This is a genomic window from Kiloniella laminariae DSM 19542 (assembly GCF_000374005.1).
GTDB lineage: Bacteria > Pseudomonadota > Alphaproteobacteria > Kiloniellales > Kiloniellaceae > Kiloniella > Kiloniella laminariae.
The window spans coordinates 1-56,009 of the sequence record NZ_KB893138.1; the positions used below are offsets into that span (position 1 = coordinate 1).

The following is a 56,009-nucleotide window of genomic DNA, read 5'->3' on the forward strand; positions in this document are numbered from 1 at the left end:
CTTTTCGCCGATCTGGGCGTGCGGCAGACAGCGGGGTTGCAGATGGTCACTATCCGAGGATTGAAGGAATTGAGGAGGAGTTTAAAAACCTGGTCCGGGTTGAGTCTCCGCTGATCTGGGGGGAGGTGGTTGCCCTGAGCTTTGATCCCGCGGTCCGTATTTCTGACTGGAATTCTCTGCGCAACTATTCGGTCGGTTACCCGGCGGACTGGATGATCTTTTCCAGCCGGACCGGGGACTATGGCCACCCTGCGCCGGTAGAGTTGGAAAGCAATATCCTGAGAATGCTCAAGGCCGGGCGGTTTCAGGTAGCTCTGGTTTGGAAAGAGCTTTTCCGCATATCTTCCGAACAGGAACAAAGCGGATATTCAGGCCTGACAGTGACACCGCTGGAACAGCGGAATGCCTATCTCTATCTGCATAAAAAACACAGCGCTCTGGCCCCTCTTTTGGCAACAGCGCTGGATGACATGCACAGGGATGGCAGCTTCGAGGTCATTTGCCCCTTTTGCAAAGGCCCCAATCAGGACAATTCACAGGTGGAGCGGCGTTTGGCACCATTGTCTGTGCCTCTGCTTTAACGAGACAGGGGGGGCTGTTATTTTCCTGCAGATATTTCCGCGCGTTTCGGGCTGAGGTTTTTTAGGCCGAGGCCCGCTGGCAGGCCTGGCGGGGCGTTTTCCTCGGCCCAGGCAACGGCAAGCTGGTCTGCGGTCAGGCCGTGACAGGTCGTTAGCTGCGCAGCATTGAGTTTTGCTCCCTTCAGGCAGGCGCTGGTCAGGTCTGCTCCCTCAAAAACCGCTCCCGTAAGATCGACATGGGTCAGGTCGGCACCCGTCAGGTCAGCCTGGCTCAGATCGGCCCCGGTCAAATCAGCATGGGAAAGATCCGCGCCCGAGAGGTCTGAAATAATCTGCTGCCCCCTGCTGGTAATATAGGGGCTCAGCCGGGCCTGGGTCAGGTCGGTGTTTTTCAGTTTGGTGTCCTTTAAACTTACGCCCTGCATCAGGGCCTTGTGCAGGTTGACCCGGTTCAGGTTCGAGCCCGTAAAACGCGCCCGGGTCAGAATGCTGTTTTCAAGATTGGTTTCCTGCAGATCAGTGGCACTCAGGTCCATGCCATAGAGATTGGTGAAGCTCCAGTTTCTGGCCCGTTTTGGGATGCTGGCGTGAACCTTGTCTTTATAAAACTGCAGGATCGATCGGGTTTCCAGCCGGGCTTTTTTATACTGGCCGTTTTTCTGTTCCAGCAGGCTGACATCAAAGGAGGCATCAGATGAACTGTCGGGATAGGTAATCTTGCCGCGCTGGGCGCTGATCACCACCAGATACTGATCGAGGATCAGGAAAAAATCTTCCTGGTCAAAGAAGTCTTTCTGCACCCGTTTCCACAGTTGTGACAGGGCAGCCAGCCGCACATGGCTGGCTTCGTGTCCCAGCTGATCGATAATGTTTCGGGTGATCTTGTCCTGCTCGGTACGGGTGTGCTGTCTGCTTTGCCAGTTGACCGCGTAGAAAGTCAGGAAGGCGGCAATGGTTGGCCCCAGAATGATCGCAGCGACGCTGGGCCAGTCGGTATCGGACTGCAGCAGGATACTGTGGTTCTGGATCTCTGTGGGGGCTGAATTCCACTGTCCAGAGATGCCGCCAGCAACGCCTGATGCCGTGTCGGGCAAAATGGCCGGATTTGCTGTCGGGGAAAGCACGGTGCCAAAACCTTCGTTCAGCCCAGCCCGGATCGTGGTAAGGATCTCGCTGGAAAACAGGACCAGAGAAATGGCTCCAATCGCGGCGAGCAGGCCAAGTACAATCAAGGCAAGGGTTTTACACAGCCGGCAAGCGGGGCGTTTTTTCCTGGTCATAAGAGGGTCTCTGGATTTCCGGATGAGATGAAGATTGTGCTTGTTATGATCCTGTTAATATTGAACCTTATAACAAATATTCTGAAATCGTACCTTTCTTTTCACGTTAAGATTGAATGATATTCCGCAAGAGCTAAGATTTGCATTGTAGCCATAAATACCCTGATACAGATATTCCCCGCCATATTTCGGGGCAGAAGCAGAGAAAAAATAAACATGAATATGTTCAGAAAAATATTCGCCTTGCTGGTTTACCTGACCTGCTTTACTGCTGAAGTACAGGCTGAAGAGCAGGCGGATCTTGCCAACCTTATGTCTTATGAGGCGGAGGGCGTCAGCTTTGAGTTCCCCGGGAACTGGCAGGTGGTTGCGGATGAAGAAAGCGACGGAGTGCGCACGCTGTTTATCCAGAGTTCTGGCGATGCCCTGCTTTCGATCACAGTTTTTCCATCAGAATATGCCATGGCCCTGGACGACTACATTGAGCTGGTCATCGCAAATTTTGACAGTGATCCCGCTGCAGGGCGCAGAGACAGGGGCAGCCTCACCGAGCGTGAGCTGAACATCGGTGATCGGGTGGTGGAGGGACGGAGAAATGAATTTATCTTCAGCTTCCTTAGTCTGGAAATCCCGCACACGGCTGACTATTACTATATCGAATCAGATTCCGGCCATCTGGCTGCCCTGACCATGAGCCAGGTTGCGGCTGCTGATCTGGGTAAAGTCGAAGCCGGGTTTCATCATGTTCTCTCTACATTGTCCGTGGAATAATCTTTCGCCAAAAAGCCCAGAGGAAAAACTTAAAGAGAAAACACTGGAGACAATCCTGATTAACGCGGGGATTCTGACGGGGATTCTGAAAGATTGGTTGCCTGACAGAAAAGGGGGCATGATAGGTCACTACAAGCCAGTAGAGGGGAGGAGATGACCGAGGAAGAGAGCAGCACAGCCTTGAACAAAGTGCAAAATTCAGCCAATCATCTCTCCTGTAATCCCGCCAGAAGTCTTTCGGGGGATCTGTCCAGCGATCTTGACCAGACTTTTCGTCGGGCGGAGCATGCCGGGCTGAAGCTGGCGATCATTGGCCGTTCCATTGCACTTGTGGTGCTGGGGGCCGGGCTGGTGTTCTCGCGTCTGGCCAACAATCCGGATGCGGCGATCAACTTTGCTCTTCTGGGCGGAACCTTCCTGTTTCTCGGGCTGCTGCATTACCGGATCATCGGCACGGGTCTGGATCGTTTCTGGGTTAAATATCTTTTTATCACTTTGGATATCGGCATTATCTCTGCCCTGATCGCCACCCAGCCGCTTTTTGCTTCTGCAGATCTTCCGGCAGTGATGATCTTTCGCAGCTCCCTGCTGTCCTACTTTTTTGTCATTCTCGGCATCGCGGCTTTCAGCTTTTCACCCCAGCTGGTGCTCTGGTCGGGGTTTGCCGGCGCAGCTGGATACCTCGGAGCTTTTGCCGCGGTCGCTTCCCGGGACGGAGCGGTTCTCGACTGGTCTGATCTGCCTACGAACCCGACGGCACAAGATGTTATTGACGTGGTGCTCAATCCAGCGTTCGGGGCCATGGGCAGTCGTCTGCAGGAAGCCGTTTTTCTGGTTGTCGTTGCCATGCTGATCGCTATTGTCATGCGCCGGGCTCAGAATACCCTGCGCGAAAAACTCACGGCCGAGCGGGATCGTCAGGAAATCACGGGCATATTCGGCCGCTTTGTGCCCGAGCCCATAGTCGAGGCCCTGATCGCCGATGCGGGCCTGCTGGCCCCGGTCGAGCGCGAGGCAACGATTGTTTTTAGCGATATCGTCGGCTTTACCAGCCTGACCGAGCGTCTGGGGCCGCAAAAGACTGTCGAGGTTCTCAACGATTATTTTGATGCCATGACCGGGATTGTGACGGAAAACAACGGTATCGTCGCCACTTTTCACGGAGATGCCATTCTGGCGATTTTCAATGTGCCGCTGAAAAGCCCGGATCATGCGGACCACGCCTTGCGCGCAGCACAGCAAATGCTGAGGCGGGTTGCAGAAACAGACTTTGCCGGGGAAAACCTTGCCATTCGTATCGGCATCAACAGCGGCCCGGTTATCGCCGGAAATGTCGGGGGCGGTGGACGGCAGAGTTATACCGTTTACGGTGACGCCGTGAACCTCGCCGCCCGCCTCGAAGTTCTGGCCAAGGAAAAAGCTGTCTCGCTACTGCTCTCAGAACACAGTCAGCAACTGCTCAAGGACAAGGCCGGACTGAAGGCAATTGGTACAGCTGCCGTCCGGGGACAGAGCCAGCCGATTACGATCTATACGAACAGCTGGTAGCCATTTCCAAGGGCCGATTTCAGGAAGACAGGGCTTCGTGAATTGTGATATCAAACCTGGCGTATTACCTTGCTTGAGTACGGCAGAATCTATACAAATAGCGATACAGACGTTCTGTCTTTGAACGCTCGGTTGTCGCTTTCGCCATCTCAGTCGTTTTTTCGGTTGTTTTCTTTGTAGTTCACGCGTTTTCTACGACTAAAGATTTCTGCTGTTACCTGCGTCTGTTTTGTTGGTCGCAGGCTGTTGCGATACTCTCTTTTAAAATCTGTTTTCACGACCTCGGCTTGCCTGGTTCATGACTTCTTGTCCGTAGGGCTGGTTCCACCCGGCCCCTTTTCCTGACAGAGAGCGAACCTGCCTGACCCGGTCGTGCCGTGCCTCTCTTGATCTGCCTCTTTTCGCTGAACTGTTCTGTACCACTCCTTAGCAGAGGCAAAGTGTCTTTGCGTCTGGTCCCAATCCAAAATCTGGCACCCGAGGGGCGAGGCAGGCGAGGCGACAAAGACAGGCCGGGAGAAAACAGGCAACCAGATAACAAACCATTGCGGGGCTGTCTCAACGCCGCAATGGATAACCCGCGACAAGGACTGCGCCTTGATCCCCAAGACCAGCACTTGCTGCACTTTCGAAGGTGATCACCATGGGTAAGGGTAATGACAAACGCGGCAATAAAGAAGCAAAGAAACCGAAACAGGTAAAGGTCAAGGTTCTGGCAACCGCAGATTCCGGCGCCAATAAAACACCCCTGAATGTCGGAGCCAAAAAGGGCAAATAACCCAAAGGCTAGATAAAAAGACGAACGAACAAGCCCGGGGCTGTGACGTGATTCCAACGTCCAGCCCCGCTCACCGGGCTTTGCCCAAGGGAACTATCCGTCCTGCTTCTCGAGAGCCGGTACAGCACGTGGAAAATATTCAACAGGGCAGGCCCCGTCGGTGCCCAAATCAGTGAGCCTTCTTATTTTTGTGATCTGGGGTGAGGTTAATTAGCAACCCTTGAATTCTTTCTCAATACATTCACGGGTCATTTTTTTGGCAGTTTCGAGATCATCAGGAGTGAAAAACCTGTTAAAGACATGCTCCATCATGCTCGACACCTTATAGTATTCCGAGGTTGTGGCCGCTACGTTCATCCACATATAAGAGCGGAAAAGATCATACTCAACGCCCTGTCTTTCATAATACATCCAACCTAGCCTGTATTGGGCTGAGGTATAACCCTGTTCTGCGGCAAGGCTGTACCACTTGAAGGCGGTCTCGTAATCCTTCGCGATGACCTGTCCCGTTCTGTACATCTCCCCGAGATAGTTTTGGCTGTTAATGTCACCCTGTTCAGCGCTGAGGGTAAACCATTTGACAGAGGTTTCGCCGTTCTGTGGTACGCCTTGTCCTGCTTCGTACATCAGGCCCAGATATATCTGGGCATTCTGGTCTCCCTGTTTTGCGGCCAGAATAAACCACTTCGCGGCTGTACCATAATCTTGTGTAACACCTTCTCCGTGGTAATAAAGAGTAGCCAGGCTGGACTGGGCTTCTGCATCTCCCTGCTCTGCAAGCGTACTCCATTCCCTGAAGGAGGTGGCGAAATCATTATTCTCATAGGCATCCCACCCTCGCTGAAGCCCATCGGAAAAGGCAGGGAAGGCGAGGCAAATCGAAATGATCAGCGAGGCAAGGAGTACAGCAAACTGTTTCATTTTAAGCCATACCTTTGCAGGAATAGATGAATTTAGTGGCCGGAGGGATAAGAGCCGGGGTTGTTTACAGCTGGGAGTAGCCCTCAGCAGCCCTCAAAGTTGACTTCCTTGCAGTGGGCGGCGAATTTCTCGGCCAGTTCCAGTACGGCGGGGGTCATGTCTTCTTCGAGGGTTTCCTGGGCGACCTTTGCCTTTTCATGTCCGCCGATATCGGCCTGAACCAGCCACATATGGGCACGGAGGAAATCCTGCTCAACGCCATCGCCCTTGATGTACATAATGGCCAGATTGTACTGGGCATAGGCTTTGCCCTGATGTGCTGCAAGGTCGTACCAGTGGGCGGCTGCCTTGTAATCCTGTGGCACACCCTGGCCGCGAAAATAGAGATAACCAAGGCTGGTCTGGCCGGAAGGATCGCCCAGTTCGGCGGCCCGGCGGAACCACTTGGCGGCTTTTACATAATCCCTGGGTACGCCCTGGCCCTGTTCGAAGATGACGCCCAGATTGTGTTGCGCGGTAATATAGTCTTGTTCCGCTGCGCGTGTGTACCATTCGATCGCTGTATTGATATCCCGAGGGACGCCCTGTCCATTCTGATAAAGGATTCCCATCGCATTTTCTAGCTTTGGATCGCCTTGTTCTGCCAGAGGCTGCCATTCAGCAAGAGCCGTTTCAAAATCCCCTTTCTGATAGGCAAGAAGTCCCTTCTGCAAATCGGCTGAAAAAGCCGTTGATGTTGACAGGATAAAGGAAAAGAGCAGGGCTAGAGCCGCGACAGGTTTCATCTGAGTCTCTTGAGATAGGTTTATGGGGTTTTCTGTGCAAGTGCGAGTGCGAGTATATAATGAGAAAATATCCCGTTATGTTTGCAAAGGGCGGAATTTTAGTCAACTAAGGAAAAGATAGATCCCTGGAGGTTATGAGAGAGAATCAACAAGAAGATCACGAAACATGACGGGATAATTTAATGTTCACCTGTGGATAATAAAAAAATTAACACTTATAACTTGTTTTTGTTACCTCTTGTCGCTACCCGTATTCCTTTTGTAGGGGGTATATTATGGGATTACGTCTGTTGGTGGTGTTGCCATTGGTTTTTCTTGCTGCGGCTTGTGCGAATACAAGAGACCCACATACCGTCAGCATAAAACAGGAAAATGATAAACAAATGTCCTGTCAGGATATTCAAACCGAATACAAAACCAATACGGAAGTTGCGGCGAGCAAAATCTCAAAAAATAACTCTGACGACACACAGGATATTATCGTTGGCGGATTGATTTGGCCTGGACTGGCTGACTTTAAAAATGCTGATGGTATCGAGGGGAACGCCTTGCTTGATCGCAATGTGTATTTGCGCGAGCTCGGCACGGCAAGCAACTGTAATGTTGTATCCTGGCCTCTGCAGCCTGTACGGTATGATTAATCCTCTGTTCGATCCTGATCCGTCAGCCGGATAGAGGGTCGGGGGGCGAGGAAAAGAGTGTTTCCTGACAGAAAACCCTGCTTTAAAGCCCTGCCTTTCGGCGGGGTTTTTGCGTTGATCAGAACAGGATAATAAAGGGGGATGCGCTGATGTGATCCTTATGCCCGGATGTCGAACACAGTGGGTGTTTGTGTACTTTGGGCAAAAGATCAGAGAAGCGGGACATTCCAGGAATTTTCAATTCAAATCAGTAAGCTGTTTGAAAAATGGTGCCGTGAGGCGGAATTGAACCGCCGACCCCGTCATTACCAATGACGTGCTCTACCCCTGAGCTACCACGGCCTCGTCTGGACGGGCGTTATATGCCTCTGCCAGCGATCCAATGCAAGTCTTATTTTACGCTTCGGGCAAAAATTTTGATTTTAGACAAAGGCACAGGGAAAGTGTTTTGTCGCTTCCGGTCCTTGGGGCGATTTTTGTTCTCTCTAGTTGCAACAGGACTTGACGAAAGCGGGGGAGATTAGCACTCTGCCGCCATGAACAAAGCATCAGAACCTGGTACAACACCGGAAAACACACCTGAGACCACATCGGAAGCTGTCGAGACAGCTGAGCAGAAAGCCTTGGCCCAACGTACAGAGCATCGGTTGGCCCGCGAGGCCAAGGCTTTGCGCGCGAACCTGCTCAAGCGCAAGAGCCAGATGCGCGAACGCAAATAATTTCCGTAAAACCAAAGTCAGGTATTCGCTTTGCCACAGGTAGCCGAGGTAGCCAAGTTGGTTGAGCTGGCGAAGATATCTGATCAAGTGACTTTCAAAACTGGGGCCTTTAACAAAATCTGTGCTGGCAAGTACTGGTTTGTCATCTTGATCTGATGGTAACACCTTGTTTTTTCTATTCTCCGACTACCTTCCTCGCGATTTCCCCGATTTAACTCCGGGTAGTCCTGATTCGCTTATCTGTCGGTAAAAAGCCAGAAATGTCCTCTTGGGCAATCTTCATTCTTGAGCTTTCAGCCCGGAAACAGTAGAAGGCGTTATAAGGATCTGCCGCCCTGTTCGAATGACTTGTGCGCAGAAAAACTGATCAGCTGTGAAGAGGGAGAGCAAGCCGTGGGAATTATGCCAGACACATGGATTCGTGAGCAGGCCGAAAAACATGGCATGATCGAGCCCTATGTCGAGGCTCAACGCCGCGAGGGGGTGATCTCCTACGGGGTCAGTTCCTATGGTTATGACGCGCGGGTTTCCAGCGAGTTCAAGATCTTTACCAATGTGCACAACGCCCTTGTTGATCCGAAAAATTTTTCCGACCAGAGCTTTGTCGAAAAGAACGATGATGTCTGCATCATCCCGCCAAACTCCTTTGCTCTGGCCCGGACAGTAGAATATTTCCGCATTCCGCGCGATGTGCTGGTAATTTGCCTGGGCAAGTCCACCTATGCCCGCTGCGGTATCATCGTCAACGTCACGCCGCTGGAGCCGGAGTGGGAAGGCCATGTGACGCTGGAGTTTTCCAACACCACGCCGCTTCCGGCAAAGATTTACGCCAACGAAGGCGTCTGCCAGTTTCTCTTCCTCAAGGGCGAGGGCGACTGTGATGTGTCCTATGCAGATCGGGCCGGGAAATACATGAAACAGCGCGGGGTTACCCTGCCGCGTCTGTAAGATAGCCTCGGCTCCTGCTCGTTTTCGGCATCTTTATTGATGTGGCAGAATGATCAGGATATGACTTTTTTGAACAGATCGTCGTCACGATTTGAACAAGAGAAATTATTATTTTTCTCCCTTTAACGGACCTTTAAGCCGGTCCCTTTTGCGGGAGAGTGTCATGGTAATATCGTCGGAATTCATTCGGCAAAGAGAAAGAGCCCTAGGTGACAGGGCAGAGATCAGAACACCTGGAGGCGCAAATATCCTCCAGTTCAGAAATAAGGGTCTGAAAGCTCAGGCTGAAACGGTAAAGACGACGATGGACAAGATCAGAATTCGCGGGGGCAACCCGCTCAATGGTAAAATTCACATCAGTGGCGCCAAGAATGCGGCCTTGCCGCTGATGACGGCGGCGCTTCTGACCGACGAAGTGCTGACGCTGTGTAACCTGCCGCATCTGGCGGATATCACCACGCTGGCCAATCTGCTGTCTCAGCACGGTGCCGAACTGCACATGAACGGTGCGGCAGGCAGCGAAGGCTGTGCCGGACGGGTGCTGGAAATTCACGCCAAAAACATCGCCACGACCCGCGCTCCTTATGATCTGGTGCGCAAGATGCGGGCATCCATTCTGGTGCTTGGTCCCTTGCTGGCCCGCGAAGGCCATGCCGAGGTTTCTTTGCCTGGCGGCTGTGCCATTGGCTCGCGCCCGGTTGATCTGCACCTGCAGGGCATGCAGCAACTTGGTGCCGAAATTGAGTTGAAAGAAGGTTATGTTCACGCCAGAGCGCCCAGAGGGCTGATCGGCGGCGAAGTGGCCTTCCCGAAGGTCTCGGTTGGCGCGACCGAAAACATCATGATGGCGGCGGTTCTGGCCAAGGGCACCACCCGCATGATTAACGCCGCGCGGGAACCCGAAGTGGTTGATCTGGCCGACTGTCTTATTGGTATGGGCGCGCAGATCAGCGGTGCGGGTACAGACTGTATCACCATTGAAGGTGTTGATCGTCTGCACAGCTATACCCACACGGTTGTTCCCGACCGGATTGAAACCGGGACCTATGCCATGGCAGCGGCCATGACTGGGGGGCGGCTGGAATTGATCGGCGCAAGGCCGACACATCTGCGTTCGATGATTGATCAACTGGCCCATGCTGGTGTGATGATCGAGGACAGTGAAAACGGTATGATTGCAAGCCGCGCGGGCAAACGTGTTGTTGGTGTAGACATCATGACCGAACCCTATCCCGGCTATCCGACCGATCTCCAGGCACAGACCATGGCGCTGATGTCGACTGCCGAAGGCGCCTCCATGATTACCGAGACGATTTTCGAGAACCGTTTCATGCATGTGCCCGAACTTTGTCGGATGGGCGCAAACATTACAGTCCACGGTTCTTCGGCGCTAGTGCGCGGGCAGGCCAGACTGACCGGGGCCGAGGTTATGGCGACGGATCTGCGCGCCAGTTTCTCGCTGATCATGGCGGGGCTGGTTGCCGACGGGGAAACTGTGTTAAACCGTGTCTATCATCTTGACCGCGGGTACGAGCGGGTCGAAGACAAGCTGGCAGCCTGTGGTGCCGATATTGAACGGCTCAAGGTGGAATAATCATTGGCCGGGATGATCCCCGGGGTGTATGACTGAAATGTCTTATGCTTCTGTGATGAAACAGGATGAGTAACCAAAGGTGGGGAAGACGGGCATGGCTGAGGGGACAAGACTGAAGATCCGGGCGCAGGATGACGAAGACATCCGGACGCTTTCGGGCCTGCTGCAGGACTCTCTGGTGCCGCTGTGTGATGTTGCCTGGCTGCGTGAGGAAAAGCGCTTTGTCATGGTGGTCAACCGCTTTTGCTGGGAAATGCTGCCGGCCGAGATCCGGGCGCGCGGTTTTTCTGCACCGGACAGCCCTGACGAGATCGTCGCCGCCAAGGAAGAAATCAAAGCTGACAGCAGAGACGACGATGATGACGATGTTGCCTTTGCCGATGTCGCCCCTTTGCCGACGTTTCACCGGGTGAACACCGGACTGTGTTTTGACCGGGTCAAATCCATTCAGGTCAAAAATGTGGATCTGGGGCAGAAGGACGAGATCCTTAACCTGCTGACCATTGCCGCAATCCCGGGGTATATCACTCTGTATTTCTCTGGCGGGGCGGCGATCCGTCTTGTGGTTTCCCAGATCCGCTGTCATATGGATGACCTGAGCGAGCCCTGGCCGACCCTGAACCAGCCGCGCCACGACGTGGAAGACCAGCTTGCTGACGCAGCAGCGGGATTTACAGATCATGGCCAAAATGATCATGGCCAAAATGATCATGGTCTGGGTGCACGCTCCCCGAAAGAAGTGTGACGCTGCCAAACAAGAAAAGATCCCCGATAAAGATCAAGGTAAAAAGTGTAACGAGGTATCTGTACCAGACACTGATTGCCGACAGAAAAACGGAAATAATGCTATGCCCAAGATCGAACCGATGATCCTGGCTGTCCCCAAGGGACGTATTCTCAAGGAACTTTTGCCACTGATGAAAGCTGCCGGGATCGAACCCGAAGCTTCTTTCTTTGATGACAAGTGCCGCCAGCTGCGCTTTGCCACCAATGTTGACTATCTTGAACTGATCCGGGTGCGCAGTTTCGACGTGCCGACCTTTGTCGCCTTTGGCGCCGCCCATCTTGGTGTCGCGGGCAGCGATGTGGTGATGGAGTTTGACTACCCTGAAATCTATGCGCCGGTTGATCTGAAAATTGGTCATTGCCGTATGTCGGTTGCTGCGCCCAAAACCCTGTTGAGAACAGAAGATCCGGCGCAGTGGAGCCACATCCGGGTCGCAACCAAATATCCCAAGATCACCCAGCGCCACTTTGCAGCGCGAGGAGTTCAGGCGGAGTGCATCAAGCTGAACGGTGCGATGGAACTGGCGCCAAATCTGGGGCTGTGTCGTCGCATTGTTGATCTGGTTTCTTCCGGCGCCACGCTGGAAGCCAACGGCCTGGCCGAAGTCGAGAAGATTGCCGAGGTTTCCTCGCGCTTTGTGGTTAACCGTGCGGCCCTTAAAACCCGCCCGTCAGAAATAAACCACTGGATCCGCAGTTTTCAGGAGGCCGTCAATGCCGCGTGAACTCAAGGCAAATGCCGCTGATTTTGAAAACCACTTTCTCGACCTTTTGTCGTCAAAGCGCGAAGCCTCTGTTGATGTGAACGATACCGTTGCGGAAATTCTGGCGGATGTGAAGCAACGTGGTGATACGGCCCTGCTGAACTATACCCGGCGCTTTGATCGTCTGGAGCTGACCGCTGGGGAACTGCGGGTCACTGCTGAGGAGATCAAGGCAGCGGTTGCCGCCTGTGATCCGGCTTCGATTGAGGCGCTGAAGCTGGCAGCGGCAAGGATCACCGATTATCACGCACGTCAGAAACCGGAAGACCTGCGCTATACCGATCCTGTCGGGGTGCAGCTGGGGCATCGCTGGACGGCTGTCGAGGCTGCAGGGCTTTATGTGCCCGGCGGGACGGCAAGTTATCCTTCTTCGGTGTTGATGAATGCGCTGCCAGCCAAGGTGGCCGGGGTTGATCGTCTGGTGATGGTGGTTCCCACACCGGATGGTGTGCTCAATCCTCTGGTTCTGGCGGCGGCTTCTATTGCCGGGGTGGATGAAATCTATCGCATTGGCGGGGCACAGGCGGTAGGTGCACTGGCCTATGGCACCGAAACCATCGATCCGGTTGATATTATTGTCGGGCCGGGTAATGCCTATGTGGCCGCGGCCAAGAAACAGGTCTTCGGCATTGTCGGGATCGACATGATTGCCGGGCCTTCTGAAATTCTGGTTATTGCCGATGGCAAGAACAACCCGCGCTGGATGGCCGCAGACCTGTTGGCCCAGGCCGAGCACGATACCGCTGCCCAGTCGATCCTGATCACTGATGATGCTGATTTTGCCAAGGCAGTCGAGCAGGCGATTGCGATCCATCTCCAGACCCTGTCGCGCAGCGAGATCGCGCGGGAGAGCTGGGAAGATCACGGGGCGATCATTCTGGTTGATGATCTGGAACAGGCGGTGCCTCTGACCAACCGTCTGGCACCGGAGCATCTGGAAATTGCCGTCGACGATCCTGAACCGCTTGCCGCCAAAATTCGCAATGCCGGGGCGATTTTTCTGGGGCGGCATACGGCAGAGGTCATCGGCGATTATGTTGCCGGACCTAACCACGTGCTGCCAACTGCTCGCTCGGCCCGTTTTTCCTCGGGTCTTTCAGTGCTGAATTTCATGAAGCGCACTTCGCTGATCTCCTGTGACGCGGAAAGTCTTAAAGCAATTGGCCCCGCGGCAGTTACCCTGGCCCGGGAAGAAGGTCTGACGGCTCATGCCTTGTCAGTTTCCCTACGGCTGGAAGAATAAACGCAGATATGAAAGTGCCGGGGCAGGGGCATAGATCATGGTATCTGTCCCGGCACTATTTTGCGGCCTTGTTCAGGTATCATAAAGATCACAATGTTAGACTTCTTCACAGAGGCCTTGTCTAACCGGGGCCAGTTCAGCAAAATCATTTGCAGGAATCGCTTTCCGGTAGCTTGATCGGGAACAGCAAGGGGGAGGCCGGATGCAGGATCAGGACGCGCAGAAGAGCAGCCATCACCTTGTCCATATTCATCTGGATGAATTCTCCCTGACTCGCTCAACCCCGGATGTGGAAAAAGAACGGGCGATTGCGGTTTACGATCTGCTGGAACAGAACAGCTTTCGTCCAACGGGTTCGGAAGCAGGGCCCTATAAACTTGATCTGTCTATTGTGGAAAATCGCCTGCTGTTCAAGGTAATGCTGGAAAGCGATGATCCGCTTTGTGAACATATTCTCTCGCTAACGCCGCTGCGCCGGATTATCCGGGACTATTTTTCTGTCTGTGCCACCTATTTCGAGGCGATCAAATCTGCAAGCCCGGCCAAGATTGAAGCCATTGATATGGGGCGGCGGGGCTTGCATAACGAAGGATCTGAAATTCTCCAGCAACGGCTGGACGGTAAAATTGAAATTGATTTCAATACCGCCCGGCGTCTCTTCACCCTGATCTGTGCGCTGCACTACGTTCGGGGCTAGTATCTTGAGCGATCTTCCCGGTGCCGTCCTTTTTGCCTGTACACATAATGCCGTGCGCTCGCCTATGGCCGAAGGGCTGCTCAAACATCTGCTGGGCCACAAAATCTTTGTCGATTCCGTCGGGGTGCGCCCACAGGAAGTTGATGGCTTTGTCATCGAGGTAATGGAGGAAATCGGCGTCGATATTTCCCGTCACCGGGCCAAGGATTTCAATGATCTTGAAGACAGTTCCTTCGATTTGATCATCAGTCTTTCGCCAGAGGCACAGCACTCAGCGGTGGAAATGACCCGGACCATGGCCTGTGATGTGGAATTTTGGCATACCTTTGATCCAGGCCTGATTGAGGGCAGCAGGGAGACCCGTCTGCAGGCCTACCGCCAGGTGCGTGATTTTCTGCGCAAAAAGATCGAAGAGCGATTCACCATGGATCTCAAACCAGTCGTCTGACGTTTTTTTCCTTTACGTTCCTGTCTCCGGTTATTCCCGCTTAACACTCAGCTTTTCAAGTCAGGAGGTGGAGAATTTTTGCTGCTCTTGACATGTTAGGTCGTTTGTCCTAATTTTACTGTAGGGCGCTTGTCCTACACTGAATGCGGAATTTGCTTGATGAACGAAAAAACAACCCGGGATCATATTGTCGAGGCAGCGGACCAGCTGTTCTATCAGCAGGGTTATGAACATACTTCTTTCAAGGATATTGCGGATGCTGTGCAGATCTCGCGCGGCAACTTTTATTATCACTTCAAAACCAAAGACGACATTCTGGATGCTGTAATCGTACTTCGTCTGGCAAGAACCACAGGAATGCTTGATCGGTGGGAGGCCGAGGGCGACAGTCCGGAAGATCGCATCTGCAGCTTTATTCATATCCTGATCATGAACCAGGCCAAGATTATCCTGTATGGCTGCCCGGTAGGGACCCTCAGCGGTGAACTGGCGAAGTTGAATCACAGTGCCCGGGGAGAGGCAAACCAGCTCTTCTCTCTATTCAAAAACTGGCTGCAAAAACAATTTATTCTAATGGGGTGCGGAGAAAAGTCAGAAGATTGTGCCCTGCATCTTCTTGCCCGGAGCCAGGGTGCCGCGACGCTGGCCAATGCTTTTCAGGACGAAGCTTTTATCAAGCGGGAGGTCCGGATGATGATGGACTGGCTGCTGAGCTGCAAGAAGGGCGCACAACAAGTCTCCAGGGATGTGACGCAGCCGCACTAGGTCGAACCAGCGCGCAGATCATCAGGATTTGTCATTAACGGGAGAAAATAGAAAATGTTTATTGTGTTTCTCAGGTTTTCCAGCAGCAAAGCCCGGGCTGGTCAATTTATGGACGGACATAAGGCGTGGATCAAGCGCGGCTTTGATGATGGTGTTTTCCTGGTGGTTGGCAGCCTTCAACCTGAAGCGGGTGGCGGGATCGTGGCCCACAATACTTCCCTGGCGGATCTCGAGAAGCGGGTGAAGGATGATCCTTTCGTCGCAGAGAAAATTGTCTTTGCAGAAATTCACGAGATTACCCCGGCGAAAGCTGATGCCCGCCTGGAATTTCTCCTGTCCTGATCATCCCTCTTGATCACCCCTCTTGATCACCCCTCTTGATCATCCCTCTTGATCACAGGGCCTGATCAGGAGGCAGATCGATACAGTTTTCTTTAGTTCTGATGAAGTGAGACAAGGTTATGAGTACCACGACGATAGGTCCGGATGGCAAAGCGCGCTGTCGCTGGTGTGATGCCGCTCCCGAGTTTTTCCATTATCATGATACCGAATGGGGCTTTCCGGTTACAGAAGATCGCCGTCTGTTTGAAAAGCTCTGCCTTGAGAGTTTCCAGTCTGGTCTGAGTTGGCGCACGATCCTGGCCAAGCGTGAGAACTTCCGGGCTGCGTTCCACAATTTTGATTTCGACAAGATGGCAGAATATGGCCCGGGAGATATTGAGCGGCTGCTTCAGGATGTGGGAATTGTACGTCATCGGGGAAAGATCGAAGCGGTGATAAATAATGCCAGACGGGCGCAGGAGTTGGTCAGGAATGAGGGATCGCTCGCTGCTTTTCTCTGGAGTTACGAGCCGAAACCAGACCAGCTTGTCCAACCGCAGACAGCCTCGACTTCGGCGGAATCAATTGCTCTGTCGAAGGAGCTTAAAAAACGGGGCTGGAAATTTGTCGGCCCAACCACGGTCTATGCCTTTATGCAGGCCATGGGGCTGATCAATGATCATGTCGATGGCTGTATCATGCGAGACAGGATTGAAGCGGCTCGAAGTAATCTTGTTCGCCTGAGGGGGTAGTCTTATTTTTGGGGTGATACCCAGCCAAAGTTTTACCGTACTAAGTTTAAATGGCTATCAGCTTGAGTTGTTTTTCATTTTATGATTGTTTACTCTTTTTTGGGGAGTAGACATGAAGAAAATAGTTCTTTTAGTAGTGATGTCTCTGTTCTTGAGTGCTTGTGTGACAACAAAACAAGCAGCTAAGTACACACAAGGCCAAGAGTTTGAAAATTATATAACAGTCGGGGGTAGTGAAGTGCAGGTGCCACTTCCAGAGGGAAGATGGACTCTCGTTGGTCAAGAACTTACAAAAAATAGTGCGGGGACCCGGTTTCAAAGCCAGATTCTGATTCAGAGCCAAGAAAATGCCTTGAGTAAGTTTGTAGCGATTACTGCCTCGCTGGACCATTCTAAATGGGGATATATGTACAGCGATTTTTGTAATGATAACGAGATGTTATACCGGGAAAAAAACGCAAATTATGACGGTAGTGATCAAGACTGTATAGCCTTGGTGCACTGGACGGTTGTCCCAGGCGACAGCGACGATAAATCCTGGATTGATACCTATGATTTCCTGGATACTAATAATATATCGGTGCCGGTTAATGCTTTAGTTTCTTCATACAGGAAGGTTAGCAAGACACATTATTTATCTATTTCTTATGGTGTGAATCCTGAACTCGACGGCTTCGAAGCTCCTGTCAGTGCTGAATGGGAAATGAGTAAATGGCATAAGAGTAGGTATCGCCGTGATCCTGAAAAACTCAAATATGTTCGCGAGTTGGTTGATTGGACGAAAAACTGGGATGCAAAGGTGAACGCAGGTATCAAGCGTCAATTGGCAGCAAATAATTAAAGCAAGAAAAATGGGATTTAAAAGGGGGGGGAAGCCCCCCTTTATTAATATGGATTTTCTGTAAAATAATAAATTTTCTGTAAAATAATAAAGAGCCTGAGGGAGGGTTTAGTTAACTGTAATTTTGTCTCGTTTTAAAAGAAATCTGGGGAATAGTTTTTATAAGATCAGAATGCTCTGTAAGGCATCGGTGCTAGGTCTAATTCGTGACGGTGCGGGGTGTCTTGCGGGAAGGCGGGAAGTGATCGTGTTTTTCGTAAAGCTGTTCCAGGGTTCCATCGGCTTTGATCATCTGGAAACCTTTATCCAGGCGCTCTGCGATTTCCTGGGCGTCAGGACGGATCCTGCTGATGCCGGGGTGAATGTGTTCCAGATAGAGCGTTTCCAGATAATCAACTTCATTTGCCCTTTCAAGATTTTGGGTTTCCAGCAGCTGGTACCCCATCAAGCGTCCGGTAAAGAGGATGTCAAAACGTTTTTCGATCAGCATTTTCATGCCATCAATCTCTTTGGGGTAGGGGTTTATTCTGATGTCGTCCCCGATCAGACCCTGCAGAATTTCGAAATAGCTGCTGCCTTTGAGCGACCCAAAGCTATAGTCATGTAAGTCTTTGAGCTGGCCCAGCTTGATGCCGCTGTCCTTGCGTACAAAAATGCCGATCTCGATCTCCCAGAAAGCCTGATTGGTATAGGCGATCCAGTTTTTGTTCTCGTTGACATAAGTTGGGCAGGAAATTCCGTCAATTTCGCCCTTTTTGACCCCGGCGATCACCCGGTTCCAGGGCAGGATAAGGTGCTGGACCTGAAGGTCCACTCTTTCTCCCGACAGGGTGATGATTTCACTGAGAAGTCCTCTGTCTCCCCTGGCCTCGTCAATCAGTGGTCTCCAGCTGTTGCATGCCAGGACGAGGGGTTCCGCCTGAGCCGACAGGCTCAGCAGTATTGCCAGTATAAGAGAAGAGGCAAATCGCAGAATCATGGGAACTATTCAGGTTGATGATAAAAAACGCAGTTTAACTATAGATCCATATTACTGAAAAAGAGATTAACAGCTACTGTTTTTGAGAAAAGTTCCCTAGATTTTGCGCGGTTTCTTACGGGGAAAATAAACTGCCCGAAGATTTTTGTCGGGGCGTAATGTCTGATATCCGCTTTGCCAGGAAGGGTGTTTTGAGAAAGGTGAGCGAATTTCGGCGTGTCGCAGTGCAGATAGGAAATTCATGAACAATACTGACTGAGTTCCTCTGGCTGCTCTAATCTCTATAAGTTGTCTGTCTTAAATTGTTTCTGTAGATTTTATTTGCTATCACGCTTACGGGCAGTCGCTGATTGGTGACTTCTCCTTATGGTTCAGCTGTATCTTTTTCACAGATTATGTTCTGTGAACCAGTACATGCAGAAGAACTGATCTTATATCATGCAGGGTCCGAAATTTTCATGCAGCTTGTCACGCGCCACTCTTCTGCTCCTTTTGTTCTCGCTTCCGCTTCTCCCCGCCGTCAGGAACTCCTGTTGCAGATTGGAATCACACCAGATCTGGTCGATCCGGCTGATCTGGATGAAAGCCCCAAAAACCGGGAGCTGCCTGCTGACTATGCCAAGAGGATCTCGCAGGAGAAGGCGGCTGTTGTTGCTGCGCGCCAGGCGGGGGCTTTTGTTCTGGCTGCAGATACAGTTGTCGCTGTTGGTCGCCGGATTTTGCCAAAAGCAGAAAGTGAACAGGAAGCCCGTATGTGCCTGAATCTCCTGTCAGGGCGTCGTCACCGGGTGATGACCGGCCATGTTCTTGTGACGCCGGAAGGACTGGTTCGCCAGCGGCTGGTTCAAACAGCTGTGAGATTCAAACGCCTTCATGCCAGTGAAATCGAGGCCTATATTGACAGCGGTGACTGGCGGGGCAAAGCGGGGGGCTATGCCATCCAGGGCGGAGCAGCGGCTTTTATCCCAGCGATTAACGGCTCCTATACCAATGTGGTCGGGCTGTCGTTACCGGAAGTGACCAGCCTTTTGGTCGGAAACGGATTTTAGGCGGCCCAGGGCCGGGTTGCTACAGACTTAACCGGGAGAGCTCATATGTCTGCGCTGATCTGTATTGATTATCTGCCGGGACTGTTGCGGGCTGCCCGTCTGGAGGATGATCACCTTGAAGATATGCTCATTCTGCGCGATGACCGTCCGGTTTACGTTGGCAACCATTATGATGGGCGCTTGATCTCTCTTGATCGGGGGCTTGATGCTGCTTTTGTTGATATTGGCCTGGATCAACCGGGTTTCCTGCCAATGGGTGAGGTCGCCAGAAGTCTGAAAGCTGACAAGGGGCTTTCCGAAGGTGACTATCTCCGGGTGGAAGTGACTCGGGAGGGCGCGGATGGCAAGGGGGTACGCCTGCGCGCCCGGGGGGATGTGGCGCTTTCCGGGAAAAAGGTTTCTCTGGTGCAGGCCCGTGATCCTCTGGCTGACTGGCTGGGACGGCAAGGGACCTTACCCGAAGAAATTCTTGTGACTGATGCGGGGGTACTCCGACATTTACGCAGGTTGCTGGCAGAGAATGAATCCGGATTTTCGCCAGAAGAGGTAGCGCGCTGCAATCATTGTTTGCAGGCAGACAAGCCGGATCTTTTCGAAACCATGGGGCTTGAGGAAGCGCTGGAAAATCTTTTGCAGGTCGATGTTCCGCTGCCTTCAGGTGGCAGTCTGATCATTGAACAGGGGCGCAGCCTGACCGCGATCGATGTCAATAAAGGCACCATGCAACATAACGGCGGTAGCGAGATATTGCATTTGTTGCTTTGCCAGGAAGCGTCAGTCGAAATCGCTCGACAGTTGCGATTGCGAAATATCGCCGGGCGTATTCTGGTTGACTTTCCCTATCTGAAGGCACCGGAGAGCCGAAAGAAACTCCAGGCTTGTCTCAAGGATGCTTTGAAGCGCGACCCGGTCAGCCATAAACTTTTTCCGCTCTATCTTTCGGGCCTGCAGGAATTGACCCGGAAACGGGCAGGACGGTCGCTCCAGGAACTGTTGCTGTGCCCTGTGGGGATTGGCGGGCTTGGTCATGAACCAGACGCCATGACTGTTGGTTATGCGGCTTTGCGTCGTCTGTGGTGTTCCTGTGCATCGGGCGGGCAGAGAAGGGGCAGTGAGATCTCGGGAGCTAACACTGGCCCGGAATTGGGTGTCGCAGCAGATGTGGCTTTGGCTCTGGAGGAAAGTGCAGCACGCTTTTATGTTGAAGAACGTATTGGCCGGAAAATCAAAATAGAATCACGACCGGCAGAGGTTGAAGGCTTTACAGTTAACATCTGAGCCCTGATAAATATCCAGGAGTGAACCTGTTGAGAATAAACACCGAGAAGTAATATGTCTGATCCCGTATTGAAAAAAGCCCGCTGTCCGATTTGTAAGGGAGAATCTGCTGTTGAATATAAACCCTTTTGTTCCCGACGCTGTGCCGATGTCGATTTGAATCGATGGTTGAGCGAAAGCTATCGGATTCCAACTTCAGAACGGTCGGTTGATTCGGCGGATGACGACGAAATCCTGTGACTTTCCGGCTGCTTAAGGGGTTGAAATAAAGAAAAAACTGTTTTTTGTATTTTTCTTGATAATAGGACTGGACAGGACCTTAATCATTTTCTATAAGCCCTTTCATCGGCGGCCAACAACAACGGTCAGCCCCCGGTGCCCAGATAGCTCAGTTGGTAGAGCAGCGGACTGAAAATCCGCGTGTCGGTGGTTCAAATCCGCCTCTGGGCACCATTTATTCTCCTTACATTTTAAGTTTGAGCTAGATGTTTCCTTTCCGGAAGTCCTGTGAAGATTTTCAGCTGTAATTCTACCGTTTTTCCGATCAAACTTTTCGGTCAATGTCCTTTGCGGACCAGGGTAGAGTGCAGAACTAGAGCCCTTCTATGTCGGTTGGCTATGTTGCTTTGTTTTCTGGAATCTCTTCTGAATCTCTCATGCTTTTTATTCCTTTGTTTTCGCATTTCCTTTAGGTTTTCCGGGTGAAAATTGCTTCGAAATTTTCTCGCGAAATCATGCTTGTCAAATCAGAAATGATCTTGCTGTTTGTCTGGTGACGGGGGGGGATTGTCAGGATGGACCAAGATCTGGCTGGATTGCTTCGGAGCCGAGCAGCCCGAGCTTAACAGCCGAAGCCCTGCAAGAAGTTAAAAAACGCTGTGCATCAGCTTCGCCACTGTGGGGAAGTGTTGATCTTGGTTTTTTCTCGTGAGAATAAGCCTCAAGGCGCTGTTTTCTATGTCATTTTTTTGAGGTTGCGGCTGTTGATTCTGGGGCTGCAACTATAAATGGGTTTTGTGGTGTCGCTGGAAAACTATAAAATTGTGTAAAACTTTATCAGATAACGGTTTTCTTCTTGAGAATTCAGAGTGTTTGACGTACCTTCAGCGGCGAACAAATGTGTTTTTCGTGTTACAGCTGTGATTCTCGTTATTTCAAGATGAGGCGTGTCATGGTGTATCGGGGGAAATGCGACTGTGATTTTTTTGCAACAGATGTGCCTTAATTGGTTGTGGTCCTATAGGATTGTTGACAGTTAGAGGTGCAAGACGTAGAAATATTGCAGTATTCTATTAGGTGGTTGTGAATAGTCATTTATTTGGACGTAGACACAGACGCTGTCACGAACAAGCATTCGGGGGAAAAGTACCAATGCGCCAACTTGGTAAAACCTTGGTTTCGAACTTTAAAACAGCACTGCTCGCCAGTGCTATTGTTCTGCCATCCGTATCAGCCGCACAGGCTGTAACACTTCAAGAAGCAATTACGCAGGCTCTCGCGACAAACCCGGATATCGGTGTTGTTGCCCACAACCGTGAAGCGGTTGATGAGGAGCTTCGTCAGGCTCGTGGTCTCTACCTTCCGCAGATTGACCTTTCTGCTGGTGCGGGTATTGAAAGCAATGACGATTCCACTTCCCGGGCCGGCGGCGGTACTGGTAAGCATGATGTGATCAACCCCACAGACGCTTCCATTACGCTCCAGCAGCGCATTTTTGACGGCTTTGAAGCCGGCAGCACCGTTGATCGTGAAAAGGCGCGTGTCGAATCCGCAGCCAATCGCGTAAACGAAAACGCCGAATTCCTGACGCTGGATGCGATTGGTGCCTATCTTGAAGTTCTGCGCCAGCGTGAACTTGTTGCTCTGGCAACAGAGAACCTGCAGATCCACCTCGACATTGTTGCGAACCTGCAAGAGCGTCTTTCCGGTGGTGGCGGCAGCCGCGCTGATGTGTCCCAGGCTGAAGCTCGTTCTGCCCGGTCACGTAACACGCTGACCACATCCTACAATGATCTCCGTGATGCAGAAGCCAACTATACCCGTATCGTTGGTCACTTCCCGGAAGAGCTGGACACACCTGAAGGTTTCTCTGCCCCGCTTCCTGCGGGTCTTGATGAAGCTGTGGACCTTGCTGTAAGCGACAACCCCACAATTCGTATTTTTGAAGCTGACGTGCGTACAGCAGAAGCTGAAGTAGGACTTTCCGAAGTGCCTTTCTATCCTTCTGTCAACCTGGAAGCTTCTACCGAACATCGTGATGAGTTCGACGCAACACCGGGCAGCTATGAGCAGAACAACTCTGTAATGCTTCGTCTGCGCTGGAACCTGTTCCGTGGCGGCATTGATCGTGCAGCCCGTCAGGAAGCTCTGGCCCGTCTTTCCGAAAGCAAAAACCAGCGTTACAGCTCTGTTGTCGATGCTCAACGTGAAATGCGCCAGTCCTGGTTTGCCCTGGATGCCTCACGCCAGTCCGTAACTGATCTTGCTTCTTCAGTTCAGTACAACACCGAAACCCGCGATGCTTATCGTGAGCAGTTCGATGTTGCTCAGCGGACTTTGCTGGACGTTCTGGATGCTGAAAACGAACTCTTTACTTCTCGTGGACAGCTGATTTCAGCTATGACAAACGAGCAGCTTGCTTCTTATCGTATCCTTGCTCTGAGTGGCCAGTTGATGGCGACACTTGGTGTTGATGCTCCAGAGCAGGCTAATGTTGATCACAAATCCTGGGCAGAAGGCCTGATTGACTGATCAAGCTTCTGTATCTGATATGAAAAGGGCGCTTCGGCGCCCTTTTTTATTTTGTATTCGAAGTTGTTTTTTATTCAAAAACTACTTCAGGTTTTAATTTAAATAGGGAGTGGTTTTGTATTTTCTCTGATTCTGGTGGTGCGGATATTAGGTGGATAAAACTATTTCATGCTACAATTACATGGTGTAATCTTGTATCAGGGAGGAAGTGGCAGTTATCTTTAGCTGTCTCTTTAGAAAATGCACTTGTTATTTGATTGGGATGTTGTATTTCTTAGTGCGAGATGTACAGCGTTTGGTCGCTAGAAGAGATGACGTATGAAAACCGGTCTGGATTCTGAAATGGTTATAGAGGGAGTTGTTAATGATCCTCAGCTGCAAGATGCTGATGATTTCTTTTTCACGCCCTTTGAAGCTGTTTTTGATGACGAGGATGAGGTTGTGGCGCTTCATCTCGATGACCTTCTGCCGGACGATTCCGGCGCTGTGGTTCTCTTTGCCGGTGAGGGGCAGCCTGTGTACCTGGAAACACTGGATATGGTTGTGCACAGCGGTATTTCCCACGAGCATGTCACGGCTTCCGGTGTGGATGTGACGGGCCTGCATGTTTATAATTTTGCCAGCGGCCTTACGCTTTATAGCGAGAGCGAAGTTATTATCCAGACGGAACGTTAAATTCCTTTCTTTTGATTGGAAGCGGTCAAAAGAAAACGCGACAATCCAAACAGCTAAAACGCTTTTCCCGAGACGATTTGTTTAGCCGTCCAGAATTTTTTTGTGGGCCGCCATTGGCATTGCCTGGTATCAGGTGTCTGCAGTACTTTCCTCAGGGAGAGAAACCTCTTCCTCGGGCTTTTGGGCAAGGGGCTTCCTGCTGATTGCCATGCGCGGTGTGCTGGCGACCCAGATCACCATATACTGCTTTTTGTGATTGTGGATGCTGGCCTTGACCAGCCGGGCCTGAGCGGTGATGACCTTGCCCGGGATCATTCTGATGATGCGGGCATCGAGATTGCGCAGCCGGGATTCCTGGAGATCCTTTACATTCTCCAGAAAGGGGCCTTTGCTGCGCAGCTGGAAGAGGCGGGTGATGTTCGCGCCTTCAATGCCGATATTGTTTTCCCCGAGCCAGTTGTAAAAAGCACTGTTGCAGGAAACGATGGTCAGATCCTCGGACAGCAGTGCAGCCGGACTGGGGCTGGCATCAAGCAGGGAAAGAATGATGCTCTTGTTGGGGTCAATTTCGGCCCCGGCCAGTCGCCGTTCGCTGGAAATCATACAGAAAACCCGGAGAAACGAAGAAAAATTCGGCCCTTGATAAATCAATTCAAGCTTGCCGATAAATTTCCCGAGTTTAAGCCCGTGTTCAACAGCGGCCTGTTCCAGCGCGCGCCAGAAGACCGGCTCGAGCCGGATCGAGTAGCGCTTCTTGTTATATTGAACAACGCGGGCTCTGGGGGCCTGGTCGGCAAAGTTTACAGGGAGTATTGATCTGGGCATAATTTGTTCGGTCTTTGCAGGGGCTCCGGGGTTCTGGCTGTTGTCTTCGAGCTTTTGACTGTTCTCTGTACAAGTTCCTCTGATGTTCCTTTGTGAGGACTGTATGGGATCAGGGCAGCAGAATCTCGTCATTGTCCCCGACAATGTTCCCCAGATCGGTAAGCTTGCTCCGGAGGGAGTAGCGTGTGGCCAGTTTGCGCTGGGCGGCTTTGGGAAGATCAGTCATCATTATCACGCGTTTGTCGATCAGCGTGGCAATCAGATCCTCAAGAACACGGATCATTTCCATGTCACTTTGAGCAAGTTCCTGCTGGATAACTTCGCTGTGTTCTTCTACCTGTTCTCCGACATTCTGGATGAACTCTGCCACCTCGGGTGCATCAGCATCAATATATTCCCGGGCGCCTTCTTTCGTATCTTCAAACAGGCCGGTGATCATTCCGTCCGCAGATCGTGATACATATGGCATGATATCTCCTTCGAGGCTGGCTTGCACAAGTCAGTTAGTGAGCCTGTTTACAATAAACTGCAACAGCAGCGGTGCTCACTTGCTGATTGTTACAGCCCGTGGACACTTTAAAATCTACGGACAATTGGTTAATGAGAAGTAAGTTATACTTTTAAAGGTTGAATTTATAGCGATTTTTCTGGTCTCATCTATTGTAGTCTCGAGGCTTGCGCAAGCGAAGGCGAAGAAATTGGCAGGGTAGTGGAATATGCCTGTCTTCTCATCGGGCCTGTCATGTTCGGGTCATATTTAACAGGCAGGGTGGCTGCTGGAATTGTAAACAGAGTTGCCCTGGGAGCGATCGGGATTTTTTGCACTATCATTGCGTGCCTCGATAACAACACAGGTCTAACAGGGGAGGATTATATGAAAAAAAAATATTACGGGTGTGCAGCACTCGGATTGGCGCTGACTTTGATTACAGGAGGGATGTCAGCGGCATCAGCAGGAGCCCTGACGAATGTCCGGGACGTGAAACTCAATGTATCCGGTTTGAATTATTACAGTGAGCAGTGTGGGCTGAGCCGGGAGGCTTTTGAACGCGCGCTTTTTGGGGCCTTTAGCGAAGGTGAGCTTCGTCTGACCCGTTCATCTGCCTATTGGTTACATACCAAGGTGACGACGATCATCTTCGACAAGGTCAATTGTGTTAGCAACGTAGAGGTCGTGCTTTATGCCAACACCCGTTATTTCAATCCGTCGACGGCGAGTGAGATGATTGGTCGGGTTGAAGTCTGGAGCAATGGTGGTCTGTATAGTTCGGAAGCTGAAACTCATCAGGTCCAGGTCAACAATGCCTTGCATAAAATGGGAACATCCCTGCGCGATGCCTGGAGAAAAGATCAGTAAGACTGAAAACTCCTGACTTATCCTCTAGGCAATGCAATCTGTTTTGCTTGTCCTGGAAGGAGGGTGGTCAGTGGCAAAGTTTGCATTTTTTTGGGGTAAAAGTTTACTGTTAATATCTGGGATAGGAATTTTGGTTTAATATAACAGGGATGTAACCCGTTGTGTTTCCACTGTGTCTTTGTTTGTCTTGATCATATTTCCAGATGATATGGCGCTGTGTGGGCCAGGGTTACAGGACAATTCAATTTGAAAGGTAGTATATGGTAATCAGTTCAAGCGACATTCCCAAGTTTTACCACGATGCAGACTTTATGAACTCGCCTGATGCCAGGGCACTCAGGATACTGTCCGAGTATTTCGGGCCGCAAACCCGTTTTGAAGAGTTTAACGTGGATGACACCATTGTGTTTTTTGGCTCTGCCCGTATTCAGTCGGAAGAGACAGCCCAAAAGGCAATGGCGGAAGCCAAGAGTACTGGCGAGGGGCTGGAGAAAGCCGAGAAGATGATGAAGATGTCGCGCTATTACGAGGAAACTCGTGAGCTGGCGCGGCGCTTCACCCGCTGGTCCAAGGAGCTTGGAGATGAAGAGCGCCGTTTTGTGGTCTGTACCGGAGGTGGTCCAGGGATCATGGAGGCGGCAAACCGTGGAGCCTCGGAAGAAAAGGGGGTTAATGTTGGCCTCAATATCTCGCTTCCATTCGAGCAAAATGAGAATCCCTATATCACAAGGGAGCTGGCGCTTGAGTTCCATTATTTCTTTATGCGCAAATTCTGGTTTATTTATCTGGCCAAAGCTGTCCTGGTCATGCCCGGTGGCTTTGGAACACTCGATGAGTTTTGCGAACTGCTGACGTTGATCCAGACGCAGAAAATCAGAAAGAAGATGCCTATTGTTCTCTATGGCTCGGACTACTGGAATAAGGTGATCAATTTTGAAGCTCTCTGCGAGTTCGGTACGATCAGTGAAGAGGATCTTGATCTGTATCTGGTGACCGATTCTATGGATGAAGCGTTTGACTATGTGACTAAGGGGTTGTTGAAACATGCCCTGAAGGCCCCAGGCCCAAGCCTGTAGGTAGGACAGTGGGGTGGCGATCTTTTGGCGGGCCTTGTTGTTTCAAGGCCCGCTATGATGCGAGGTTTGCAAAGATAGGGATCAGGATTTCCGCCTAAAACGGCTACAATGGTGCTCAGTGATCACAAGGTAATCTGGTGGCCCACTGTGAGGGCATTCAATTAGATTGATAGATTCAGCCTATGTTTGGCATGTGAATTATCGATTTGAAGTATGTTAATTCTCAGTTCACAATGTAACTATAATGCATCTATGTGAGGGGGTTTATTTACTAAAACACAAATTCATCAGAGAAAATGTTTGTAAAATATCCGATATTCTCAAAAATGTGTTGATTTGTTGCTGTTAATGTCACAAATTCTTCGTGACATAAATGTTTTACAAATATGACAGTTTTGTGAACCTCTTCTTGTGTCGTTATGATGAATCGGGTAACAAATCCTGGTGTCCGCTTGTTTCCTGCTTCACCACCAGGTTGGTTATAACAGGCGAAGTGGTATAAAAAGAATAACAGGGCGAGGTTAGCAAACAATCGTGTCGGGTTTTGAGCTTTTATTGAAAATTGCAGGTGGTGTGGCGCTGTTGTTGTGGGCGACACGTATGGTGCGCACAGGGGTTATGCGTGCTTATGGTAGCCACCTTCGCCGTTTTCTCGGCTCGGCAACACGCAATACTGTTACGGCCTTTGGCATGGGGATCGGTATGGCCGGTATCCTTCAGAGCTCAACTGCAACGGCTTTGTTGACAGTGGCTTTTGCCGGGAAAGGTTTGATTGCTATTGCGCCTGCCCTTGCAGTCATGCTGGGGGCTGATGTTGGCTCGACCCTGGTTGTCCAGGTGCTTTCCCTTGATATTTCGTGGCTTTCTCCTGTTCTGGTGTTGCTGGGTTTTGTTCTCTTTACCACGCGTCCAAGCATGACCTTGCGCCATATGGGGCGGGTTCTGATCGGGCTGGGGTTGATGTTGCTGTCGTTGAAGCTGGTTGTCGCGGCTTCTGAGCCCATGCGTGACAGCGTCACCCTGCAGAATATCCTGATCCCTCTTTCTGAAGAACCTGTAATTGCGGTGATTTTGGCCGCCCTGATTACCTGGGTCACTCATTCTTCAGTTGCGATGGTTCTTCTGATCATGTCCTTGACCCTTGCTGGCGTTGTTCCTCCTGCGTTGGGGCTTACTCTGGTACTTGGAGCAAACGTTGGAGCCGGGATTGTGCCTATGGCTCTGACCATGGCTGAAACACCCGCGGCCCGCCGCATTCCTGTGGGGAATTTTCTGTTCCGCCTGCTTGGTGTCTTGATGATCCTGCCGTTTATGAAACTGATCGGGCCTTATGTTGCCGAAATCAGTGGTCCGGATCTTGGTCGTCAGATTGCAAATTTCCATACAGCTTTTAACCTTGGCCTGGCTCTTGTCTTCCTGCCTTTTGTCGGTCTGATGACCCACTTTATGGCCAGGGTATTGCCGGACAGACCCGGATCTGCCGACGATCTGCGTCCCAAATACCTTGATGTAACGGTTATCAAGTCGCCAACCGTGGCGGTGGCCTGTGCCACGCGTGAGGTTCTACGACTGGCGGATGTTGTCGAGAATATGCTCCGTCGGGTTATCGAGGTTTTTTCCGGCAACGATCCTGTCTTGCTGGAGGAGGTGAGCCAGTCGGATGATCTGGTTGATGACCTGCATGAGGCAATCAAGCTTTACCTGACCCAGGTCAGCAAGAATCAGCTGGACGAAGAGACCAGTTCACGCTGTGTAGAGTTGATTGCTTTTACTACCAACCTTGAGCACATCGGCGATATTATCGACAAAAATCTGTTGGAAATTGCCAATCAGAAGATAAAAAAACGCCTGGAATTTTCTGAACAGGGCTGGAAGGAACTGGTTGATCTGCACCGTCGTACGCTGGATCAGATGCAACTGGCCATGACCGCCTTTGTATCGGGAGATGTTGATATTGCCCGTCAGTTGATCGCAGGCAAGGAACAGTTCCGCACGATGGAACAGGCCGCAGGGGAAAAACATCTCCAGCGCTTGCGGGATGGCCGGATTGAATCGATTGAGTCCTCGGCCTTGCACATCGATATGATCCGCGATCTGAAACGAATTAACTCTCATCTGACTTCCGTCGCCTATCCCATTCTGGATGCGAGCGGGGAGTTGCGTGAAAGCCGTTTACGTGTGCGTCCCAAGAGTGAAGGAAACACTGTCGCGGAAGTGAACGGTTAAAGGTATGAAATTCCGGCTTGCCGGATATGTCGGGGACTGTCGGCAGGACAGTTTCGACAGGGAAAGAGTTCCTTACTCACCCGCAGGAGGCAGCGGAGGAAGGGAATAATTTCGGATCTGGGCGCAAGCCCGGAAAAGGTTTTTGGGACGAAGTAATTGCGTAACAAAGACTTAGTTCGTTTGTAACAAAGTGCCGCTATAGACGGCACGGGTAATAAATCGAATAGGGATGCTCGGGGGGAACCCTCCGCGGGCGATCATCATGAGGAGCGTGAAAGAATGACCAAATCCTACAACAGAAAACTGCTCGGCGGTGTTGCGGCAACGATTGCTGCTCTTGGCTTTATGGCAGGGAGTGCTGCTGCTGAAGAACTGACTGTTTATACAGCAGTTGAGGCCGAAGATCTCAAGCGTTATGCCGAGGCCTTCAATGAAGTGCACCCCGATATCACCATCAACTGGGTGCGTGATTCCACAGGCGTTGTTACAGCGAAACTTCTGGCCGAAAAAGACAATCCACAGGCTGATGTGGTCTGGGGGCTTGCCGGTTCCAGCCTTCTGCTGATGAAAAAGGAAAACATGTTCGAAACCTATGCCCCTGCGGGTGTAGATCAGCTCGACAGCCGTTTTCGTGATAACTCTGACACCCCTGTCTGGGCTGGAATGGATGCTTGGGTTGCCGCAGTTTGCGTCAACACCATTGAAGCAGAAGCCAACAACCTGCCAATGCCGACATCCTGGGCTGATCTGACCAAGCCTGTCTACAAAGGCCACATTGCCATGCCACATCCCGGTTCTTCCGGCACCGGCTTTCTGGATGTAGCCAGCTGGCTGCAGATGTTTGGTGAAGAAGACGGCTGGGCCTATATGGACGACCTGCATGAAAACATCGGTGCCTATACGCACTCTGGTTCCAAGCCTTGTAAACAGGCTGCTGCCGGTGAAGTGGCTATCGGAATTTCCTTTGCTTTCCGTGCGGCTAAATCCAAGGCGCAGGGAGCTCCTCTGGAGATCGTGATCCCTTCAGAAGGTGTTGGTTGGGAAATGGAAGCCGCTGCGATCGTCAAGGGTACTGACAGCCTTGATGCTGCGAAAAAGCTGATGGACTTCATCGTCTCCAAGCCTGCAATGGAACATTACAATCAGGGTTATGCTGTTGTGGCGATGCCTGGTGTTTCCAAGCCGATCGAATTCTATCCCGAGAATATCACAGACAGCATGATCGCGATGGATTTCGAATGGTCTGCCAACAACCGCGATGCCATTCTGGCAGAATGGACAAACCGGTATGATTCAAAATCAGAGCCGAAAGAATAAGCTTCTGATGTTGGGTCGATAAGACTGCGGGCCCGCTCTCTGGTTACGACCGGAGAGCGGTGTCCAAATCCGGAACTGTTCTTTCGATACAGGCTGTATTGTTTTTTACAACCTGTTCCTGTCGGGGATATCCCCGGAAAATCAGAGTTCCGGAACAGTAATTTTCAGCGATTATTTATATGGTAGACTGCTGTCCGGCTTATGCTTTGGCTAATCAGCTTTTGATGTCTGGTTATCCGTGCTCTTTCCCAAGAGATCGCTGAGACGCAAAACAGAGAGACTGTTAAAAATCGCTGCCTGAAAGTTGAGCACAGAAAAACTGTGCCACTGGGCCGCTTGAGAGGAATGGCAATGAGCGCAAATACTGTCGGTATCGAGACCGGGCGAAAACCTTATCTGACGACAAGAGATCTGACCAAGAATTTTGGCAATTTTACGGCCTTGTCGGACATTACACTGGAAATTTATGAAGGCGAGTTCGTGTGTTTCCTCGGCCCGTCTGGCTGCGGCAAAACCACTTTGCTGCGCGCGATTGCCGGTCTTGATATCCAGACCTTTGGCCAGGTGACCCAGGCGGGCAAGGATGTTTCAAACCTGCCGCCAAGCGAGCGTGATTTTGGCATTGTTTTCCAATCCTATGCCTTGTTCCCCAACCTGACAATTCGCAGGAACATTGCTTATGGTCTGGAAAACCGGGGCAATTCAAAATCTGAAATTGCCCAGCGTGTGGACGACTTGCTGGATCTGGTTGGCCTTGCTTCCCAAGCCGATAAGTATCCGGCGCAGTTGTCAGGGGGCCAGCAGCAACGTATTGCTCTGGCACGTGCGATTGCGACCAACCCAGGTCTTCTACTCCTTGATGAGCCTCTTTCCGCACTTGATGCCAAGGTCAGGGCGCATCTGCGCCACGAGATCAAGGAATTGCAAAGAACACTTGGTGTGACGACAGTTATGGTGACCCATGATCAGGAAGAAGCTCTGACCATGGCAGACCGTATCGTTGTGATGAATAACGGTGTTATTGAACAGGTCGGGACGCCAATAGAGATTTACCGCGATCCGGCGACGGCTTTTGTTGCTGATTTTATCGGCACCATGAATTTTGTTCCCGGCCAGTTCAATGGCGGGACGGAGCTGAAGATGGGGGAGGTCGCGTTGCAGTGCGAGGTCCAGGGAACTGGTCCGACAGGCGACATTCTGGTGGCTTTCCGCCCGGAAAATCTTCTGGTTCAGGAAGACGCAACAAATCTGCCAAACTCCTTCGAGGCGGAAATCAAATACATGGAGTTTATGGGATCTTTCTTCCGCGTGGATCTGCAGAGCAAACAAGCAAATGCCGATGCGCATATCAAGGGTGATTTTTCCATAAATATGGTCCGACGTACCGGTGTGAAAGAAGGCGATACGATCCGCGTTTCTATCCCCAAGGACCGTTTGACGATTTATCCGGGGGCACGCAACAATGGCTAATGTCACTCTTCCCAAAAGTCGTCGGGAGGTGAAGCCTAAGGCCAGCAGTGATGACTGGACTATGCGCGCCTTCATGCTGATGATCGGTACTTATCTGGTTGTTGCTCTGGCTTTTCCTCTCTATGCCATGTTGTCCAAATCATTCGAAGACAAAGACGGTGTCTTTATTGGTCTGGACAACTATATCAACTACTTCTCAACGCCAGCTCTGTTTAATTCTATCGAAAATTCGGTCTTTATCTCCGTCGTGACGATGGTGATCACGGTTACCCTGGCTTTCTTTTACGCCTATGCATTGACCCGCAGCTGTATGCGTTTCAAGGGCTTCTTCAAAATTATGGCGATGGTCCCTATTCTGGTGCCGTCATTGTTGCCGGGGATCGGCCTGATCTACATGTTTGGCAAGCAGGGTTACCTGAACTGGATGCTGTTTGGTTATGAAATCTATGGCCCGCTCGGGATTGTGATTGCCGAGGTTTTCTTCACCTTTCCCCATGCTCTGCTGATCATCATGACTGCCCTAGCAATTTCTGATGGCCGGTTATATGAGGCTGCGACGGTCTTGCGGGCTTCAAAATGGAAAATCTTCTGGACGGTAACTCTACCTGGGGCCCGTTATGGCCTGATCTCTGCTGCGTTTGTAGTCTTCACGCTTGTGATCACCGACTTTGGGGTTCCAAAGGTGATCGGCGGACAGTACAACGTGCTGGCGGTGGATATCTATAAACAGGTGATCGGCCAGCAGAATTTCTCTATGGGAGCGGTTGTTTCTGTGGTGTTGATGATCCCGGCGATCTTCGCATTCTATGTGGATCGACAGGTTCAGAAAAAGCAGGTGGCCCAGCTTTCAGCACGGGCAGTTCCCTATGAACCCAAACCCAACTTTCGTTTTGATACGCTGATGATGAGCTACAGCAGTATTGTTGTATTGATCATCGTGACCATTCTGGCGACTTGTCAGTTTGCGGCGCTGGTTAAATTCTGGCCCTATAACCTGGATATCGGGTTGCAGCACTACAACTTCGACCTCATGGACGGGGGCGGCTGGGATGCCTATTACAACTCGATCAAGATGGCACTCTGGACTGCGGCGGTCGGGACCATCGTGGTCTTTACCGGAGCCTATATGGTTGAAAAAGGCCGGGGATTTGATCAAGGACGGACGCTGTTCCAGTTCCTGGCCATGATGCCGATGGCGGTGCCAGGGATGGTTCTGGGGCTTTCCTATATCTTCTTCTTTAACAATCCGGACAACCCTTTCAACTTTATCTATGGCACCATGGCCATTCTGGTTGTCTCGACAGTGACCCACTTCTATACGGTGGCGCATTTGACGGCGATGACGGCCCTGAAGCAGATGGACAAGGAATTTGAATCGGTTTCCCAGTCCCTGCAGCAACCCTTTTACAAGATGTTCCTGCGGGTGACTGTTCCGGTTTGTACCCCGGCTGTTCTGGAAATCGCGATTTATCTTTTTGTCAATGCGATGACGACAGTATCGGCAGTGGTCTTCATCTATGCTACCCATACCCAGCTGGCGTCAGTTGCGGTTCTTAACATGGATGACGCGGGGGATATTGCCCCGGCTGCTGCCATGGGGATGATGATTTTCTATACCAATGCCATTGCGCGCGTGCTGCATATGTTTGTGGCCAAAGCGCTGGAGAAAAGAACCCAGGCCTGGCGGCAGCGCTGATTTTGGGCTGAATCTGGACTGTTTTATCAAAGCGAGATATTAAAGGGCAGGATTTTATCCTGCCCTTTAATGCTTTTTAGGAGGGGCGTTTAGTTTCATAAGGGGGGAAAAATGACTAAGCCGAGTGATCTCGCCGAGAAACAGCTGTTGGCCTATAACGCCCATGATCTCGAAGCATTCTGTGCCTGTTTCTCTGATGATGTGGTGGTTGAACTGCTTCAGGATAACCAAGTGTTATTCACAGGCAAGGATGCCTTGCGATCAACCTATGCCGAACGTTTCAGCCATCCAGACCTCCACGCTCATCTTCTGAACCGCATGGCTCTTGGCCGGGTGGTGATCGATGAGGAAGAAGTTACGGGCCTTCCTGGAGGAAGTCCGCTTTATGTCTTGGCAATTTATGAGATAGAAGAGGGATTAATCCGGAGAGTTCGCTTTGAAAGGGGCGAAAGGGGACAAACACGGGTACAAGTATCTGGTTAAAACAGTCTCAGCCAAAACATCCTGCTATAAAACAGTTTCTGTATAAAACAGTTTCTGGCCGAGGTCGTATATAGACAACCAGGCCAGAAACTGTCTGTGTCGGGTTTCGTGCTATCCGTTTTGCAAACTGCGATAGAGTTCCGTGCCTTCCTTGGCATAGGTATTTGCATCACTCACTGCCCGGGAAATTGAATCCAGGCTGCTGTTAACTTCGCTGACAGCCGTGGCTGCAGATTGCATGTTGACGGTGATTTCGCGGGTTGTTGCTGTCTGCTCCTCGACGGCTCCAGCAACCGCGGTCACACTTGATTCTACTGATCCGACGGCATTACGGATACTTTTCAGGCCACCAACGACCGTTTCGCAGACATTCTGCATGTTGGAAATTTCCGAGGAAATTTGCTCTGTTGCCTGGGCAACTTGATTGGCCAGGGTTTTCACTTCCGAGGCGACAACAGCGAAGCCCTTTCCTGCTTCCCCTGCCCGGGCTGATTCGATTGTGGCATTCAGGGCCAGCAGATTGATTTGTCCGGCAATTTCCTGAATAACAACGACCACGTTATTCATTGCTTGAGCGGCCGTGGTCAGCTGTTGTGTTGCCTGATCGGCGCTCGTTGTTTCTTGCATAGCCTTATCGACATCCTGTTTGGATGCCCCCATGCTTCTTGCGATTTCATGGGCTGAAGATTCAAACTCTTCAGCAGCAGCAGCGACAGACTGTACAGTTTGCAGAGTTCGGTCCGAGGCTGAAACCGCGGTCGAGGACTGGGAGTTGGCGTCAGTAACTGACTTCAGAATTCTTTCGAGATTTTCATCAACCAGTTTGCCAACACGCAGGGCTTCCTGTCGGATACGAATTTGCTCTGTGATATCCGTGGCGTATTTAACCACCTTGAAAGGTTTACCGGAGGGGTCGAAAATCGGATTGTAGGAGGCCTGGATCCAGATTTCTTTTCCACCTTTTCCAAGGCGTTTATATTCTGCAGACTGATATTTTCCCTGGCGAAGATCTTCCCAGAATGTCTGATATTCGGGACTCTTGGCCTCTCCAGGTTCGACAAACATGCTGTGATGTTTGCCCTGGATTTCGGAAAGACTATACCCGATTGCGCCGAGAAAATTGTCATTGGCATCAATGATCGTGCCATCAAGATTAAAGGAGATAACCGCCTGGGATTTGTTGACCGCAGAGATTTGGCCTCTGTAGTCTGCATTTTGGAGCACCTGGGCTGTAATATCCGTAGCATATTTGACAACAGAGGTAACTTTTCCGGTTCTTCCTACAATAGGATTGTACGATGCCTGGATCCAGACTTCCTTGCCACCTTTCCCGATGCGTTTGTATTCAGCAGTCTGATATTTTCCCTGCCGGAGTTTATCCCAAAACGCCTGGTATTCTGGGCTTTTGACATCTTCAGGGGCAACAAACATACTGTGATGTTGGCCCTGAATTTCCTCAAGACGATACCCCATGGCCGCAAGAAAATTGCCATTGGCATTTATGATGGTACCGTCAGGTTTGAACTGGATTACAGCCTGCGACTTATCAAGAGCAGCAAGCATGGACTGCATTTCATTTTTGTTGAGTTTGTTCTTTCGGGGAGCTGCCAGCTCAGTGGTATTGGCAGCCGCATTCGACCGGGAAAAAAAAGTGTTTAACATCTGGAGCGCCCTTGTTCTTTGTTATTCTGTAGAAGGTTCTGATTTTATTCGCTGCTACGCTTAAAGTTATTCCATTACAGTTTATCGAGCAGGGGCAGCTTTCTCGTCGGCTTATCCAGAGTATTTTACTCGGGTATTGTGCCATTATTTAGCCGTAATTACTCGATTTACATCTCAAAATTACATACGATTATATGTTAGTTGTCCTAATTAAAGTTTAATAAAAATAATCTGAATAAAAAGGGGTGATTATTCAGTGTCAGATATAAAAATATTGAGTAAGCATTTTAATTAAAAGGATTTTTTTGATGTACTGATTCGTCTTGTAAACAGTTATGAAAAATAATTGAAGCGATTTTTTAAGAAAAATCTGGCTGCTTATCTGTGGGGTGTACTTCTGTTATCCTTGCTCCGGGATAGCAGGAAGTCGATAAAGGCTCTGACCCGTTTTGGAACTTGTGAACGTGTCGGCAGAACAATATAAATCGGCAATTCTGGTATTCGATCAAGCTCGGGGAACAGCCCCCGGTGGTCCAGTTTTATGAGCTTGCCTGTCGCGACTTCTTTGAAACAAAGAGAGTCCGGTAAAAATGCTCCCAGTTTGCAATGATTGTTATCAGATTCAAGAAGCAGCATTTTTGTTAATTCGAAACTGCCGGTTACAATAGGAAGATTTTTTGTGATCATCTGCTGGTGAGGAGGCAGAATTTTTGCTGGGTCTAGAACTCTGAAATTTTCAAGTTTTCCCGTCCGGAACAAGTCTTCCAGAGAAGGCAGACCATAGAGAGAGAGCGTTCCTGCTCCCAGTCGGCGGGCTGTCAATCCTGCCGATCCTGGGTGACGTCCACGAAGGGCGAGGTCAAAATTATCCGAAATAAAGTCTACGGTCTGATCACTGACCTCGACATAGATCTGCACTCCAGGGTGTTGGGTTGTGAAAACATCAAGTAATTGTGCCAGTTCCGGCTTGGGATAATCAATTGGTACAGAGAGGCGGATCGGTCCGGTGAGTTTATTCTTTTGTGTAATATCTTCTTCTGCCTGTACCAATGCCTCGAGGGCATCTTCGCAGGAACTGAAATAGCTTTGGCCTTCGTTGGTCAGGGAAACCTGTCTTGTCGTTCTATGAAACAGGCGCACGGCAAGCCGCTCTTCAAGGGCCTTGATTCTTGCTGTTACAGTGGAACGGGGAAGAGATAACCGTCGCGCGGCCTGGGCAAAGCTGTTGCAACGAGCAACTTCGATGAAGGTTTGGATCTGTGTCAGATTTGCCATTGGCTGAATATATCAGTTAATAAGTTCAATATAATATGTCTATTTCTGACAATTCTCATCTTTATAGTACTCCTGTACCCACAACAACAGGAGGTTTCATGCAACGTCGGGAATTTTTTAAGGCGACAGTCGGGGGCACTGTCGCTTCGCTGTCTTTGCCGTTAACCAGCAGTTCGGCAAGGGCATCCGGGCCTGAATTACCTGAACTGAATATATGCTGGTTGGGTGGAGCAACGATGTTGATCTGTTTTGACGGTCTGTCGCTCCTGAGTGACCCTGCGTTCGGAGAAGGGCGCGAAGCCTTTCGGATGGGAGATCCCAATGAAATGTTTGATCTTGCCCGGGGTCCCAATATCAAAAATCACCCGCGCAAAAGCCCTTTCCCGGGGATAGATCTGGCTCGGGTTGATCAGCTTCTGATCAGCCATCTGCATGAAGACCATTTTGATCAGAAAGCCGAGGTTATGTTAGATCGTGGTCTCCCGGTGATTGCTCCGGTGGCGGATACCCCGGCCCTTGAAGAAAAAGGGTTTTCTTCTGTGCGCTCATTGGGGTGGGGAGAAAGCGTGGTTCTGCCAAGTAAAAACGGTGAAATTGTGGTCACAGGCATTCCTGCGGAACATTCAGAGAATCAGGAAATCGCTGCAATCCTGGGACAGGGAAATGGTTACTGGTTCGAATTCAGATCGGGGGAATGGCGCAAGAGCCTTTATTGGACCGGAGACAGCTTTGCCACAGAAACGGTGAAGACAGCGCTGAACACGCTGGGTTCTCCTGATATTCTTGTGCCCCATCTCGGAGCGGTTGGCACGACAGGTTCCCTGGGGCAAATCAGTATGGGGGCAGAAAATTTACGAGAGATGATTGATCTGCTCAAACCCGGAAAAATCCTGCCGATCCATCATTCTTCTTATGAACTCTATCTGGAGCCGATCTGGAAAGTGGCCGAAGCCTGCAACGATCTGCAGGGGCTAGACCTGGTCTCGGAAGGGACCTGGGTGAAATATGTCTGACATTTTCTTGTCGGATGGGGTTTTGTTCTAACATAAAGCGGGGCCTGTCATTTAGGACAGGCCCCGCTTTATTCGCTTTACACTACCAAGCTGGTTTACTCTTCGAGCCAGACCACTTCGGCAGCACGGTCACCACTGAGGTAACCGGTCTTGCGGGGTTCGTAGCCTTTGACGCTGCTCAGGCCCGCGTCGATGAAGTCGACAAACATCGGGATCATTGCCCCGCCGTCGTCACTGACCATCATCTGCAGATCGTGATACATGCCGCGACGTTTGGTGTCGTCCAGTTCGCTCCGTGCAGCGACAAGCAGCTGGTCGAACTGTTCGTTTTTCCAGTAGGTATCGTTCCACTCGGCTTGTGAGTGATAGGCAACGGACAACATCAGATCAGCTGTTGGACGGCCGGACCAGTAGGAAACAGCAAAAGGTTTTTTCATCCAGACGTTGGACCAGTAGCCATCAGCAGGCTCACGCGCAACATCGACAGTGATGCCCGCCTTTGCCGCAGATTCCTTGAGCAATACTGCAGAATCAACCGCGCCAGAGAAAGCTGCTTCAGAAGTGTGCAGGGTCAGGGCCTGACCGTCCATCCCGGCTTTCTTGAAGTGGAAGGCCGCCTTGTCAGGATCATAGGCACGCTGTGGCAGATCGGCAGCGTGGAAGAAGTCACTCTGCGGGATCGGGTGATCGTTACCAACAGTACCGTAACCACGCAGAACTGTCTTGACCATCTGTTCACGATCAACCGCATATTTCACGGCCAGACGCAGGTCCAGATTGCTATAAGGCTCGGCGCTGGTGTTCATCAGGAATGGATAGTGCTGACCACCTTTGGTGAGGAGCAGCTGCAGTTCCTTGTTGCGTTTCAGCAGGCCAACAGTTTTTGGATCAATTTTGTTGATCAGGTGAACCTGTTTGGTCAGCAGCGCGGAAATACGGGCCTGAACGTCGTTGATGACAAGCATTTCAACAGCGTCAACGTGGGCGCGGCCTTCTTTCCAGTAATTCGGGTTTTTGCGTACCCGGGAACTGGTGCCGGGAATAAACTCTTCAAGAATGAACGGGCCTGTACCGATACCTTCATCCCAGTTGGTTGTTCCAGCCGGGGCGATCATGAAGTGATAGTCAGAGAGCAGGAACGGCAGATCGGCGTTGCCATCATGCAGTTTGATCATGATTTCATGGGAGCCGGTTTTGACGATGTCGGCCATCTGGTCGCCATAGGTTTTGGCGCCGGATTCAGATTTTTCACCACGGTGATGATTGAGAGAGAAGATCACATCATCCGCATCAAGGGTTTTGCCGTTGTGGAATTCAACACCCTGGCGGATCTTGAAAGTCCATTCCTTGGCATCGGGGTTGGCTGACCAGCTTTCGGCCAGCTCAGGAATGGCAGCGCCGTGGGTGTCGACTTCAACCAGCAGGTTGCGAAGCTGATAGCCCAGAGTGACAGGGAAGTGGTCGGTAAACTTTGCTGGATCCAGTGTATCGGAGGAGGCACCGCCAGCAAGACCCATCCGCAGGGTGCCACCTTTTTTCGGTGTTTCAGCCTTGGCAGCTGTTGGCAGCAGCAGTCCGGCCGCGCCAAGGGCAGCTGCGCCCTTAAGGGCTGAGCGACGGCTCAGCTCAAAAGTGTTGATTTCTTTCATTGGGTATCTCCAGTTAATGCACGTAGTCGCTCATTATTGGGGTAATCATTCTGAAAAGTTGTCCTTGAAAGCCACAAAGATGCACTTAATCGCCGCCACGGGTGACATTGGCGGAAATGCTTGTCTGCAGAGGCAAAAAATACTGGACTGTAATCAAAAAATAACAATTTATTTCAAGCAGATGATCGGTAAGACTAGAGAGAGGAAAAGCCGGGAAGGCAGACTTTATTCAGGGAAATAAAATATGAAACTCGTCAGCTACAATATCCAGTACGGTACTGGGCAGGATGGTGTTTACAATCTTGACAGGATTATTGCCAGTCTGGTCGGGGCCGATATCATTATGCTGCAGGAGGTCGAGCGTCACTGGGAGCGTACGAACCATGATGATCAGGTCAGTCGCATCGCGGCGGCCTTTCCGGATTATTATTCGGCATTTGGCGGCTATTGTGATCTGGATGGCAGTTTCCGGGATGAAACCGGCAAGCTGGTTCAAAGGCGTCGCCAGCATGGCACCATGATTTTGTCGCGCGTGCCGCTTTTGTCTCTAAGAACATTTCTGTTGCCGGGAACGGCGGTTGTTTCGCCACAATTCAGTCTGCAACGCGGCTTGCAGGAAGCCCTGGTTGAATGGGAGGGACGCCGGATACGGCTGTATAATACCCATCTCAATCATATCTGTCCTGAACTGCAGGCGCCGCAGATCGAAAGGGTGATGGAGATCATCAATGATGCACCCGCCAGCGGCCTGGCCTGGAGCGGGGGGGATCCCAAAAACGGCAACTGGGGTGTGGGAGGCGAACTGGCTGTCCCTGAAGATGTGATTCTGACCGGTGATATGAACCTGTGTCATTTTGATCCTGGCTATAGCGATTTTGTTGGTCCCAAAAGCCGCTGGTATGGCCGGGTTGGTACCCGGCGTCACCTGATGGACAGCTGGACTCTTACGGGACATACAGAAGAAGAGGGAGACAGCTGTCCCCCTTATGGCCGACTGGATTACTGCTTTGTTTCACCAAGCTTGAGCAAGGCCGTTACAGCGAGCAAAATTGATACAGAAAACAAGTCTTCGGATCATTATCCCTATTGGGTCGATTTTGATTTCACGAAACTTGGTGCCTGAAAATTGTATGAATAAATATGATGGTCGTAAAACCAGCGAAATAGATAAAGCCCAGAGAAACACGAGCCCTCTGGGCTTTATCTGGTTCGATATTGAAAGGCTGGTCAGGAGGCCCTGATCTGGCTCATAAAGGCTTCGACCTGACGGGTCAGGTTGCCTGCATCTTCCTGGAGAGTCTGGGCTGCTGCCAAAACATTTCGGGATTCTGTTCCTGCCTTTTCGGTGTTGCTGTTTACCTGTGTAATGCTTCGGGATACTTCACCAGTTCCAGCTGCCGCTTCCTGAACGTTACGTGAAATTTCCTGGGTTGCTGCTCCCTGTTCTTCCATGGCAGAGGCGATAATGGTTGAAATTTCGCTGATTTGTGAAATGGTTTTGGAAATCCCGGCAATCGCCTGGGCTGAGCTTTCAGTTTCATTCTGAATTCCAGATATCTGGTTGGTGATTTCTTCGGTTGCCTTGGCTGTCTGGTTGGCCAGAGACTTGACTTCCGATGCCACAACGGCAAAACCCTTGCCAGCATCACCTGCCCGAGCAGCTTCAATTGTTGCATTGAGTGCAAGAAGATTTGTCTGTTCGGCGATATCACTGATCAACTTGATAACATCACCGATCCGGGTTGCGGAGCCCGACAGTCCCTGGACCATCGTATTGGCGCGGTCAGCTTCTTGTACCGCATCCTGGGATACTGCGACAGCGCGGGTCACCTGAGCATTGATTTCACCAATAGAAGCGGTCAGCTCTTCCGTTGCGCTTGCGACGGTTGCCACATTGGCAGATGCTTCTTCTGTTGCTGCAGAAACCACAGTGGTTTGTCGAGAGACATCATCGGTAACACCCGACATGCTTTCAGCCGAGACCAGCAATTGCCCTGCCGAGCTTGATACATTGCTGACAACGCTCTGAACCTGATCTTCAAACTGGTCAGCTATTCTCAGGAGTGTTGCCCGGCGGTCCTGCTCTGACTTTCGATCATTCTCGACCTGTTGTTCCTGTAACTGGCGGACCTCGATAAGTTTGTTGCGGAAGTGTTCAAGAGCCCTGGCGAGGACGCCAATCTCGTCGTTCCGCTGCTGCCCATCAATTTCGACGTTGGTGTCGTCCCGCGAAAGAATTTCGATGACACCGGTAATATTTTTCAGAGGACGGCTCATGAGAACCGTGATCAGAGCTGCAATGATGAGGGCCATCAGAAGGGTGAGGACCAGGGCGGCAATAATCATGTTATTGCGAACAGAAGTGGCCCCGGCCTGTACCTTGTCGAGGGGAAGAATGGCTGCGATAGACCAGGGCGTGGTCGACGCCCCGATGGTTACGGGGACCAGGACATAAAGAGCATCCTTTCCAAGTTCATCGGAATGCGCAATCCAGCTGTGGCTTTCGCCTTTGGTAATACGGGCTTTTTGGTCGGCAAAAACAGGCGAGCTTTCTTCGACGGGTTTACCAATCGCAGCTTTATCCGGGTAGGCAGCCCACACACCATTGTTCGTGATCAGCGTAACGATACCTTCATCGTAAGGTTTGATGACAGCAATACGATCCTGGACTTCACTGAGGTTAAAGTCGATGCCTACGGTGCCAATAAATTTGCCGTTTTCGATAAGCGGCACAACCACTGAAGTCGCCAGAAATGTTTCGGTGCCACTGTCTTTTGCCAGATCCATGGAATAGGGCTCGGTGATCACCTCCGTCATGGCCTTACGGGGGCCATCGTACCAGTCCGCTGTCTCTCCTTTATCTATGTTCAATCCCCGGACACCAAGATCTGTGGCATTTTTAAGAAACCAGAGATCGATAAAGCGGCCACTGGCGTTACTTTCGGGGGTATTGGCAAAATCACTGTCCCTGCCATCCAGGGCATTGGCGTCCCACCCACTCCAGACGGCAGCAAATTTGGGGTTGTTCAGGGTGATGCCCTTGAGAGCTTCACGGTAAACCTGACGATCCGTAATTCCGGCGTGTCGAAAGGCGAGATAAGATTCTGCCAAGGTGCGGCTGGCCGTCATGGCGACATCGATATCGGCCTTTACCTCGTTTCCGATACGACCAGCAAGTTCCTGCCCATGCTTCTGGGCGACATCAAGGATAGCTGTCTGACTTTCCTTCACAACAAAGGCTGTTGTTGCTGCAAGGCCGATAACCAGTGTTGCAACAACGGACAATAGTATCTTGGCGGTGAGGGAGAAACTTTTCTTTTGGGTACTCATCTCATAAGGCCTGTTCTAATGTTGATTATGCTATTCCCGTCTGTTGCAATCACTGTTTTTTTTATATGAGTGGAAGCACAGACACTATATTATCAAAGCACAAGCATTCTATTCGCCAGGGTATTAACACTGCTTTAAAACGGGAAGTGGCGTTATCAATTTAGTGAAACTGGAGCTATCGGTTTTTCCAGAGTGTGTGGGAGAATTTTGATAACGGGAAAGCGGTGATTCGCGCGACAGGCTTACTTTCTCTTTTTGTTGTCATCGTTTGTCTGGCCCATCTGATTGTTCCCAATGCCCGGTGTTGGGACCGTCTTGGAAATGGTGTCAGGTACAAACCTGCAGTAGTGGATTGAAATATGACTTTATCTGAACAGACGAACGATTTTAGCGAAGTTATCGAAAACGATCGCGCCCATGTGTGGCACCATCTCAGCCAGCATAAAAAGTATGAAACCGTTGACCCGATGATCATGATCGAGGGCAAGGGGATTCATGTCTGGGATGCCAAGGGCAACAAGTATCTTGATGCTGTATCCGGGGGCGTCTGGACGGTGAATGTGGGCTATGGCCGCGAGACCATTGCCAATGCCGTGCGCGACCAGCTGGTCAAGCTGAACTACTTTGCCCAGTCGGCAGGATCTATTCCGGGGTCGCAGTTTTCGAAAAAGCTGATCGAGAAAATGCCGGGTATGAGCCGGGTTTATTTCTCCAACTCCGGCTCTGAAGCCAATGAAAAGGCTTATAAAATCGTCCGCCAGATCGCTCATAACAAATATGGCGGCAAGAAACACAAGATCCTCTATCGCGATCGCGATTATCACGGCACCACCATTACCGCGCTGAGCTCTTCCGGCCAGGCGCAGCGCAAGGACCAGTACGGTCCCTTTACCCCCGGTTTTGTCGAGGTGCCCCACTGTTGCGAATATCGCTCTCAGTACGGTGAGTGTGATGACTATGGTATCAAGGCGGCGCTGGCGATCGAAGAAGTGATCTTGCGTGAAGGGCCCGATACGGTTGGCGCCATTGTGCTGGAGCCTGTAACAGCCGGGGGTGGTGTGATTACCCCACCGGAAGGCTATTGGCAGAAGGTCCAGGAAATCTGCAAAAAATATGACATCCTTCTACACATCGACGAGGTCGTCTGTGGTCTGGGTCGGACGGGTAAATGGTTCGGCTATCAGCACTATGATATCAAGCCGGACATCGTGACCATGGCCAAAGGTGTTGCCTCTGGCTACGCGGCCATTTCCTGTACCGTGACCACCGAAGAGGTGTTCAAGGAGTTCAAGAGCAATCCTGACGATCCCATGAGCTATTTCCGCGACATCTCGACCTTTGGCGGCTGTACTGCCGGTCCAGCTGCGGCGCTGGAAAACATGAAGATTATCGAAGAGGAAAACCTGCTCGATAACGTGACAAAGATGGGTGCCTATCTGATGGATCGCCTGCATGGCCTGAAGGACAAGCACCAGATCGTCGGCGATGTCCGCGGCAAAGGTCTGTTCTGTGGTCTGGAGCTTGTGACGGATCGTAAAACCAAGGAGCCGGTTCACGAAAGTGTGGCCCAGGCTGTGGTGGCAGACTGTTTTGCCCAGGGTGTGATCATTGGTGCAACCAACCGGAGCCTGCATGGGCACAACAACACCCTTTGCCTCAGCCCGGCCCTGATTTGTACCAAAGCACATCTTGATGAAATCGTCGGAGCGATTGACAAGGCCCTGACCAAGGTTACCGCCGGGTAATCTGTTTCGCGGGCAGTGCGAACAAAGCAGGCTGTCTTCGGGCAGTCTGCTTTTATTTTGTTGGTGTACAGCCAAAGGTTGTTTTGACAATTGACATCATTGAAACAAACTGAATGATAGCTTTCCTGTTTCTTTGTCATGCGGATTGGGATCATGCATATTCTTCTTGCTGTGTTGGGGGCTCTTGGGGGGCTGGCCTATTTTATCTGGCGGGTTCGGGCCACGACCACAGCTGCACGCGATGTGATTGAAGCAGCCGATGATATCCGTTCGGCTGCCCGGCGTTTCGGCTATCAGCGGAAACTGAAGGCAAATCCCCTGGATGATGTTGAGGACAACAGACTTGTCGCAGCAGCAATTATGGCGGCTTTTGCCCGTATGGACGGGGACTACACCCGTGAACAGCTGGAGGCGATCCATGCGGAATGTCAGAAGACCTTTGCTGCAACGGCCAAGGAGGCAGAGGAGATCACCGGGCAGGCCCGCTGGCTGATGGAGCAGGCAAGTAACCGGGACGAGGCTATTCGCCGCCTGAGCAAAAATTTGCGCAGCAGTCTGACAGATATGGAAAAACGCGACCTTCTGGCCATGGTAGAACGCATTGCCCGAATAGAGGGCGACAGTCTCAGGGATCTGCAAAAGGAAGCACTGGCTCGCTTGAAACACGCAATTTTCTAAGATATCCGCTGTTTTCTTTCATCTGTACTTTTCGGGAATAAAACGGGTTTGGTATGACTGTTGATCTTTCTCTTTGCCCTTGCGGCAGTACGGGGCCCTATGAAAGTTGCTGCGGTGCTTTCCACTCGGGAACGGCCTTGCCCGAAACTGCAGAACAACTGATGCGTTCGCGCTACAGTGCCTATGTTAAAGCAGAGATTGATTATCTGAAACAAACGCTCTGGCCTGCCTATCAAAAACAGTTTGATCCGGTTGGCACCCTGATACGGGCTAAGGACAGTCGCTGGATTGGCCTTGAAATACTTGCCAGTGGCGCGGGACAAAAGAAAGACAAAGAGGGTTTTGTCCTTTTTATTGCCCGCTCAGTTGTCAACGACAGGGCCAATGAACAGCGTGAAAAAAGCCTGTTCCGGCAAAAAGTAGGGCGCTGGTATTACCTCAGGGCCCTGCCTGAAAGCCAGTCAAAGAGCGACTGAACCTGACTGCGACAATTTGCCAATAAGAACTATTCGCAATGCATCTTTATCTTTGTTAGCGTTGTTTTATCGCCTCATCTGAGGCGCGATCAACTTAATATCAGAGGTAATGATGATGAACGGCCTTTCCATGGGTGCGGCAGCCTTTGTCGTGGCAACTTTTCTGGCAACTCCTTTAGCTCAGGCCAAGGAATACCCCATTGGTGCACCGCAAGAAGCCGGAGGGCTGGAGGTGGCGGCGGTGTATCTGCAGCCGATCACGATGGAGCCAGAGGGGATGATGCGTCCTGCAGTGGACTCGGACATCCATCTCGAGGCAGATATCCATGCCCTGGCAAACAACCCCAATGGCATGGCGGAGGGGGAATGGGTGCCCTATCTGAGTGTTTCTTACACCCTGACCAAACTGGACAGCGGCGAGACCCAATCAGGCCCCCTGATGCCGATGGTGGCTGATGATGGCCCGCATTATGGCGACAATGTCAAACTGATGGGACCGGGTAAATATCGACTGGATTTTAAGGTTTCGCCTCCTGGCAGCAGTGCTTCGGCTCCCTTTGGCCGTCACGTTGACAAGGAAACCGGTGTGGATCCCTGGTTTGAACCGCTCGTGACCAGCTATGAGTTTGTTTTTGCCGGCGTTGGCAAGGTCGGCAGCTATTAAGCTAGCAGACATCCCGGAGCTGCGCTGTACCGTTGCGGGAAAGCCGCAGCTCCCTCTCAATATCCTTTACAAGATATTGCCTTGTAACTCTTGTTGAAGTCAGGAGCAGGAATATGAAAAGCAGTTCTGGTCATAACAGATGCACGATCGGCTGGATAAAGAGCGGAATTATTGTTGCTCTGGGGTTGTTTACCTTGAGCACTATGTCTGCGGCCTCGGACCTGCCGAGCTTTGATCTGGAGATGAGGGACGGGCAGGTGATACCGCAACTGATCGAGGTCGAGGCGGGAACCACCTTCAAGATTGTTGTGCGCAACACCGGGACCATGCCCGCCGAGTTTGAAAGCCTGCGCCTGCGCAAGGAAAAGGTGCTTTCTCCGGGGGCGACATCCTTTGTGGTAATCCGCAAACTGTCACCCGGCAGTTACGAATTTTTCGATGAATTCCATCTGGACAAAGAAAGTGCGCACGGTCTGATCGTTGCGCGCTAGACAGGCTGGTTCAGAATTACTTTGGTTCTTGAATATCTCTGATGAGAAATGCGCTAAGTACGATGAGTTCGCTGGTGAGAGGATGATGTCTCATGACGATGCAGGTTTTTTTTATTGTCTGGCGTGAAAGTATCGAGGCACTGCTGGTCATCGGTATCCTCAATGTCTGGATCACGCATAATGCGGTTGCGTCTCCGGGACGGTACTATCTCTGGGGTGGTGTGCTTGCGGGACTGGCGGCGGCTGTTCTGCTGGCTGTCGCGCTGGTAGGCTTTGCCGAAAGTTTCACAGACGATGCGCAGGAATTGTTGCAGACAGCACTGGTGTTTGTCGCAACGGCCCTGATCGTCCAGATGGTCTTCTGGATGCGGCTGAAGGGGCGGAATCTTAAAAGGCAACTGGAGCAGGGTTTGGAAAAATCTGCGGAGAGTGGACAGTGGTGGGGCGTGTTTGTTCTGGCGTTGATTGCCGTTGCCAGAGAAGGCAGCGAAACGGTGGTCTTTCTTTACGGCATGCTTGCTGCAGGTCCAATCGCTGACAAGTATCAACTGGTTATGGCTGCGGGTGCCGGACTGACGCTGGCGCTTCTGACTTACAAGCTCTTGCAACTGGGGGGGAAGTTCCTGTCCTGGTCGCTGTTCTTTCGTCTGTCGGAAAGCCTGCTGCTGCTTCTGGCCTGTGCACTTTTTGTCACCGGGGTCGGGCAGCTGGTTTCTCTGGGTTTCATGCCCTATGGCGATCCCTTGTGGGATCTCGGCTGGCTGCTGAATGATACGGGGCGGTTGGGCGGAATTATCGCATCACTGACGGGGTATCGGGCGGCACCTGATCTGGTTACTGTCGCAAGCTGGATCGTGTTTTGGGGCGGAGTTTTTCTTCTGGGACAGCAGGTAGGAAAGCCGCATCGGCGTATAGCCGTGACAGAAAGGAAGCAGGTGTGACTGTCTGTTCCTCCTCACGAAATTTTGCCCGCGAAGGGAAAGTCCGGTGGTTGGCGAGAGCCGGGGTCTGGTTGCAGGAACACCAAATTCTGATCCGCCGTATCCAGTGGGGTGTTGTCGCTTTCTATGCTTTGCTGTTGGTTGTTCCGGCTTTTTTACCATTGCCGGGCATCACCGCGCATATCTGGGATGATCTGACCACCTTCGCCCAGTTTGTCTTCTGGGGGATCTGGTGGCCCGGTGTGCTGATTTCCATGCTGTTGTTCGGGCGTTTGTGGTGTGGGGTTTTCTGTCCCGAAGGGGCCCTGTCAGAGTTTGCCAGTGAACGGGGGCGGGGGCTGGCTATTCCCCGTTGGGTGAAATGGCCGGGCTGGCCTTTTGCCGCCTTTGTCCTGACAACCGTTTATGGCCAGATGATCTCGGTGTATCAATATCCCAAAGCAGCTTTATTGATCCTGGGCGGATCGACCATTGGCGCTGTTGCGGTCGGTTACCTCTATGGTCGAAATAAAAGAGTCTGGTGCCGTTATCTCTGTCCGGTCAGTGGTGTTTTTGGCCTTCTGTCCAAACTCGCACCAATGCATTATGGCGTTGACCGTGCGGCTTGGGATGCCAGTCCTCCGGGTCAAAAGCGCCAGATGGTCAACTGTGCGCCTCTGGTGCCGATACGGACAATGGAATCAGCTTCTCCCTGTCATATGTGCGGGCGCTGTAGCGGTTTTCACAACGCCATTGAGCTGAAGTCTCGCCGAGCAAATGAAGAGATTGTGCAGGTTTCCTCCAGAACAGCCCATCGATGGGACAGTCTGCTGATTATTGTCGGGCTGATCGGTGTTGCACTGGGGGCATTCCAGTGGTCTTCGAGCCCCTGGTTTATTGATATGAAACAGGGGCTGGCTCTCTGGCTGGTGGAACAGGGGATGATCTGGCCGCTGGAAACCACATTTCCCTGGTGGGTCCTGACCGACTATGCGGAAAAGAATGACGTACTGACCTTGCTGGATGGTACGATCCTTCTGGTGTACATTGCGGCGACAACATTGTTTTTGTCTTTGGCTGTTTCCTTGTCACTGGCACTGGTGGTGCGTGTGACCGGGGCGTGGCAATGGCAGCGTTTTCACCATCTGGCGCAAGGATTGATCCCCTTTGCCGGGGGCGGTGTGATCCTGGGTCTTTCAGCCCAGACCTTTACCTTGTTACGGGCCGACGGATTTGATCTGAACTGGGTTTCGCCTTTGCGGATGGTCTTTCTTCTGGGGGCCTTGTCCTGGTCTTTGTGGCTGGTGTGGTCAATATTACGCCAGCAGGCTGTCCCCGTTGGGCGCTCTTTGATCGGGGTGACTGCAATCTTTGCCGGTCTGCTTGTCCCGACCTATAGCTGGGTTCTGTTATTCTGGTTGTGGTAAAGCGGGTTGATAAAAAAAGCCCTGCGGAAATTATAAATTCCTGCAGGGCTTTTAAAGGGCAGAAGCCTTTACTCAGCTTTTGCGGATTTTCTTGTGATTGCGAATAACTTCTTCAATGACGAAGTTGATAAACTGCTCGGAAAAATCCGGGTCGAGCTTGGCGGACTTTGCCAGGTCACGCAGGCGGGTAATCTGGCGCTGTTCCCGATCCGGGTCAGCAGGCGGCAGATCGTATTTCTTTTTGAACAGGCCGACTTTTTCGGTGACCTTGAAACGTTCAGAGAGCAGATAAATCAGGGCGGCATCAATATTGTCAATGCTGTCGCGATATTCCGAGAGTTTTGCTTTCACTTCATCGGTCATTTTATCTCTTTCCCCTCACCATCGTGCAGCATTCCGCAGGTCATTCCGTACATCGTCATGCATTTTATTGCGCCTGTATAATTTTTTCAGTGCCGTTATATCCTGAAACCAGGTGGCCTGTTCCGTTTATTTCAAATGTTATAATGCTGTTATAAATAGGCAAGGGGGCTGAGTAAAACAGAATACGCAGGGACAAGGGCGATCTTTTGCAAATGTAAAATAAATCAAAACCCGGTTGCCAGGACATAAGCCCCGACAATCATGAAAGCAATCAGGAAGATGGCAAAGATAAAGCCTCTGCGCCATGTGGCCGAAGATCCTCGAAGTTCCAGGAAATCGAGCAGGAGCAGGCGGCATTTGAACAGCGTTGCGCCCATCAGGATGACAACGGAGAGAACACCGAGAGGAACTGTGTGTCCCCGGGTTTCAAGCGCATCGCCCGAAATGATGCTGATCACGGTCAGGCCGGACATCAAAGCCCAGGTCAGGAACAGTCTGGTCACCGGGGAGGAAAGTTTGGGAAAAACGGGCATGGCTTTACCTGACAAGATAGAGAACGGGATAGAGAATAAGCCAGATCAGATCGACCATATGCCAGAAGGAACAGGCGGTCTGGATGTTCTCGCGGCTGCTGTATCGACTGACCAGCCCAAGAATCGCGAGGCCGAAAATAACATGAGCTGCATGAAAGCCTGTCATTAGATAGAACAGGGTATAGAAACTGTTGGTCTCTATCGAGATGCCCAACGCGGCCTTGTCGCTGTATTCATAAAGTTTCAGGGCGAGAAAGAGAATTCCAAAACAGGCCGTGATCAAAAGATAGCGACGTGTCAGCGAAAGTCTGTTTTCTTTGCTGGCCTCGTTCGCCAGAGCGGCAAAAAGACCGCTGGTGATCAGGACGAGCGTATTCAAGCCACCGATCTGGCGGCTGAGCTGGGCCTGGGATTCCCGGAACAGATCCGGCTCCATGATAAAATTGACCGAATAGCCCGTGAGGAGCAAACCGAAAACCATCAGCTCGCTGATAATCAGAACCCACATCATGGGGTTACCGGGCAGGCTGTCTAATGGGCCCCAGGCACTTTGCTCCCCAGAATTTTGTCTGGAGCCAGTTGTCTTATTTTCGGGGCCGGAGGTCTCGTTTTGGCCAGAAGCGAGCTCGGTCATATAGATCTCGTAGAGATCACTGTCTTTGTCTGGAGGGTTCTGCATCTCTTGCCGGATTGTCCTGTACTTTTAAATCAGGCCAATCTTGAGGGATGGAGACATGAAGGCAAGATGACATAATGCCGCTCAGGCCGTACAGAAGAAGGGATTGGTAATTTTTCTGATGCAATAACAGGGATTTTATTCAGTTCGGCTGGTAATAAGCCCCATGTGTCTGGTGATGATCTGTTCGATCACTCCTTCCTTTTGCATGGCCCGCAGAGCTTCATTGAGATCCCGGAGACGTTTGGCACAGTTTGCTTCGCGGTTTATCAGGGCATACATGGCATTGGAGAGGATCGGTTCAGGCAGAACGCTAACCTGCCCTTTGAGGCCGAGATCCCGGATATGCTGCAGGCCTTCGACGTAGCCCAAAACAGCGTAGTCTGCCCGGTCATTGACCAGCATGGTGATCATATTATCGCTTTGCGGGACCTGGACAAAGTTGAGATGCACTTTGGCAAAATGATCAAAATCATCCCCGAGTGATCCCCCCAAAAGCCTCAATCCTGTACGTCCTATCAGATCTTCAGGGTTTGAAAGTGGAAATTCGTTTCCGGTTTTGACAAAAACGTTGAGGTCATCAGTGCCGATTTTTTCAGAGTAGTGGTATTTTAATGCCCGCTCGGAGTTCCAGTAGGCCCCGAGCACGATATCCAGGTTGCCCATTTCCAGGTCATAGAGAATGCGTTTCCAGGGGCGGTCAGTTTCGACTTCCATGGTCAGGCCGATCCGGGACAGAGCTTCGCGCATGCCGTCAACGACAATCCCGGTAAGTTCACCCTTATCGGTACGATAGGAAAAGGGGTACCAGTTGTTGATCCCGTTTGCGGAAAAGGAGGTGCAGCTTTCTGTCGCATGTACAGGCGGGGATAAGGCCAGGGTTACCCCGGAAAAAAATAAAACCAGAGTGAGGGACCTGAAGAAGGATAGCATTGATCGGGCAGCCATCATTGCAAGAAAATCCATAAAAAAGCGGTGAAACTACGAGAAGGGCGTTCCCGAAAACATTTTCAGAATATCACACACGGGTGTGAATACAAAACTGTAGCTATAGAAATTGCTTGTCCTGGCGATAATATGCAGTGGTCTGTGGCATTTTGCCACTGAAGCAGGTTCGGGTTTCTTGGTTATAAGTATCTATCTGATTTTTAATAGTAATTCTGTGTTCTATCGGCTGTGATATCATTTTTATCCCCCTTGATTCGAGTTGATTTTTTTTCTTAATATCAGGGGGGCGGATGATTAGTATCCGGCTCTATTTTTTTCAGGTGTCCTGTTTCCCGCTTGCTTCATATCAGGTCTTGGTCTGGTCCGGACGATTCATATGGAGGGGGCGGAACGGGAATAATCGGGAAGGCGGTGAAAATCCGCCACGTGCCCAGCGCTGTGAAGGGGATTGGCAGGCAAATGCCACTGGAGAGTTTTCCGGGAAGGGGCCTGACCAAGAGGAACCTGAGTCAGAAGACCGGCCTGAAAGAAGACAAAAGCATGTCTGGAAAGCAGGCTTTTCCATAAAGGGGACTGATATGGAAATTTTGAACAATAGTACTACCGTTGTGGCCGATAAAAGCTTTTCTGATAGAGACAGCCAAGACATAGCTGGAGAAGCGCACCGTTTTTCTGATGGTGATCGAAATGCCTTCTATCAGACGATCTTTTCGCGACGAGATGTCCGTGGCCAATTTTTGCCGGACAACATTCCCGAAGATGTCTTGAGCCGGGTGCTGATGGCGGCGCACTATGCGCCGTCGGTCGGTTTTATGCAGCCCTGGAATTTTGTTGTCATTCAATCGAAGGAGACAAAACAGCAGGTTCACCAGCTGTTTGACAAAGCCCATCAGGAAGCGGCTGAAATGTTCCCGCCCGAAAAGCGTGAAATCTATCGGAATCTCAAGCTTGAAGGCATTCTTGAATCCCCGGTCAATATTTGCATTACCTGTGACAAGCAGCGGGCCGGACCGGTGGTCGTCGGTCGAACGCATATTCCAGAAATGGATGTTTACAGTTCTGTCTGTGCAGTACAGAACCTGTGGCTTGCTTCCAGGGCAGAAGGTCTCGGGTTGGGATGGGTCAGCATCCTGAACCCCAGATCTTTAAAGGAGCTGTTGGAAATTCCCGAGGGTGTGGTGCCGGTGGCTTACATCTGTCTGGGATATGTATCCCGTTTCTTTGATAAACCCGAACTGCAAACAGCGGGCTGGAGACAACGTTTACCCCTGGTCGAGCTGGTTAACTTTGAAGGCTATGGCAAACCTGCCGGTGGTGAAGCCGATGATCAGCTGCTTGCCCGGATATCACGGGACCAACAGGAGCTTGAAACAAAGGGATATCAGCCGGGTTTTGTAACAGCCAGATAGTTGTTCAAATGAGTTTGGGGAGACAATATTGTCTCCCCAAACAAAAAACGGATAATGGTATCAGGTAGAAATACCCAGGCTATTCAGCGCCAATACTGGCGAGCCCTGCCTTGGCACAGACTTCGTCTTTGTCGCCACCCGGGGCGCCGCCAACACCGATACCACCAACGAGAGCACCGTTAATTTTGATGGGTAAGCCACCGCCAAGGATCACCATCCGGGGGTCCATATCCCGAAGACCATCAAGCTCGCGATGTTCTTTGAGAAAGTTGGCCAGATCCAGGGTGCTGCGCCCCATGCTGGCGGCGGTGAAAGCTTTCCCCGTGCTGCTGCCGACGGTGTGTGGACCGGAATTATCCCCCTTGATCAGGACCTTGGTCGCGCCAGAGCGTTCCACGACGGCGACTGAAACATTAAATCCATCGGCAAGGCACTGTGCCATCGCAGCATCAGCAGCTTTTTGTGCCAGCTCTAACGGCAGATAGGGAGAGCTTGGCAGTTCTGCAGCCTGTGCCGAAGATACCCCCGACAGCATAATCATGGAAACCAAGGAAGCTACCGCAAAATTGCAGGAAAATTTAAGGATCGACTTGTTGCTCATAGGGCCTACTCCAACAGGAAACACGGGGTTTAATACTGGAGATGTTGTAGCAACCCCGAAGGCGAAGGTATATTCGTAGCGTCAGGGGGCTTCCTCCGTAGAACTACGGAGAGAAGAGAAATTGACTGTATCAATCTGGGGCTGTCGGCATGCTTTCAAGAACAATGCGGGTCATTTCAGCTACAGATGTGGTTTTAAGCTTGGCGGCGATGTTTTTACGATGACTTTCAATCGTGCGTGGAGAAAGGGACAGGCTCTGGGCTATTTCCTTGGTTGCCCAACCCTGGGTTATCATATCGAGAACCTCCCGCTCACGGCTGGAAAGCTGGTTGAGAAGGTCGCGGTTTTCGGTGATTTCCGCCCGCTGGTTCTCGTGCCTGTCCAAGAGTGCATGCGCTTTCTGGATCGCATCAATCAGGTCCTGTTCATCTATCGGCTTGCTCAGAAAATCGATGGCCCCGTTGCGAAAAGCCTGTCGGCAGGCGTTGATATCTCCATGGCCGCTGATGACGATAATGGGCCAGTCACAGCTGGCTATGGCCAGTTTTTCCTGAAGCTTGAGACCGGAGAGGCCAGGCATCCGGATATCGAGAATGATACAGCCAGGAGCAAGGGATCCGAATTTATCAAGAAAGGAAAAAGGGTCGGGGAAACTCAGTACCTTCATACCAATAGTTTCGAGCAAAAGTGTCAGGGCTTCGCGTACTGCGGTGTCATCATCAACAAGATAAATCATCTTTTCAGACATGCGGTCGGGTCCATTATTTTTTGCCGTTTACAGGGGATGCTGAAGGCAGAGAAACCGTTGCACAGGCACCGCCGCTGGATTGATTATTTAGTGTCAGGTTGCCGTCGAAACGCTGGAGGATACTTTCCGAAAGCGAGAGACCAAGACCCATGCCGTTTTCCTTGGTCGAATGAAAGGGTTCAAACAACCGGGGGAGAGTTTCGCTTGCAATACCACAACCACTGTCGCTGATCTGAATAATATTCTGGCCTTCCAGCACTCTGCTTTCTACGGCAATACGTCTAATATCATCCTTCTGGTCTTCGATGGCTTCGGTACTGTTGCGGATCAGGTTAAAGATGACCTGCTCTATCTGAACGGGATCACATTTGCTGAGCAGCCTTTGAGTGTCGAGTTTCAGCTGCAGAACAATATTGCGCTCTTTCAGATCCATGCTCATTAAATCGACAACACCGCGGATGATCTGGTTCAGATCAGCAAGCTGGACGACAGTAGCATCCCGTTTTGTCCAGTTGCGTAGCCGGGTCAGAATCTCTCCGGCCCGTTTGGACTGAAGTACGTTGGATTCCAATGCACCGAGCAATGCATCCCGCTTGAGAGGCTCGCTTTTGAGCAGGTGTAAGCTGGCCTGGCTCTGGCTTAGAATAGCTGTCAGCGGCTGGTTGAGTTCATGGGCAATTCCGGATGCCATTTCCCCCAGGGAATTGATCCGGGATGCCTGTGCAATCCGGGCCTCCTGTTGCCCCAAAAAGGCCTTTGCCTGTGCCTCTCTGGCTGCCAAGCTGGTGTTCGAAGACAAGGGCGTCTGGTGAGATTAATCCGAGTATCCAGCTGGGCGACAGAGGACTGCTGGATGCAGGAGGCCTGTCCTTGACCATGGAAAGAATATTCTCTCCCGAGGGGAGATCCAGCCATAGGTCGACATCATTAGTAAAAGAAGTTTCTGCCGTGACCAGCTGTGCGCTGTCAATGGTGAGGGCCAAACCATAACGCGCAGCAGAGCTGTTTGGAGAACGCTTGATCAGAAGATATTGTC

At 51.2% G+C, this 56,009-nt stretch carries 58 protein-coding genes, 2 tRNA genes and 1 riboswitch (1 of these 61 running past the window's edge); of the genes, 40 read left to right on the top strand and 20 right to left on the bottom strand.

From position 1 onward, the window contains the following. Positions 1-581 (top strand): hypothetical protein (locus tag B152_RS0108785; RefSeq protein WP_020592040.1); only part of this gene is annotated, 581 nt, incomplete at its 5' end. A gap of 17 nt (positions 582-598) precedes the next feature. Here the strand turns inward: B152_RS0108785 and B152_RS25240 are convergent. Next, entirely contained in the window at positions 599-1,861 is a 1,263-nt protein-coding gene (locus B152_RS25240) for a pentapeptide repeat-containing protein (protein ID WP_020592041.1), read from the bottom strand. 216 nt (positions 1,862-2,077) lie between these two features. Between B152_RS25240 and B152_RS0108795 the strand changes: the two genes are divergently transcribed. Together B152_RS0108795 and B152_RS25245 are read left to right on the top strand one after the other, a co-directional pair. Further along, entirely contained in the window at positions 2,078-2,632 is a 555-nt protein-coding gene (locus B152_RS0108795; RefSeq protein WP_020592042.1) for a hypothetical protein, read from the top strand. Between the two features lie 153 nt (positions 2,633-2,785). Next, positions 2,786-4,180, top strand: coding sequence for an adenylate/guanylate cyclase domain-containing protein (locus B152_RS25245; protein WP_020592043.1), 1,395 nt, complete (start codon positions 2,786-2,788; stop codon positions 4,178-4,180). 296 nt (positions 4,181-4,476) lie between these two features. Here B152_RS25245 and B152_RS0108805 read toward each other — a convergent pair whose 3' ends face one another. Then, positions 4,477-4,797: a hypothetical protein gene (locus B152_RS0108805; RefSeq protein WP_157231000.1), complete on the bottom strand. Its 321-nt coding sequence runs from the start codon at positions 4,795-4,797 to the stop codon at positions 4,477-4,479. A 26-nt stretch (positions 4,798-4,823) separates the two neighbouring features. Between B152_RS0108805 and B152_RS26535 the strand changes: the two genes are divergently transcribed. Further along, positions 4,824-4,958, top strand: coding sequence for a hypothetical protein (locus tag B152_RS26535; RefSeq protein ID WP_020592045.1), 135 nt, complete (start codon positions 4,824-4,826; stop codon positions 4,956-4,958). Positions 4,959-5,168: 210 nt separating this feature from the next. Here B152_RS26535 and B152_RS0108815 read toward each other — a convergent pair whose 3' ends face one another. Both B152_RS0108815 and B152_RS0108820 read right to left on the bottom strand, forming a co-directional pair. Beyond that, on the bottom strand, positions 5,169-5,879 hold the full coding sequence (locus tag B152_RS0108815; RefSeq protein ID WP_020592046.1) for a tetratricopeptide repeat protein: 711 nt from the start codon (positions 5,877-5,879) through the stop codon (positions 5,169-5,171). 83 nt (positions 5,880-5,962) lie between these two features. Beyond that, positions 5,963-6,664, bottom strand: a complete 702-nt coding sequence (locus B152_RS0108820; protein ID WP_020592047.1) for a tetratricopeptide repeat protein — start codon at positions 6,662-6,664, stop codon at positions 5,963-5,965. Positions 6,665-6,939: 275 nt separating this feature from the next. On the opposite strand from B152_RS0108820, the gene B152_RS0108825 reads away from it, so the two are divergent. Continuing rightward, on the top strand, positions 6,940-7,305 hold the full coding sequence (locus B152_RS0108825; protein WP_157231001.1) for a hypothetical protein: 366 nt from the start codon (positions 6,940-6,942) through the stop codon (positions 7,303-7,305). Between the two features lie 267 nt (positions 7,306-7,572). On the opposite strand, the gene B152_RS0108830 is transcribed toward B152_RS0108825, so the two are convergent. Next, a tRNA-Thr gene (locus B152_RS0108830) sits at positions 7,573-7,647 on the bottom strand. Between the two features lie 194 nt (positions 7,648-7,841). Here B152_RS0108830 and B152_RS0108835 point away from each other — a divergent pair. The 12 genes from B152_RS0108835 to B152_RS0108895 all read left to right on the top strand — a co-directional run bounded on the left by B152_RS0108835 (position 7,842) and on the right by B152_RS0108895 (position 17,183). Beyond that, positions 7,842-8,024: a hypothetical protein gene (locus tag B152_RS0108835; protein ID WP_020592049.1), complete on the top strand. Its 183-nt coding sequence runs from the start codon at positions 7,842-7,844 to the stop codon at positions 8,022-8,024. A 393-nt stretch (positions 8,025-8,417) separates the two neighbouring features. Continuing rightward, a complete protein-coding gene (gene dcd / locus B152_RS0108845; RefSeq protein WP_026261408.1) occupies positions 8,418-8,972 on the top strand; it encodes a dCTP deaminase in 555 nt (184 codons plus the stop codon). A gap of 304 nt (positions 8,973-9,276) precedes the next feature. After that, complete coding sequence (gene murA / locus B152_RS0108850; RefSeq protein ID WP_026261409.1) at positions 9,277-10,566, top strand: UDP-N-acetylglucosamine 1-carboxyvinyltransferase; 1,290 nt, start codon at positions 9,277-9,279, stop codon at positions 10,564-10,566. 94 nt (positions 10,567-10,660) lie between these two features. Then, positions 10,661-11,311, top strand: a complete 651-nt coding sequence (locus tag B152_RS25250; protein ID WP_020592053.1) for a DUF2948 family protein — start codon at positions 10,661-10,663, stop codon at positions 11,309-11,311. Between the two features lie 103 nt (positions 11,312-11,414). After that, on the top strand, positions 11,415-12,077 hold the full coding sequence (gene hisG, locus B152_RS0108860; protein ID WP_020592054.1) for an ATP phosphoribosyltransferase: 663 nt from the start codon (positions 11,415-11,417) through the stop codon (positions 12,075-12,077). After that, positions 12,067-13,359, top strand: coding sequence for a histidinol dehydrogenase (gene hisD / locus B152_RS0108865; RefSeq protein ID WP_020592055.1), 1,293 nt, complete (start codon positions 12,067-12,069; stop codon positions 13,357-13,359). Before hisG ends, hisD begins: the two co-directional genes overlap by 11 nt. Before the next feature lie 202 nt (positions 13,360-13,561). Then, positions 13,562-14,056, top strand: coding sequence for a UPF0262 family protein (locus B152_RS0108870; protein ID WP_020592056.1), 495 nt, complete (start codon positions 13,562-13,564; stop codon positions 14,054-14,056). Between the two features lie 4 nt (positions 14,057-14,060). Then, positions 14,061-14,504, top strand: coding sequence for an arsenate-mycothiol transferase ArsC (locus tag B152_RS0108875; protein WP_020592057.1), 444 nt, complete (start codon positions 14,061-14,063; stop codon positions 14,502-14,504). Positions 14,505-14,663: 159 nt separating this feature from the next. Then, positions 14,664-15,269 (top strand): TetR/AcrR family transcriptional regulator, encoded by a 606-nt coding sequence (locus B152_RS0108880; RefSeq protein WP_020592058.1) that lies wholly within the window; start codon positions 14,664-14,666, stop codon positions 15,267-15,269. Positions 15,270-15,323: 54 nt separating this feature from the next. Beyond that, positions 15,324-15,611 (top strand): YciI family protein, encoded by a 288-nt coding sequence (locus B152_RS0108885; RefSeq protein WP_020592059.1) that lies wholly within the window; start codon positions 15,324-15,326, stop codon positions 15,609-15,611. A 119-nt stretch (positions 15,612-15,730) separates the two neighbouring features. Beyond that, positions 15,731-16,342, top strand: a complete 612-nt coding sequence (locus B152_RS0108890; protein WP_020592060.1) for a DNA-3-methyladenine glycosylase I — start codon at positions 15,731-15,733, stop codon at positions 16,340-16,342. A 112-nt stretch (positions 16,343-16,454) separates the two neighbouring features. Beyond that, positions 16,455-17,183 carry a hypothetical protein gene (locus B152_RS0108895; protein ID WP_020592061.1) on the top strand — a complete coding sequence of 243 codons (729 nt, stop codon included), beginning with the start codon at positions 16,455-16,457 and terminating at the stop codon, positions 17,181-17,183. 199 nt (positions 17,184-17,382) lie between these two features. On the opposite strand, the gene B152_RS0108900 is transcribed toward B152_RS0108895, so the two are convergent. Next, the gene (locus B152_RS0108900) at positions 17,383-18,162 is read right to left on the bottom strand and encodes a substrate-binding periplasmic protein (RefSeq protein WP_020592062.1); all 780 of its coding nucleotides are present in this window, start codon (positions 18,160-18,162) and stop codon (positions 17,383-17,385) included. 458 nt (positions 18,163-18,620) lie between these two features. Between B152_RS0108900 and B152_RS0108905 the strand changes: the two genes are divergently transcribed. From B152_RS0108905 to B152_RS0108935, 6 genes are all read left to right on the top strand, one after another. Beyond that, entirely contained in the window at positions 18,621-19,211 is a 591-nt protein-coding gene (locus B152_RS0108905) for a Maf family protein (RefSeq protein WP_033405949.1), read from the top strand. A gap of 45 nt (positions 19,212-19,256) precedes the next feature. After that, the gene (locus tag B152_RS0108910) at positions 19,257-20,489 is read left to right on the top strand and encodes a ribonuclease E/G (protein ID WP_020592064.1); all 1,233 of its coding nucleotides are present in this window, start codon (positions 19,257-19,259) and stop codon (positions 20,487-20,489) included. Between the two features lie 54 nt (positions 20,490-20,543). Then, positions 20,544-20,729: a DNA gyrase inhibitor YacG gene (locus B152_RS0108915; protein WP_020592065.1), complete on the top strand. Its 186-nt coding sequence runs from the start codon at positions 20,544-20,546 to the stop codon at positions 20,727-20,729. A 137-nt stretch (positions 20,730-20,866) separates the two neighbouring features. Further along, a tRNA-Phe gene (locus tag B152_RS0108920) sits at positions 20,867-20,942 on the top strand. Positions 20,943-21,860: 918 nt separating this feature from the next. Beyond that, positions 21,861-23,240, top strand: coding sequence for a TolC family outer membrane protein (locus B152_RS0108930; protein WP_020592066.1), 1,380 nt, complete (start codon positions 21,861-21,863; stop codon positions 23,238-23,240). Between the two features lie 318 nt (positions 23,241-23,558). Beyond that, the gene (locus tag B152_RS0108935) at positions 23,559-23,915 is read left to right on the top strand and encodes a hypothetical protein (RefSeq protein ID WP_020592067.1); all 357 of its coding nucleotides are present in this window, start codon (positions 23,559-23,561) and stop codon (positions 23,913-23,915) included. 129 nt (positions 23,916-24,044) lie between these two features. On the opposite strand, the gene B152_RS23090 is transcribed toward B152_RS0108935, so the two are convergent. Together B152_RS23090 and B152_RS0108945 are read right to left on the bottom strand one after the other, a co-directional pair. Beyond that, positions 24,045-24,740 (bottom strand): ribbon-helix-helix domain-containing protein, encoded by a 696-nt coding sequence (locus tag B152_RS23090; RefSeq protein WP_020592068.1) that lies wholly within the window; start codon positions 24,738-24,740, stop codon positions 24,045-24,047. A 109-nt stretch (positions 24,741-24,849) separates the two neighbouring features. Then, the gene (locus B152_RS0108945) at positions 24,850-25,209 is read right to left on the bottom strand and encodes a hypothetical protein (RefSeq protein ID WP_020592069.1); all 360 of its coding nucleotides are present in this window, start codon (positions 25,207-25,209) and stop codon (positions 24,850-24,852) included. Between the two features lie 405 nt (positions 25,210-25,614). Here B152_RS0108945 and B152_RS0108950 point away from each other — a divergent pair, with 405 nt between their 5' ends. The 7 genes from B152_RS0108950 (at position 25,615) to B152_RS23095 (ending at position 34,365) form a co-directional block, all read left to right on the top strand. Beyond that, positions 25,615-26,097, top strand: a complete 483-nt coding sequence (locus B152_RS0108950) for a hypothetical protein (protein ID WP_157231002.1) — start codon at positions 25,615-25,617, stop codon at positions 26,095-26,097. Positions 26,098-26,357: 260 nt separating this feature from the next. Beyond that, entirely contained in the window at positions 26,358-27,173 is an 816-nt protein-coding gene (locus B152_RS0108955; protein WP_020592071.1) for an LOG family protein, read from the top strand. Positions 27,174-27,707: 534 nt separating this feature from the next. Further along, a complete protein-coding gene (locus tag B152_RS0108960) occupies positions 27,708-29,399 on the top strand; it encodes a Na/Pi cotransporter family protein (protein WP_020592072.1) in 1,692 nt (563 codons plus the stop codon). Positions 29,400-29,678: 279 nt separating this feature from the next. Continuing rightward, on the top strand, positions 29,679-30,716 hold the full coding sequence (locus B152_RS0108965; RefSeq protein ID WP_020592073.1) for a putative 2-aminoethylphosphonate ABC transporter substrate-binding protein: 1,038 nt from the start codon (positions 29,679-29,681) through the stop codon (positions 30,714-30,716). A 351-nt stretch (positions 30,717-31,067) separates the two neighbouring features. Next, positions 31,068-32,186 carry a putative 2-aminoethylphosphonate ABC transporter ATP-binding protein gene (locus B152_RS0108970; RefSeq protein WP_211212176.1) on the top strand — a complete coding sequence of 373 codons (1,119 nt, stop codon included), beginning with the start codon at positions 31,068-31,070 and terminating at the stop codon, positions 32,184-32,186. Then, on the top strand, positions 32,179-33,882 hold the full coding sequence (locus B152_RS0108975; RefSeq protein ID WP_020592075.1) for a putative 2-aminoethylphosphonate ABC transporter permease subunit: 1,704 nt from the start codon (positions 32,179-32,181) through the stop codon (positions 33,880-33,882). The genes B152_RS0108970 and B152_RS0108975 overlap by 8 nt, the downstream gene beginning before the upstream one ends. Positions 33,883-33,993: 111 nt before the next feature. Next, positions 33,994-34,365 (top strand): nuclear transport factor 2 family protein, encoded by a 372-nt coding sequence (locus B152_RS23095; RefSeq protein ID WP_020592076.1) that lies wholly within the window; start codon positions 33,994-33,996, stop codon positions 34,363-34,365. Positions 34,366-34,476: 111 nt separating this feature from the next. Here B152_RS23095 and B152_RS0108985 read toward each other — a convergent pair whose 3' ends face one another. Further along, positions 34,477-36,027, bottom strand: coding sequence for a methyl-accepting chemotaxis protein (locus B152_RS0108985; protein ID WP_020592077.1), 1,551 nt, complete (start codon positions 36,025-36,027; stop codon positions 34,477-34,479). Between the two features lie 378 nt (positions 36,028-36,405). Next, positions 36,406-37,302 carry a LysR family transcriptional regulator gene (locus B152_RS25255; protein WP_020592078.1) on the bottom strand — a complete coding sequence of 299 codons (897 nt, stop codon included), beginning with the start codon at positions 37,300-37,302 and terminating at the stop codon, positions 36,406-36,408. A 98-nt stretch (positions 37,303-37,400) separates the two neighbouring features. Between B152_RS25255 and B152_RS0108995 the strand changes: the two genes are divergently transcribed. Next, on the top strand, positions 37,401-38,315 hold the full coding sequence (locus B152_RS0108995; RefSeq protein WP_020592079.1) for an MBL fold metallo-hydrolase: 915 nt from the start codon (positions 37,401-37,403) through the stop codon (positions 38,313-38,315). Positions 38,316-38,410: 95 nt separating this feature from the next. Here the strand turns inward: B152_RS0108995 and B152_RS0109000 are convergent, their stop codons facing one another. Next, complete coding sequence (locus B152_RS0109000) at positions 38,411-39,964, bottom strand: ABC transporter substrate-binding protein (protein ID WP_020592080.1); 1,554 nt, start codon at positions 39,962-39,964, stop codon at positions 38,411-38,413. Between the two features lie 244 nt (positions 39,965-40,208). Between B152_RS0109000 and B152_RS0109010 the strand changes: the two genes are divergently transcribed. Continuing rightward, positions 40,209-41,087, top strand: coding sequence for an endonuclease/exonuclease/phosphatase family protein (locus B152_RS0109010; RefSeq protein WP_020592082.1), 879 nt, complete (start codon positions 40,209-40,211; stop codon positions 41,085-41,087). Positions 41,088-41,191: 104 nt separating this feature from the next. On the opposite strand, the gene B152_RS0109015 is transcribed toward B152_RS0109010, so the two are convergent. Continuing rightward, positions 41,192-43,294 carry a methyl-accepting chemotaxis protein gene (locus B152_RS0109015; RefSeq protein WP_020592083.1) on the bottom strand — a complete coding sequence of 701 codons (2,103 nt, stop codon included), beginning with the start codon at positions 43,292-43,294 and terminating at the stop codon, positions 41,192-41,194. A gap of 359 nt (positions 43,295-43,653) precedes the next feature. Here B152_RS0109015 and B152_RS0109025 point away from each other — a divergent pair, with 359 nt between their 5' ends. The 7 genes from B152_RS0109025 (at position 43,654) to B152_RS0109055 (ending at position 49,695) form a co-directional block, all read left to right on the top strand. Continuing rightward, complete coding sequence (locus B152_RS0109025) at positions 43,654-45,039, top strand: aminotransferase family protein (protein ID WP_020592085.1); 1,386 nt, start codon at positions 43,654-43,656, stop codon at positions 45,037-45,039. A gap of 153 nt (positions 45,040-45,192) precedes the next feature. Beyond that, the gene (locus tag B152_RS0109030; protein ID WP_157231003.1) at positions 45,193-45,717 is read left to right on the top strand and encodes a TerB family tellurite resistance protein; all 525 of its coding nucleotides are present in this window, start codon (positions 45,193-45,195) and stop codon (positions 45,715-45,717) included. A 53-nt stretch (positions 45,718-45,770) separates the two neighbouring features. Further along, the gene (locus tag B152_RS0109035; RefSeq protein ID WP_020592087.1) at positions 45,771-46,193 is read left to right on the top strand and encodes a YchJ family protein; all 423 of its coding nucleotides are present in this window, start codon (positions 45,771-45,773) and stop codon (positions 46,191-46,193) included. A 109-nt stretch (positions 46,194-46,302) separates the two neighbouring features. Continuing rightward, complete coding sequence (locus B152_RS0109040) at positions 46,303-46,857, top strand: iron transporter (RefSeq protein WP_026261411.1); 555 nt, start codon at positions 46,303-46,305, stop codon at positions 46,855-46,857. 113 nt (positions 46,858-46,970) lie between these two features. Beyond that, positions 46,971-47,348: a cupredoxin domain-containing protein gene (locus B152_RS0109045; RefSeq protein ID WP_020592089.1), complete on the top strand. Its 378-nt coding sequence runs from the start codon at positions 46,971-46,973 to the stop codon at positions 47,346-47,348. Between the two features lie 92 nt (positions 47,349-47,440). Next, on the top strand, positions 47,441-48,289 hold the full coding sequence (locus tag B152_RS0109050) for an FTR1 family iron permease (protein ID WP_020592090.1): 849 nt from the start codon (positions 47,441-47,443) through the stop codon (positions 48,287-48,289). Then, positions 48,286-49,695 (top strand): 4Fe-4S binding protein, encoded by a 1,410-nt coding sequence (locus B152_RS0109055; protein WP_020592091.1) that lies wholly within the window; start codon positions 48,286-48,288, stop codon positions 49,693-49,695. Before B152_RS0109050 ends, B152_RS0109055 begins: the two co-directional genes overlap by 4 nt. Before the next feature lie 72 nt (positions 49,696-49,767). Here the strand turns inward: B152_RS0109055 and B152_RS0109060 are convergent, their stop codons facing one another. The 4 genes from B152_RS0109060 to B152_RS0109075 all read right to left on the bottom strand — a co-directional run bounded on the left by B152_RS0109060 (position 49,768) and on the right by B152_RS0109075 (position 52,218). Continuing rightward, positions 49,768-50,058: a chorismate mutase gene (locus tag B152_RS0109060; protein ID WP_020592092.1), complete on the bottom strand. Its 291-nt coding sequence runs from the start codon at positions 50,056-50,058 to the stop codon at positions 49,768-49,770. A gap of 224 nt (positions 50,059-50,282) precedes the next feature. Then, on the bottom strand, positions 50,283-50,591 hold the full coding sequence (locus B152_RS0109065) for a cytochrome C oxidase subunit IV family protein (protein ID WP_020592093.1): 309 nt from the start codon (positions 50,589-50,591) through the stop codon (positions 50,283-50,285). A gap of 4 nt (positions 50,592-50,595) precedes the next feature. After that, positions 50,596-51,270, bottom strand: coding sequence for a cytochrome c oxidase subunit 3 family protein (locus B152_RS0109070; protein WP_020592094.1), 675 nt, complete (start codon positions 51,268-51,270; stop codon positions 50,596-50,598). 135 nt (positions 51,271-51,405) lie between these two features. Then, positions 51,406-52,218 carry a substrate-binding periplasmic protein gene (locus B152_RS0109075; RefSeq protein WP_157231004.1) on the bottom strand — a complete coding sequence of 271 codons (813 nt, stop codon included), beginning with the start codon at positions 52,216-52,218 and terminating at the stop codon, positions 51,406-51,408. A gap of 340 nt (positions 52,219-52,558) precedes the next feature. Then, a riboswitch (cobalamin riboswitch) is annotated at positions 52,559-52,755 on the top strand. A gap of 38 nt (positions 52,756-52,793) precedes the next feature. Between B152_RS0109075 and bluB the strand changes: the two genes are divergently transcribed. Continuing rightward, positions 52,794-53,624: a 5,6-dimethylbenzimidazole synthase gene (bluB, locus tag B152_RS0109080; protein WP_083921851.1), complete on the top strand. Its 831-nt coding sequence runs from the start codon at positions 52,794-52,796 to the stop codon at positions 53,622-53,624. 79 nt (positions 53,625-53,703) lie between these two features. On the opposite strand, the gene B152_RS0109085 is transcribed toward bluB, so the two are convergent. The 4 genes from B152_RS0109085 to B152_RS0109100 form a co-directional block, all read right to left on the bottom strand. Next, complete coding sequence (locus tag B152_RS0109085) at positions 53,704-54,225, bottom strand: GlcG/HbpS family heme-binding protein (protein ID WP_020592097.1); 522 nt, start codon at positions 54,223-54,225, stop codon at positions 53,704-53,706. Between the two features lie 130 nt (positions 54,226-54,355). Continuing rightward, on the bottom strand, positions 54,356-54,973 hold the full coding sequence (locus B152_RS0109090) for a response regulator transcription factor (protein ID WP_020592098.1): 618 nt from the start codon (positions 54,971-54,973) through the stop codon (positions 54,356-54,358). Between the two features lie 13 nt (positions 54,974-54,986). Further along, complete coding sequence (locus B152_RS23105) at positions 54,987-55,664, bottom strand: sensor histidine kinase (RefSeq protein WP_020592099.1); 678 nt, start codon at positions 55,662-55,664, stop codon at positions 54,987-54,989. Beyond that, positions 55,642-56,009 carry the final stretch of a hypothetical protein gene (locus tag B152_RS0109100; RefSeq protein WP_157231006.1) on the bottom strand. 460 nt of this gene lie beyond the right edge of the window, so 368 of the gene's 828 nt are visible here — the last part of the coding sequence; its start codon lies off the right edge, out of view — the gene reads right to left on this strand; it ends in the stop codon at positions 55,642-55,644. Before B152_RS0109100 ends, B152_RS23105 begins: the two co-directional genes overlap by 23 nt.

Bases quoted from the DNA above. Each gene is read 5' to 3' on its own strand.
- B152_RS25240 (WP_020592041.1), bottom strand. From the start codon at position 1,861: ATGACCAGGAAAAAACGCCCCGCTTGCCGGCTGTGTAAAACCCTTGCC.
- B152_RS0108795 (WP_020592042.1), top strand. From the start codon at position 2,078: ATGAATATGTTCAGAAAAATATTCGCCTTGCTGGTTTACCTGACCTGC.
- B152_RS25245 (WP_020592043.1), top strand. From the start codon at position 2,786: ATGACCGAGGAAGAGAGCAGCACAGCCTTGAACAAAGTGCAAAATTCA.
- B152_RS26535 (WP_020592045.1), top strand. From the start codon at position 4,824: ATGGGTAAGGGTAATGACAAACGCGGCAATAAAGAAGCAAAGAAACCG.
- B152_RS0108815 (WP_020592046.1), bottom strand. From the start codon at position 5,879: ATGAAACAGTTTGCTGTACTCCTTGCCTCGCTGATCATTTCGATTTGC.
- B152_RS0108820 (WP_020592047.1), bottom strand. From the start codon at position 6,664: ATGAAACCTGTCGCGGCTCTAGCCCTGCTCTTTTCCTTTATCCTGTCA.
- B152_RS0108825 (WP_157231001.1), top strand. From the start codon at position 6,940: ATGGGATTACGTCTGTTGGTGGTGTTGCCATTGGTTTTTCTTGCTGCG.
- B152_RS0108835 (WP_020592049.1), top strand. From the start codon at position 7,842: ATGAACAAAGCATCAGAACCTGGTACAACACCGGAAAACACACCTGAG.
- murA (WP_026261409.1), top strand. From the start codon at position 9,277: ATGGACAAGATCAGAATTCGCGGGGGCAACCCGCTCAATGGTAAAATT.
- B152_RS25250 (WP_020592053.1), top strand. From the start codon at position 10,661: ATGGCTGAGGGGACAAGACTGAAGATCCGGGCGCAGGATGACGAAGAC.
- hisG (WP_020592054.1), top strand. From the start codon at position 11,415: ATGCCCAAGATCGAACCGATGATCCTGGCTGTCCCCAAGGGACGTATT.
- hisD (WP_020592055.1), top strand. From the start codon at position 12,067: ATGCCGCGTGAACTCAAGGCAAATGCCGCTGATTTTGAAAACCACTTT.
- B152_RS0108870 (WP_020592056.1), top strand. From the start codon at position 13,562: ATGCAGGATCAGGACGCGCAGAAGAGCAGCCATCACCTTGTCCATATT.
- B152_RS0108880 (WP_020592058.1), top strand. From the start codon at position 14,664: ATGAACGAAAAAACAACCCGGGATCATATTGTCGAGGCAGCGGACCAG.
- B152_RS0108885 (WP_020592059.1), top strand. From the start codon at position 15,324: ATGTTTATTGTGTTTCTCAGGTTTTCCAGCAGCAAAGCCCGGGCTGGT.
- B152_RS0108890 (WP_020592060.1), top strand. From the start codon at position 15,731: ATGAGTACCACGACGATAGGTCCGGATGGCAAAGCGCGCTGTCGCTGG.
- B152_RS0108895 (WP_020592061.1), top strand. From the start codon at position 16,455: ATGAAGAAAATAGTTCTTTTAGTAGTGATGTCTCTGTTCTTGAGTGCT.
- B152_RS0108900 (WP_020592062.1), bottom strand. From the start codon at position 18,162: ATGATTCTGCGATTTGCCTCTTCTCTTATACTGGCAATACTGCTGAGC.
- B152_RS0108905 (WP_033405949.1), top strand. From the start codon at position 18,621: ATGCAGCTTGTCACGCGCCACTCTTCTGCTCCTTTTGTTCTCGCTTCC.
- B152_RS0108910 (WP_020592064.1), top strand. From the start codon at position 19,257: ATGTCTGCGCTGATCTGTATTGATTATCTGCCGGGACTGTTGCGGGCT.
- B152_RS0108915 (WP_020592065.1), top strand. From the start codon at position 20,544: ATGTCTGATCCCGTATTGAAAAAAGCCCGCTGTCCGATTTGTAAGGGA.
- B152_RS0108930 (WP_020592066.1), top strand. From the start codon at position 21,861: ATGCGCCAACTTGGTAAAACCTTGGTTTCGAACTTTAAAACAGCACTG.
- B152_RS0108935 (WP_020592067.1), top strand. From the start codon at position 23,559: ATGAAAACCGGTCTGGATTCTGAAATGGTTATAGAGGGAGTTGTTAAT.
- B152_RS23090 (WP_020592068.1), bottom strand. From the start codon at position 24,740: ATGCCCAGATCAATACTCCCTGTAAACTTTGCCGACCAGGCCCCCAGA.
- B152_RS0108945 (WP_020592069.1), bottom strand. From the start codon at position 25,209: ATGCCATATGTATCACGATCTGCGGACGGAATGATCACCGGCCTGTTT.
- B152_RS0108950 (WP_157231002.1), top strand. From the start codon at position 25,615: ATGAAAAAAAAATATTACGGGTGTGCAGCACTCGGATTGGCGCTGACT.
- B152_RS0108955 (WP_020592071.1), top strand. From the start codon at position 26,358: ATGGTAATCAGTTCAAGCGACATTCCCAAGTTTTACCACGATGCAGAC.
- B152_RS0108965 (WP_020592073.1), top strand. From the start codon at position 29,679: ATGACCAAATCCTACAACAGAAAACTGCTCGGCGGTGTTGCGGCAACG.
- B152_RS0108970 (WP_211212176.1), top strand. From the start codon at position 31,068: ATGAGCGCAAATACTGTCGGTATCGAGACCGGGCGAAAACCTTATCTG.
- B152_RS0108975 (WP_020592075.1), top strand. From the start codon at position 32,179: ATGGCTAATGTCACTCTTCCCAAAAGTCGTCGGGAGGTGAAGCCTAAG.
- B152_RS23095 (WP_020592076.1), top strand. From the start codon at position 33,994: ATGACTAAGCCGAGTGATCTCGCCGAGAAACAGCTGTTGGCCTATAAC.
- B152_RS0108985 (WP_020592077.1), bottom strand. From the start codon at position 36,027: ATGTTAAACACTTTTTTTTCCCGGTCGAATGCGGCTGCCAATACCACT.
- B152_RS25255 (WP_020592078.1), bottom strand. From the start codon at position 37,302: ATGGCAAATCTGACACAGATCCAAACCTTCATCGAAGTTGCTCGTTGC.
- B152_RS0108995 (WP_020592079.1), top strand. From the start codon at position 37,401: ATGCAACGTCGGGAATTTTTTAAGGCGACAGTCGGGGGCACTGTCGCT.
- B152_RS0109000 (WP_020592080.1), bottom strand. From the start codon at position 39,964: ATGAAAGAAATCAACACTTTTGAGCTGAGCCGTCGCTCAGCCCTTAAG.
- B152_RS0109010 (WP_020592082.1), top strand. From the start codon at position 40,209: ATGAAACTCGTCAGCTACAATATCCAGTACGGTACTGGGCAGGATGGT.
- B152_RS0109015 (WP_020592083.1), bottom strand. From the start codon at position 43,294: ATGAGTACCCAAAAGAAAAGTTTCTCCCTCACCGCCAAGATACTATTG.
- B152_RS0109025 (WP_020592085.1), top strand. From the start codon at position 43,654: ATGACTTTATCTGAACAGACGAACGATTTTAGCGAAGTTATCGAAAAC.
- B152_RS0109030 (WP_157231003.1), top strand. From the start codon at position 45,193: ATGCATATTCTTCTTGCTGTGTTGGGGGCTCTTGGGGGGCTGGCCTAT.
- B152_RS0109035 (WP_020592087.1), top strand. From the start codon at position 45,771: ATGACTGTTGATCTTTCTCTTTGCCCTTGCGGCAGTACGGGGCCCTAT.
- B152_RS0109040 (WP_026261411.1), top strand. From the start codon at position 46,303: ATGATGATGAACGGCCTTTCCATGGGTGCGGCAGCCTTTGTCGTGGCA.
- B152_RS0109045 (WP_020592089.1), top strand. From the start codon at position 46,971: ATGAAAAGCAGTTCTGGTCATAACAGATGCACGATCGGCTGGATAAAG.
- B152_RS0109050 (WP_020592090.1), top strand. From the start codon at position 47,441: ATGACGATGCAGGTTTTTTTTATTGTCTGGCGTGAAAGTATCGAGGCA.
- B152_RS0109060 (WP_020592092.1), bottom strand. From the start codon at position 50,058: ATGACCGATGAAGTGAAAGCAAAACTCTCGGAATATCGCGACAGCATT.
- B152_RS0109065 (WP_020592093.1), bottom strand. From the start codon at position 50,591: ATGCCCGTTTTTCCCAAACTTTCCTCCCCGGTGACCAGACTGTTCCTG.
- B152_RS0109070 (WP_020592094.1), bottom strand. From the start codon at position 51,270: ATGCAGAACCCTCCAGACAAAGACAGTGATCTCTACGAGATCTATATG.
- B152_RS0109075 (WP_157231004.1), bottom strand. From the start codon at position 52,218: ATGATGGCTGCCCGATCAATGCTATCCTTCTTCAGGTCCCTCACTCTG.
- bluB (WP_083921851.1), top strand. From the start codon at position 52,794: ATGGAAATTTTGAACAATAGTACTACCGTTGTGGCCGATAAAAGCTTT.
- B152_RS0109085 (WP_020592097.1), bottom strand. From the start codon at position 54,225: ATGAGCAACAAGTCGATCCTTAAATTTTCCTGCAATTTTGCGGTAGCT.
- B152_RS0109090 (WP_020592098.1), bottom strand. From the start codon at position 54,973: ATGTCTGAAAAGATGATTTATCTTGTTGATGATGACACCGCAGTACGC.
- B152_RS23105 (WP_020592099.1), bottom strand. From the start codon at position 55,664: ATGGCATCCGGAATTGCCCATGAACTCAACCAGCCGCTGACAGCTATT.